The organism is Psychrobacillus sp. FJAT-21963, assembly GCF_001420585.1.
In the GTDB taxonomy this organism is placed as follows: domain Bacteria; phylum Bacillota; class Bacilli; order Bacillales_A; family Planococcaceae; genus Psychrobacillus.
The window spans coordinates 35,743-81,981 of record NZ_LJIY01000004.1; the positions used below are offsets into that span (position 1 = coordinate 35,743).

Annotated in this window: 47 protein-coding genes and 1 pseudogene; 24 read left to right on the forward strand and 24 right to left on the reverse strand. The window is 36.2% G+C overall.

The features are described from left to right. Positions 1-38: 38 nt before the first annotated feature. The 3 genes from AN959_RS10890 (at position 39) to AN959_RS10895 (ending at position 2,803) form a co-directional block, all read left to right on the forward strand. The gene (locus AN959_RS10890; RefSeq protein WP_056830757.1) at positions 39-1,067 is read left to right on the forward strand and encodes a PTS transporter subunit IIC; all 1,029 of its coding nucleotides are present in this window, start codon (positions 39-41) and stop codon (positions 1,065-1,067) included. 123 nt (positions 1,068-1,190) lie between these two features. Continuing rightward, positions 1,191-1,340, forward strand: a complete 150-nt coding sequence (locus AN959_RS21340; RefSeq protein WP_172794361.1) for a hypothetical protein — start codon at positions 1,191-1,193, stop codon at positions 1,338-1,340. A 182-nt stretch (positions 1,341-1,522) separates the two neighbouring features. Beyond that, positions 1,523-2,803: a glucose-6-phosphate isomerase gene (locus AN959_RS10895; protein ID WP_056830759.1), complete on the forward strand. Its 1,281-nt coding sequence runs from the start codon at positions 1,523-1,525 to the stop codon at positions 2,801-2,803. 228 nt (positions 2,804-3,031) lie between these two features. On the opposite strand, the gene AN959_RS10900 is transcribed toward AN959_RS10895, so the two are convergent. Together AN959_RS10900 and AN959_RS10905 are read right to left on the reverse strand one after the other, a co-directional pair. Further along, positions 3,032-3,925, reverse strand: coding sequence for an ROK family protein (locus tag AN959_RS10900; RefSeq protein WP_056830761.1), 894 nt, complete (start codon positions 3,923-3,925; stop codon positions 3,032-3,034). A 1-nt stretch (position 3,926) separates the two neighbouring features. After that, a complete protein-coding gene (locus AN959_RS10905; protein WP_056831139.1) occupies positions 3,927-5,615 on the reverse strand; it encodes an alpha-glucosidase in 1,689 nt (562 codons plus the stop codon). A 167-nt stretch (positions 5,616-5,782) separates the two neighbouring features. Here AN959_RS10905 and AN959_RS10910 point away from each other — a divergent pair, with 167 nt between their 5' ends. Together AN959_RS10910 and AN959_RS10915 are read left to right on the forward strand one after the other, a co-directional pair. Beyond that, positions 5,783-6,565, forward strand: coding sequence for an ABC transporter substrate-binding protein (locus AN959_RS10910; RefSeq protein WP_056830763.1), 783 nt, complete (start codon positions 5,783-5,785; stop codon positions 6,563-6,565). 128 nt (positions 6,566-6,693) lie between these two features. Further along, positions 6,694-6,978: a YiaA/YiaB family inner membrane protein gene (locus AN959_RS10915; RefSeq protein WP_053591444.1), complete on the forward strand. Its 285-nt coding sequence runs from the start codon at positions 6,694-6,696 to the stop codon at positions 6,976-6,978. 65 nt (positions 6,979-7,043) lie between these two features. Here the strand turns inward: AN959_RS10915 and AN959_RS10920 are convergent, their stop codons facing one another. The 4 genes from AN959_RS10920 to AN959_RS10935 all read right to left on the reverse strand — a co-directional run bounded on the left by AN959_RS10920 (position 7,044) and on the right by AN959_RS10935 (position 11,693). Continuing rightward, positions 7,044-8,651 carry a thiamine pyrophosphate-binding protein gene (locus tag AN959_RS10920; RefSeq protein WP_056830765.1) on the reverse strand — a complete coding sequence of 536 codons (1,608 nt, stop codon included), beginning with the start codon at positions 8,649-8,651 and terminating at the stop codon, positions 7,044-7,046. A 145-nt stretch (positions 8,652-8,796) separates the two neighbouring features. Beyond that, entirely contained in the window at positions 8,797-9,429 is a 633-nt protein-coding gene (locus AN959_RS10925) for an FMN-dependent NADH-azoreductase (protein WP_056830767.1), read from the reverse strand. 134 nt (positions 9,430-9,563) lie between these two features. Continuing rightward, complete coding sequence (locus AN959_RS10930; protein ID WP_056830769.1) at positions 9,564-10,529, reverse strand: quinone oxidoreductase; 966 nt, start codon at positions 10,527-10,529, stop codon at positions 9,564-9,566. Between the two features lie 324 nt (positions 10,530-10,853). Further along, on the reverse strand, positions 10,854-11,693 hold the full coding sequence (locus tag AN959_RS10935; protein WP_056830771.1) for a pentapeptide repeat-containing protein: 840 nt from the start codon (positions 11,691-11,693) through the stop codon (positions 10,854-10,856). 175 nt (positions 11,694-11,868) lie between these two features. Between AN959_RS10935 and AN959_RS10940 the strand changes: the two genes are divergently transcribed. After that, on the forward strand, positions 11,869-12,432 hold the full coding sequence (locus AN959_RS10940) for a TVP38/TMEM64 family protein (RefSeq protein ID WP_056830773.1): 564 nt from the start codon (positions 11,869-11,871) through the stop codon (positions 12,430-12,432). Here AN959_RS10940 and AN959_RS10945 read toward each other — a convergent pair. From AN959_RS10945 to AN959_RS10955, 3 genes are all read right to left on the reverse strand, one after another. Beyond that, positions 12,429-13,046, reverse strand: coding sequence for a class I SAM-dependent methyltransferase (locus AN959_RS10945; protein WP_056830775.1), 618 nt, complete (start codon positions 13,044-13,046; stop codon positions 12,429-12,431). The two genes, AN959_RS10940 and AN959_RS10945, sit on opposite strands and share 4 nt — an antisense overlap. A 216-nt stretch (positions 13,047-13,262) precedes the next feature. Beyond that, positions 13,263-13,931, reverse strand: coding sequence for an SOS response-associated peptidase (locus tag AN959_RS10950; protein WP_056831140.1), 669 nt, complete (start codon positions 13,929-13,931; stop codon positions 13,263-13,265). Between the two features lie 140 nt (positions 13,932-14,071). Beyond that, positions 14,072-14,419: a helix-turn-helix domain-containing protein gene (locus tag AN959_RS10955; RefSeq protein WP_056830777.1), complete on the reverse strand. Its 348-nt coding sequence runs from the start codon at positions 14,417-14,419 to the stop codon at positions 14,072-14,074. 187 nt (positions 14,420-14,606) lie between these two features. On the opposite strand from AN959_RS10955, the gene AN959_RS10960 reads away from it, so the two are divergent. Together AN959_RS10960 and AN959_RS10965 are read left to right on the forward strand one after the other, a co-directional pair. Continuing rightward, the gene (locus AN959_RS10960; protein ID WP_056830779.1) at positions 14,607-15,665 is read left to right on the forward strand and encodes an LLM class flavin-dependent oxidoreductase; all 1,059 of its coding nucleotides are present in this window, start codon (positions 14,607-14,609) and stop codon (positions 15,663-15,665) included. Between the two features lie 12 nt (positions 15,666-15,677). Next, entirely contained in the window at positions 15,678-16,244 is a 567-nt protein-coding gene (locus AN959_RS10965) for an NADPH-dependent FMN reductase (protein WP_053591435.1), read from the forward strand. Positions 16,245-16,316: 72 nt separating this feature from the next. On the opposite strand, the gene AN959_RS10970 is transcribed toward AN959_RS10965, so the two are convergent. Further along, positions 16,317-17,318, reverse strand: a complete 1,002-nt coding sequence (locus tag AN959_RS10970) for an LLM class flavin-dependent oxidoreductase (RefSeq protein ID WP_053591434.1) — start codon at positions 17,316-17,318, stop codon at positions 16,317-16,319. Positions 17,319-17,776: 458 nt separating this feature from the next. Here AN959_RS10970 and AN959_RS10975 point away from each other — a divergent pair, with 458 nt between their 5' ends. From AN959_RS10975 to AN959_RS10995, 5 genes are all read left to right on the forward strand, one after another. After that, positions 17,777-18,610, forward strand: a complete 834-nt coding sequence (locus tag AN959_RS10975) for an alpha/beta fold hydrolase (RefSeq protein WP_056830781.1) — start codon at positions 17,777-17,779, stop codon at positions 18,608-18,610. Positions 18,611-18,807: 197 nt separating this feature from the next. Further along, complete coding sequence (locus tag AN959_RS10980; protein WP_056830783.1) at positions 18,808-19,524, forward strand: carboxymuconolactone decarboxylase family protein; 717 nt, start codon at positions 18,808-18,810, stop codon at positions 19,522-19,524. Positions 19,525-19,538: 14 nt separating this feature from the next. Then, on the forward strand, positions 19,539-20,225 hold the full coding sequence (locus AN959_RS10985) for a CoA transferase subunit A (RefSeq protein ID WP_053591431.1): 687 nt from the start codon (positions 19,539-19,541) through the stop codon (positions 20,223-20,225). Further along, the gene (locus AN959_RS10990; RefSeq protein ID WP_056830785.1) at positions 20,218-20,853 is read left to right on the forward strand and encodes a 3-oxoacid CoA-transferase subunit B; all 636 of its coding nucleotides are present in this window, start codon (positions 20,218-20,220) and stop codon (positions 20,851-20,853) included. Before AN959_RS10985 ends, AN959_RS10990 begins: the two co-directional genes overlap by 8 nt. 12 nt (positions 20,854-20,865) lie before the next feature. Continuing rightward, a complete protein-coding gene (locus tag AN959_RS10995; protein ID WP_056830787.1) occupies positions 20,866-22,059 on the forward strand; it encodes a thiolase family protein in 1,194 nt (397 codons plus the stop codon). 79 nt (positions 22,060-22,138) lie between these two features. Here AN959_RS10995 and AN959_RS11000 read toward each other — a convergent pair whose 3' ends face one another. Then, positions 22,139-22,459, reverse strand: coding sequence for a DUF3870 domain-containing protein (locus AN959_RS11000; RefSeq protein WP_053591428.1), 321 nt, complete (start codon positions 22,457-22,459; stop codon positions 22,139-22,141). 169 nt (positions 22,460-22,628) lie between these two features. On the opposite strand from AN959_RS11000, the gene AN959_RS11005 reads away from it, so the two are divergent. The 6 genes from AN959_RS11005 to AN959_RS11030 all read left to right on the forward strand — a co-directional run bounded on the left by AN959_RS11005 (position 22,629) and on the right by AN959_RS11030 (position 29,155). Further along, positions 22,629-23,960: a short-chain fatty acid transporter gene (locus AN959_RS11005; protein ID WP_056830789.1), complete on the forward strand. Its 1,332-nt coding sequence runs from the start codon at positions 22,629-22,631 to the stop codon at positions 23,958-23,960. 187 nt (positions 23,961-24,147) lie between these two features. Next, complete coding sequence (locus AN959_RS11010; RefSeq protein WP_056830791.1) at positions 24,148-24,750, forward strand: carboxymuconolactone decarboxylase family protein; 603 nt, start codon at positions 24,148-24,150, stop codon at positions 24,748-24,750. 14 nt (positions 24,751-24,764) lie between these two features. After that, positions 24,765-25,652 carry a 3-hydroxyacyl-CoA dehydrogenase NAD-binding domain-containing protein gene (locus tag AN959_RS11015; protein ID WP_056830792.1) on the forward strand — a complete coding sequence of 296 codons (888 nt, stop codon included), beginning with the start codon at positions 24,765-24,767 and terminating at the stop codon, positions 25,650-25,652. Further along, a complete protein-coding gene (locus AN959_RS11020; protein WP_056830794.1) occupies positions 25,653-26,696 on the forward strand; it encodes a zinc-binding dehydrogenase in 1,044 nt (347 codons plus the stop codon). Between the two features lie 12 nt (positions 26,697-26,708). Beyond that, positions 26,709-27,389 carry a cyclase family protein gene (locus AN959_RS11025; RefSeq protein WP_056830796.1) on the forward strand — a complete coding sequence of 227 codons (681 nt, stop codon included), beginning with the start codon at positions 26,709-26,711 and terminating at the stop codon, positions 27,387-27,389. Between the two features lie 251 nt (positions 27,390-27,640). Beyond that, positions 27,641-29,155, forward strand: coding sequence for a LysM peptidoglycan-binding domain-containing protein (locus AN959_RS11030; protein ID WP_253278908.1), 1,515 nt, complete (start codon positions 27,641-27,643; stop codon positions 29,153-29,155). Positions 29,156-29,503: 348 nt separating this feature from the next. Here the strand turns inward: AN959_RS11030 and AN959_RS21345 are convergent, their stop codons facing one another. From AN959_RS21345 to AN959_RS11045, 3 genes are all read right to left on the reverse strand, one after another. Further along, complete coding sequence (locus AN959_RS21345) at positions 29,504-29,671, reverse strand: hypothetical protein (RefSeq protein ID WP_172794362.1); 168 nt, start codon at positions 29,669-29,671, stop codon at positions 29,504-29,506. A 719-nt stretch (positions 29,672-30,390) separates the two neighbouring features. Then, positions 30,391-31,377, reverse strand: coding sequence for a ketoacyl-ACP synthase III (locus tag AN959_RS11040; protein WP_056830800.1), 987 nt, complete (start codon positions 31,375-31,377; stop codon positions 30,391-30,393). A 161-nt stretch (positions 31,378-31,538) separates the two neighbouring features. Further along, positions 31,539-31,889 (reverse strand): hypothetical protein, encoded by a 351-nt coding sequence (locus AN959_RS11045; RefSeq protein WP_056830803.1) that lies wholly within the window; start codon positions 31,887-31,889, stop codon positions 31,539-31,541. A gap of 762 nt (positions 31,890-32,651) precedes the next feature. On the opposite strand from AN959_RS11045, the gene helD reads away from it, so the two are divergent. Then, positions 32,652-34,988 carry an RNA polymerase recycling motor HelD gene (gene helD / locus AN959_RS11050; protein ID WP_056830805.1) on the forward strand — a complete coding sequence of 779 codons (2,337 nt, stop codon included), beginning with the start codon at positions 32,652-32,654 and terminating at the stop codon, positions 34,986-34,988. 251 nt (positions 34,989-35,239) lie between these two features. Here the strand turns inward: helD and AN959_RS11055 are convergent, their stop codons facing one another. The 7 genes from AN959_RS11055 to AN959_RS11085 form a co-directional block, all read right to left on the reverse strand. Next, positions 35,240-35,479: a hypothetical protein gene (locus tag AN959_RS11055; RefSeq protein ID WP_056830807.1), complete on the reverse strand. Its 240-nt coding sequence runs from the start codon at positions 35,477-35,479 to the stop codon at positions 35,240-35,242. A gap of 126 nt (positions 35,480-35,605) precedes the next feature. Continuing rightward, the gene (locus tag AN959_RS11060) at positions 35,606-36,052 is read right to left on the reverse strand and encodes a GNAT family N-acetyltransferase (protein ID WP_056830809.1); all 447 of its coding nucleotides are present in this window, start codon (positions 36,050-36,052) and stop codon (positions 35,606-35,608) included. 224 nt (positions 36,053-36,276) lie between these two features. Further along, entirely contained in the window at positions 36,277-36,843 is a 567-nt protein-coding gene (locus AN959_RS11065) for a DUF4256 domain-containing protein (RefSeq protein ID WP_056830811.1), read from the reverse strand. A gap of 419 nt (positions 36,844-37,262) precedes the next feature. Beyond that, positions 37,263-38,171 (reverse strand): ABC transporter ATP-binding protein, encoded by a 909-nt coding sequence (locus tag AN959_RS11070; protein ID WP_056830813.1) that lies wholly within the window; start codon positions 38,169-38,171, stop codon positions 37,263-37,265. Between the two features lie 22 nt (positions 38,172-38,193). After that, positions 38,194-39,387 carry an ABC transporter permease gene (locus tag AN959_RS11075; RefSeq protein WP_156350777.1) on the reverse strand — a complete coding sequence of 398 codons (1,194 nt, stop codon included), beginning with the start codon at positions 39,385-39,387 and terminating at the stop codon, positions 38,194-38,196. Positions 39,388-39,400: 13 nt separating this feature from the next. Further along, on the reverse strand, positions 39,401-40,519 hold the full coding sequence (locus AN959_RS11080) for a hypothetical protein (RefSeq protein WP_056830817.1): 1,119 nt from the start codon (positions 40,517-40,519) through the stop codon (positions 39,401-39,403). Between the two features lie 290 nt (positions 40,520-40,809). Beyond that, a complete protein-coding gene (locus tag AN959_RS11085; protein WP_056830819.1) occupies positions 40,810-41,298 on the reverse strand; it encodes a GNAT family N-acetyltransferase in 489 nt (162 codons plus the stop codon). Between the two features lie 656 nt (positions 41,299-41,954). On the opposite strand from AN959_RS11085, the gene AN959_RS11090 reads away from it, so the two are divergent. Beyond that, entirely contained in the window at positions 41,955-42,557 is a 603-nt protein-coding gene (locus AN959_RS11090) for an NADPH-dependent FMN reductase (protein WP_053591412.1), read from the forward strand. Between the two features lie 180 nt (positions 42,558-42,737). Here the strand turns inward: AN959_RS11090 and AN959_RS11095 are convergent, their stop codons facing one another. Continuing rightward, a complete protein-coding gene (locus tag AN959_RS11095; protein ID WP_231687484.1) occupies positions 42,738-42,953 on the reverse strand; it encodes a hypothetical protein in 216 nt (71 codons plus the stop codon). A gap of 238 nt (positions 42,954-43,191) precedes the next feature. Between AN959_RS11095 and AN959_RS11100 the strand changes: the two genes are divergently transcribed. The 3 genes and pseudogenes from AN959_RS11100 to AN959_RS11105 all read left to right on the forward strand — a co-directional run bounded on the left by AN959_RS11100 (position 43,192) and on the right by AN959_RS11105 (position 44,692). After that, on the forward strand, positions 43,192-43,905 hold the full coding sequence (locus AN959_RS11100) for a ZIP family metal transporter (protein ID WP_056830821.1): 714 nt from the start codon (positions 43,192-43,194) through the stop codon (positions 43,903-43,905). Between the two features lie 117 nt (positions 43,906-44,022). Further along, positions 44,023-44,255, forward strand: a pseudogene (locus AN959_RS21725) (DUF6366 family protein). A 65-nt stretch (positions 44,256-44,320) separates the two neighbouring features. Beyond that, complete coding sequence (locus AN959_RS11105; RefSeq protein WP_056830823.1) at positions 44,321-44,692, forward strand: hypothetical protein; 372 nt, start codon at positions 44,321-44,323, stop codon at positions 44,690-44,692. Positions 44,693-44,865: 173 nt separating this feature from the next. Here AN959_RS11105 and AN959_RS11110 read toward each other — a convergent pair whose 3' ends face one another. Together AN959_RS11110 and AN959_RS11115 are read right to left on the reverse strand one after the other, a co-directional pair. After that, positions 44,866-45,180: a metalloregulator ArsR/SmtB family transcription factor gene (locus tag AN959_RS11110; RefSeq protein WP_056830826.1), complete on the reverse strand. Its 315-nt coding sequence runs from the start codon at positions 45,178-45,180 to the stop codon at positions 44,866-44,868. Between the two features lie 70 nt (positions 45,181-45,250). After that, positions 45,251-46,198: a cation diffusion facilitator family transporter gene (locus AN959_RS11115; protein ID WP_056830828.1), complete on the reverse strand. Its 948-nt coding sequence runs from the start codon at positions 46,196-46,198 to the stop codon at positions 45,251-45,253. Positions 46,199-46,239 lie beyond the last annotated feature (41 nt).

The following is a 46,239-nucleotide window of genomic DNA, read 5'->3' on the forward strand; positions in this document are numbered from 1 at the left end:
GTAATATATTTAATACTATATATTAGGAGGAATACATAATGAAGCAGTCGACGAAAGAATATTTGGTCAACCGAATGTACAAGGGTTCCCAAGGATTAGCAAATGCAGTTCTTGTCACTCTAGGGATCGGTCTTCTTATAGAAACATTTAGAACATTTACAGGTTGGGAGGGCTTTTTAGTAATTGGAAAGGCTGCACAGCTTATGTTAGCTCCTGCTATAGGAGCTGGTATCGCCTACCAACTTGGCGGAAATACATTAGTAATATTTAGTGCGATGGCTTGTAGTACTGTAGGTGCTAATGCTTTGCACCTTAGTGCAGAGGGTACCTGGGTACTCACTACAGGACAACCGATTAGCGCCGTTTTGGCTGCAATCGTTGCTATCTGGGTTGGAAAACGCATTGCCGGTAAGACAAAGTTAGATATGCTAGCTATCCCATTCGCATCTATACTGATTGGAGGTGTCGCCGGTGTTGGTTTAGCCACAGTAACAACTCCACTATTAGAATCATTAAGTAGATTTATAGCGAATTCTGTAACAGGTTCCCCTCTTATGGGTTCAATTGTTATCGCACTTGTTTGGAGTATTTTCCTTATGTCCCCTGCTTCATCTGCTGCAATTGCAATTGCATTACAACTCGACCCTGTTTCCAGCGCAGCTGCATTAATTGGATGTACTGCTCAGTTTGCAGGGTGGACAGCGATGTCATGGAAACAAAATGATCTTGGTGCAAATATTGCGCAGTCTTTTTTAACACCTAAAGTGCAAGTTCCGAATATTGTTAAAAACCCAAGACTTGTTATTGGTCCATTTCTTGCTTCTGTTATTTGTGCACCAATCACCATATTGGTTTTTAACTTCCAGGTTCCATACACTTTAGCTGGACTTGGACTAAATTCTTTTATTGCTCCTCTTAATATCTTGGCTAATCAAGGTATAGGTGTTCTCCTGATGTACCTTGTATTAGGAGTAGCTTTACCAGCTCTTATTTCTCTTTCCGTGTATCATTTGTTAAAAGTTAAAGGACTAGCTAAAACTGGTGATTTGCATATGGAAGTTCAATAAATATGATGTTACATTACAAAGTACACATTTTGGTAGATTACCAAATGTGTGCTTTTATTTGTTTACATTGGTATTTACAGGGTATGTAGATTACAAGAATATACAGGGATGGAGTGAAGAGAAATGGATGAAGAAAAACGTGTAGAAGTCCATCGGGAAGAAAAAACAGATACTGGTTTAGTAGGTGCGACATTTATTAAATATGCTGCTTATCTCATTATCTTCTTTGGTGTTCTTTGGTTCCTAATTTCATATATTTTCCCAATGTTTTAAGAAGAAAAAATCACATTCTGCGTTAATGCAAAATGTGATTTTTTTGGTTGGTTTAATTGTTTTTGGTGTATGTCCCTAACTTCTTCTCCTCACTCCTTTGAAATGCATCAATATGTGCGATTTATTTTCTAAACAATGGTAAAATAAAAGTTAGAAAAATATGCTGTATAAAGGGGATAAGCATGAATATTTCCATAAATTATTCTGGAGACTACCTTGAGCTCCTTACACCTGAGTTAGAAAACAAATTAGAAGCAATACATAAAGGAATTCAAACGAAATCTTCAGAAGGTGCAGATTTTTTAGGTTGGTTAGATTGGCCGAGCACTTTGAGCCAAGATTTTTTAAACGATATAAAAGAAACGGCTGAGCGAATTCGTTCTCATTCTGATGTGTTGGTTGTCATAGGTATTGGAGGATCCTACTTAGGATCGAAAGCAGTAATAGAGGCGTTATCTACACCATTTCAAAAAACTAAAGAGACAGAAGTAATCTTCGCTGGACACCTAGTAAGTGGTGAATATTTAAAGCAATTAATGACATATTTAGACGATAAAGATGTTACATTGAACGTCATTTCAAAATCAGGAACGACATCCGAACCCGCAATCGCATTTCGTTTTTTACAACAGTACATGGAAAAACGATATGGCGATAAAGCTGCAAAACGTATCATCGTCACAACTGACCAAGAAAAAGGTGCTTTGCTTACACTGGCAGTAGAAAAAGGATATCAACGTTATGTTGTACCTGATAGTATTGGAGGTCGCTATTCCGTTTTGACGGCGGTTGGTTTGTTACCAATTGCCACTGCAGGTTTCGATATCGATCAACTGATCAATGGCGCAAAAATAGCAGAACAGGAATTTGCTAAATTTGATACAAAATCGAATCGTGCAATTCAATATGCTGTTATCCGCAAGCATTTATATGATAAGGGCTATGCTGTCGAAATCTTGGCAACTTTTGACGAGAAGTTAAAATATGTACAAGAATGGTGGAAACAATTATTCGGAGAAAGTGAAGGAAAAGAAGGGAAAGGAATCTACCCTTCGTCTGTTCTTTATTCAACGGATCTGCATTCCCTAGGTCAATACATTCAAGACGGTAAACGTATGTTGTTCGAAACATTTTTAATGGTTGAAAAGACGGATGTTGATTTGATTGTTTTGGAAGCAGAAAATGACGGGGACGAACTGAATTATTTAAGTGGCCTTACACTTCATGAATTTAATGCTGCATGTCACGAAGCAACAGCATCTGCACATTTGCATGGCGGAGTTCCCCAAATTACTATTACAATGGAACAAATAGATGAGCGTAATCTTGGCCACTTATTATATTTTTATATGATGGCCTGTGCGTATAGTGCATACTTACTCGACATCAATCCATTTAACCAACCAGGAGTAGAAGGGTATAAAACAAATATGTTTAAAATACTTAAGAAACCTGGATATTGAAAAAAAGTAGTGCACACCAATAAATGGTTGCACTACTTTTTTTGGTAAAGGAAGATATGAGTAGACCATATCCGATTATTCGGTCGAACCATCCGATTTTACTGATGAACCATCCGATTATTTGGTTGAGCCATCCGATTATTCAGGTCAACCGCCCGATTTTTCTTCTTAGCCATCCGATTACGAATAAAAAACGTTTTGCCCCCAATGAACAAAACGTTTTTTCTATTAAATCATATCCATAACAAGCATGGCCGCTCCAAGCATTCCTGCTTCATTTCCAAAATTGGCACGCTTTATTTCTAATGGTTTTAGTTTAAGTGGTTCTACCATAGTAAGCAGGTTCTCCCACCAATCATCAGCCGAATCAGCAACCCCTCCGCCAATTACAACGCAATCCATATCTAACACTGCTTGGAGATTAGATATAACAATTGCAAAATCCGAAAGAAATCGATTGCGTACTGTTATAGCACTTGAAAGTCCTGTAGATGCTAGACGAAACAGTTGATGGGATATTGCCAGTTTCCCTGTATCAGGATCGATGACATTTTCCTCTTCTATTAATCTTTTTAATGCAGTACCAGAGACATATTGTTCACTGCATCCCTGTCTACCACAGCCACAAAGTAGGCCATGCGGATATAAGATTAAGTGACCTACTTCTCCTGCTCCACCATGTACTCCGTTTTCCACTTTTCCATCAAAAACGAAGCCGCCTCCAAGTTTAGTTCCTACTGTTAAACAAACTACTCTTTCGAAGTCTTTTGCTGCACCAAGTTTTCCTTCTGCAAGCGCAGCGCAATTTGCATCATTGTTAATCTCCACACGTAAACCTGTTGCTGCCTCTAGTTGAGCTTTTACAGGGGTGCCCTGCCAGCCTTCAAGTTCTGTCTCAAAGGTTACAACTCCTGTTTTGGCGTCGACCATTCCTCTAGTACCTATTCCAATCCCCAATAAATCGGGATAATTCTCCATCATTTTTAACACTTGCTCTTCTAAATAAGGATATAGCGGTAAAACAGTTGGAATAGTTGTATCCTCTATAACGTTTCCAGACTCACTTACAACACCAATTCTTATTTTTGTTCCTCCAATATCAACACCAAGAACTTTCTTCAATCTACTTTCCCCTTTCAAAAGCAATCACAAACGACTCGTAAGGACGTACTTCAACCATATCTCCCTCTAATTTAGGAGAATCATAGTTAGCTATCATAATGTTTCCTTTGGTTTGAGGAAGGTTACATTCCTTCCACACAAGTTGGTTTGTTTTCTCTGAAAAATTGTTTACAATTAGCCATTCTTCTTCGGCTGTTTGTCGTTTGTACACAAACAGATCCGGGTGATCAGGTAACAATAATTGAAAGCTACCATGCGTGATGATAGCATGTATTTTCCTTAATTGGATTAGCCTTTGATACGTATAAAAAATGGACGATGGGTCTGCAATGGCTTGTTCCGCATTAATAAAAGAAGTATTCGTATTCATCCGAATCCATGGTGTACCCGTCGTAAAACCTCCGTTAGATGTCCACTGCATTGGCGTACGTGCGTTATCTCTACCCTTTGCATAAATACTAGACATAATTGTTTCATGAGCAATTCCCTGCTGACGCTTTTCCTTGTACATATTCAGCGTTTCAATATCACGATACTCACTTAAACTATCAAACTTTACATTCGTCATTCCTAACTCTTCACCCTGGTATATATAAGGTGTCCCTTGAAGCATATGAAGACAAATAGCCAACATTTTAGCTGATACTTCTCGAAATGCACCATCTTCACCAAAACGGGAAACGACTCGAGGTTGGTCATGATTATTCCAATAAAGACTGTTCCACCCTACTTCATGCAGTGCATGCTGCCATTTTTCGAGGTTCCGTTTTAATGCTACTAATTCTAATGGTCGAACATCCCATTTCTCATTAGGGCCACTATCTAAATTCATATGCTCAAATGTAAAGATCATATTCACTTCTTGGTTTTCTGGATTTGTATAGATTCGAGCATCTTCTGTTGAAGCTCCAGGCATTTCTCCTACAGTTAATACATCATAACGACTTAAAACCTTCTCATTCATTTCCCGTAGATATGTATGAATTTTTGGCCCATTCATAAAATAAGTACTTCCATCACCATATCCTTGTTCATGGTGAATCTCTCCGTCAGGAAGTTTCTCGTCCTTTGAAATAAAGTTAATGACATCCATCCGAAAGCCGCCAATTCCTTTTTCTAACCAAAACGTCATCATATCAAAAATATTATTTCGAAGCGGCCCGTGCTCCCAATTTAAATCTGGCTGTTTTTTCGAGAATAAATGAAGGTAATAAGAGTCTGTCAATTCATCCTTTTCCCATGCCGGTCCCGAAAATATAGAGCCCCAATTATTTGGAGGTTGTGCCCCTTTACCATCCCTCCAAATATAATAATCGCGATAGTTAGAATCCTTTGATGAACGCGATTCAACAAACCATGCATGCTCGTCTGAAGTATGGTTCACAACTAGATCCATCACAATTCGAATATCTCTTTGTTTCGCTTCCTCAATCAGCTGTTCAAAATCCTGCATTGTTCCAAACTCTTGCATGATCGTTTGATAGTCTCGAATGTCATAGCCATTATCATCATTAGGAGAATCATAGACTGGACTCAGCCAAATAATACCTATACCTAGTTTCTTCAAATAATCCATTTTTGAGATAATACCTTGTAAATCACCGACTCCATCTCCGTTGGAATCCATAAAACTTCTTGGATAAATTTGATAGACGACACTACGCTTCCACCAAGGCTCCATTTCTTTCACCATCCCATTTTTACCAAGTGTTAGAAATATTCTAATCTTTCCACAACTATAATGCAAGCGCTTGCATTATATTGTTACGATAGAATAGTATTGTATGATTTAGAGGACAATTTTTAGAGGATATCGAAGTATGAAGTTATATATTTTTAAAGAATAGGAGAAATGTAATGACTAATTTATTAACTGATCATCTTGGAAGAGAAGTGAAGGTCACTTCTTCCCCCAACCGCATTGTTTCCATTTGTCCTGCGATTACAGAAACATTATTTGCTTTAGGTTTAGAAAATGAAATAATCGGCCGTACGAAATATTGCATTTTCCCTCAAAAGAAGGTGGAAAAAGTAGAAATAGTGGGAGGTACAAAAGAAGTAAACGAAGAAAAAATACGGGAATTACAACCTGATTTGATTCTAGCTGAAAAGGAAGAAAATACAAAAGAGATTGTGCAAGCTTTAGAAAAAATTGCACCAGTATTTGTTTTAGAAGTACAGTCAATCAAGGATGCATATCGTTTTATAAGAACATTGGGGGCACTTACTAATAGAGAACAAAAAGCAGAAGAGCTTATAACCTCATGTAAATTTTCATTCCCTGTAGTTCCTGGTAACGAAAAGAAAAAAGCGGCATATGTCATTTGGCGGAAGCCTTATATGGTTGTTGGTGGAACTACCTATATTAATGATGTTTTACATACGCTTGGTTTTCATAATCCATTTGAAAAAGTTGGTCCCAGATATCCTGTAGTATCAAAGGAAGAATTTGCAAAGGCTAACCTTGACGTTCTTTTTTTGGCATCCGAACCGTTTCCTTTCCAAGAAAAACATGTAGTAGAATTTCAATCGTTTCTTCCGAACACGAAAATAATTTTAGTTGATGGAGAAATGTTTTGGTATGGTGCGAAGATGGTTACTGCTGGTTCATATTTCAAGGAATTAATTGAAAATATATAAGCAATTTTTAATGATTTCTTTCTTTACAAAACATCTTGTTTGAAAAACGTCTTTCCTGTAAATTAAAGATAAAGGGTAATTTTTCCTTACTACTGAATATATATTAGAAATGAAGAAAGGAGATTTTTATGAATAATAGAAGGTATAGAAGGCGTAATACAATGGCATTCACGGTATTATCCTATTTTACTTTATTCGCTGGCGTCTTCATGTTTAGCATCGGTCTTTATAATGCAGATAATTTAGAGCTCAATGAAAAGGGATATTATATCGCCGTAATGATATTAGTGGCAGTTGGAGCAATACTTACACAAAAAGTCACTCGCGATAACGCAGAAGACAACGAAATTCTTGCAGAGCAAGAACAAGAACGACTCGGTGTAAGAGCCCCTTCAAATGCGAAAGAATCATAATTTTAATGAAAAGTCCTGTGCGAGTTGAACACAGGACTTTATTTGTTTTTATTCTTTTTACAGCTTCACTTTGTTTCTGGAAAGAACTCCTGAGCGGTTGGAATATCAACTAAGGTCGGACCATTTGTTCTAATTGCTTGTTCGAGAATTGTTTCTAATTCACTATCTATTTCTGCTCGGAGACCAGTCCACCCGCATGCTTCCGCCACTTTAACGAAGTCTGGATTCGTTAATTGTGTACCTAGTTCTCTATCTCCAGCTGCTTGCATTTTATCTATTTCCATTTGTAAAGAACCATTGTTAAATACGATTACTGTGATATCCAAGTTAAAGCGAGTTGCAGTTAGAAGATCAGCCAACGTCATCTCTATACCACCGTCCCCTACAACAGCAACCACTTGCTTTTCAGGCTGTTCCAGTTTTGCGGCAATGGCAGCTGGAAGTCCAAAGCCCATGGAGCGCCAATAGCCTGAAAATAATACTCTCTGACTATTAGGACGGAAATTACGGTTAAACCAAACCGTTACATCTCCTGTGTCCAATGTTAGTACCGCATCTTCAGCGATTGTTTTTTCAATAGCTCGGACAATGCGAGAAGGAGAGACAGGGAAACCAGATTTTTCACCTTCTTCTTCGTTTTGTTTGGACCATTTTCTTTTCGTTTCTTCGATATGAGATAACCACTCGGTATTCGTCTGATAGTCTACTAAGCTTTGTAAAAGTAGTGGAACCACATGCTCTACTTTGCCTTTAACACCCATTTCAACTGGAATACCTTTTGTAGCATTTTCAAAATGGGTATCAATTTGAATAATCTTTGCATTTGTAGGCACATAGCCCTCTGGCCACCATGTCACTCCTGCTAGTAGAACGACATCAGTTTCCTTGAATACATCAGCTGCATGAGGATTTCCCCCTTCCCCGATTCCTTGTAGAAGTTGTGGCGTATCTTCCTTAAATACTCCTTTTCCTCCTAGACTTACCAATATGCCTGCTCCCCAAGCTTTAGAAAGCTCTTCAAGAGACGAAGATCCATTTACAGCTCCTGCTCCAGCAAGAATCATAGGTTTTTTTGCCGATTTCATTACTTCCGCTATTTCTTTTAAATCTTCTATTTGAAAAGAGGTCGTTCCTTCTATCACAGACGGTAACTTTCGAGGTTTCTTATTTGTTTCTATTTGAAATAAATCCTTTGGAATTGATATATGTGTGACCGTTCGCTGTTCTAAGGAAATTTGGGACGCTTTGACGAGTAGATCCACAATTGCATCCTCACTAGCAAGATTTGCGGAAAAAGTGGCAAATGGTTTAAACAGTTCTTGTTGATCAACATATTGCTGATAGTCTGTACCTATTTTATTTAGTGGTGCCTGGCCCGTCAGTGCTAGCACAGGTGCTTTATCCGAATAAGCATCCCCAAGGCCATTCAGTAAATTTGCTGCCCCTGGTCCCATCGTAGCCGTACAAACCGCAAGTCTTCCCGTTAGCTTAGCTTCAGCAGATGCCATAAATGCCGCAACCGACTCATGCTTCACAGGGATAAACTGAATCTTCTCCTGTTTGTCCAGGGCATCCAATAACCCGATAATAGCATCCCCAACAACTCCGTAAATTCGCTTAACCCCCAATAAAGACAGTTGATCCACTACAACCTCGGCAACAATTTTACCCATACAAAATAACCTCTCCTTTTAACAATTTAATTATCAAGTATTTTCCCTTATATAAATGGGATAAACATTTGACCTGTAAATATAAAAAAACGTTCACTAGTCATCATTAGACTTGTGAACGTTTTTTATAAGTTCATAATTAGATTTATACTAATTGTTTAGAAAGGTTTCGAGCAACTACTCTTACTTTTTCTAAACCAGCTGCAATAATTTCTTCTGCTTTGTCAGGCATTGCATTGTGCCCTTCAATAATAACTTCATCCGTAATTTGCATACCGAATACACCACCAACAACATTTTTAATGTAGTTTGCAGACATTTCCATTGGTGCAGCTTCTGGAGAAGAGTAAATGCCACCACGTGCATTTAAAATAACGGCTTTTTTATCAGTCATTAAGCTTACTAATTGACCTTCTTCGCTGTATTTGAATGTGAAACCAGCTTGGTACACATAATCGATAAACGTTTGTAATGGTGCTGGAATTGTTAAGTTCCATAAAGGGAATGCGAATACTACTACATCAGCAGCAGTTAATGCGTCCATAGCTTTTTGTTTTGCAGCTAAAAGACGTGCTTCTAAGTCAGTTAATTCTTCACCGTTTTGAACTTTTCCAAAAGCATTGAAAAGATCTTGACCGAAGTAAGGCATATCTTCTTTAAATACATCAAAAGTGGTTACATTTGCACCTTCGATATTTTCCATAAATGTTTCGTACATTTTACTTGAAACAGCTTCAGCAGCTGGACGGTTATTTGCTTTTACTACTAATATATTCACTTGTTATTCCTCCAAAAATTATATTGATAACATACGATATATTAACAGATAGTCTATTAGATTGTAAACTACTTTGATTTCGAGATAAATAATTTTATTATAAAATGTCACATACATTTCACAATTACTTTGTTTTAAGGTATTAATAAAATCTTCCCGACACTTATTCTACTTTCTAAGAGGGCGTGCGCTTGAGCACCATCCTGTAATGAGTACGTTGTCGGTTCATTCACTTTTATTTTCCCATCTTTAATCCACTCAAATAGCTGTGTTGAACGAATTTTTCTTTCCTCAAATGAAGTTAGAACGTTCCAAAGATCCCCACCTGTAAGTGTTTTAGAAGTATCCATTAGCATTCTCGGATCTATCGGAGCAGGATTGCCACCCGACATACCATAAAATACGACTGTTCCACCTTCTTTTGTAGCCTCAAAACTTTCTAATAAGGTAGAACCGATTGATTCATAAACCACGTCTACCCCTAGACCGTTTGTTACGTCTTTGATTTGTTCAATCCAATCTTCGCTATATAAAAACACAAAATCTGCTCCTGCCGTGGATGCAGCTTTTGATTTTTCTACTGAGGAGGTTAGCCCGATAACTTTTGCTCCTAAAAGCTTACCTATTTGTATAAGATTTTGACCAACTCCACCTGCAGCTGCATGCACAAGTATAGTGTCATTCGCTGTAATTTTGTAACTATCTTTCGTTAAATAATGGGCGGTTAAGCCCTGGAGTAAAACTGAAGCAGCTGTTTCAAAGGAAATATCAATCGGTAACGGTATAACTTTATCTATTGGAACGGTGACCAATTCAGCATTAGCAAATGGGACATCTGCAAAAGCAATTCGATCACCAACCTTCAAGGTCGTTACATCCTTTCCTACTTGCTCCACTACACCCGCCCCTTCGTACCCCAAGATATATGGAGGCTGACCTGCAAGATGATAATTTCCTTTTCTTCTGTATATATCAGCAAAGTTCAATCCAATCGCTTTCATTCTTATCAATAGTTCATTTTCTTTCATGATAGGGTCAGAAACTTCTTTATATTGCAGTACTTCCGGTCCACCAAACTCCTCAAAGATCAGTGCTTTCATGTGAACGCTCCTCGTTAGATTGATTTTAAAAATAATATTAAATGAACTAAATTAGAAACAACTAATGGGTCTTTTCGGTAAAAAAAAGAGCTAATCGCTCCCTTTGAAAACAATATTCCCACATCATTAACGTAGAATTTTTTGAAGGGTTGTTCGTAACTTCCATCACGACCAACCCTTCTTTTCGGTAATCTTACGGCTATATTCTGCTTTTGAGATAATTAAAAAATAGATGCTCTCCTATTTCTATGTAAGCTCCCTTTTATTTGATGAGTGTTGACTATTTTCAGAAATTCCTCACAAAGCAACCACTCTATTATTTGTTTAATTAGTCCAATGAAAAGGTGTTTTTAAGGAGGATGGTAACTTAGTATTTCTATCTCCTTTTGCAGCATTTATTTGTGCTTGAGTAAGAAAAATGCTTCCCGTTAAATTTGCTCCACTTATGTCAGCGTCTCTCAAGTCTGCTCCGATAAAATCAGACATCCTCAAATCCGCATTCTGCAAGTTTGCCGCAATAAGAAACGCACCTCTAAGGTTTGCTCCTCTAAGATCTGCTCCTCTTAAGTTTGCTCCTAATAGCTCTATTCCCCGACCAATCTTTTTCTGCTTCTTTATTGGAGCTTTAGATCTTACAAGTTCACTTGTTCGCAAAAGGAATTCGTTAACAGCCGCTCTGTGGGCATGGACATCAATAGTTAAAATTGATTGAGGAGGCAAATGAGTAAGTTCCTCCGTTTTTTCCAAAGCCTCTTCTAAATCTCTATATATAGGCTTTGTCTCCTCTCGACAAAGCGCTTCACTTAAATACACAAGTATTTCATGAAGTTGCTGCATGATAGGAAAGACATCGAACATTTCCTTAGCGGTTGAAGGATTATCTCTCCAATCATTCCCTTTATATGTGAACTGGGATACTTTTTGCCCTGCGCCAAAGCATTCATAAACTGTACAGCCTTTATATCCTTCATTTCTAAGGTTTTGATGTATTCCACAGCGATAATCGGATTGCAAGTTGGAACAGGGAGTACCTCCGTCTTTATCCAATGGAAAATCAGCTGATTTTGCGTAAGGTAAAGCTACGCAACACAATCCAAAACAGTTTCCACAATCAGCTTTTAATTTATTTTTAATATTGTCGTTTATTGATCTATGTTTAGACAATATCTACACTTCCTTTATTAGTTTGTACCATATAAATAATACATTTAGGAGATGTATATAGGAAGTAAAATTATTCCTATTCTAATTAGGAGAAGGTTAGATTGATGTTGTTAACAAAGCGATGTATAATGCAGCAAGAGAACGGAATAGCTAAAGGATAGGTGGTTCGTAATCTATGGAAGAATTTATACAACATATTCCAACATTGAGTAGCCCCCTCCAATTCCTTTTATTACTCCTGTTGAATTTATTCCTTGGGGCAATTGGTTTTGTGCCAAGTTTCTTCGTTACTGCCATAAACATAGATGCACTTGGTTTAATATGGGGAACCATTCTAACATTTTCGGGAGAAATTCTCGGAGCACTGTTTGGGTTTCATTTATATCGCTGGGGATTTTCAAAGGTCCAGCAGGAATGGTTTAATCATTCTATTTTTAAGGCAATAAAAAACAGCTCTCCTTGGAAGGTATTTTCCTTCGTTATTTTATTTAGAATTATTCCTTTTGTTCCATCCGGATTAGTTACCGCAGGAGCTTCATTGACCTCCATTAGTGGATGGTTTTTCATGGGGGCAAGTACGATTGGTAAGATTCCCGCAGTTGCCATTGAGATAGCAATTGTCTTTGGAATTGTAAAAAATGTTCCTTCGAGTTATTTATATGGATTTATGGTCTTGTTCCTAATTATTATTACGCCCTTTTGGATTAGAAAGAAAAGGAAAAACAACAGCGGCAGTTAATTTTTGTGAATTACTATTTTTCTATACATTCCTTTCAACATAACTGGCTTGTCTTCTTTTATATAAATATTTTCATTATTTCTTATGAAAAGTTCTTCGAAGCTTAAGCCTATATCAGTTCCTAAAATCCTTATGATCGGTCTTAGTATTGACTTGGGCAATGATAGCTTTTTATTTTTTGGAACAAATTTATCAAAAATAATTATGTCACCTTCCGATTTTAAAACTCTTGTCATTTCCCTAAAGCATTTATCGGCATCAGGCACTACAGAAAGAATTAGACTGGCAACAATATAATCAAACGATTCACTTTCAAATTCCATATGTTGTGCATCCATCTCTAAAAATTGAATGGAGGAATCTACAAATTTTGTTCTTGCTTGGTTTAACATCTCTGTCGAGTAATCAACTGCAGTAATTTCAAAATTTGCATGGTTTATTAATTCTAAGTCAGCGCCAGTGCCTACACCAACAAATAGTATTTTTTGTCCGCTCTTAAAATGTGTTTCCTTAAACACTTCTTTTCGACCATTTAAAAAAGCACCCGAATTAAAAAACTTATCATACATAGGAGACCAAATTTTATAAATTATCCTATTCCAAAAATTATCCAAGACTGGACCTCCTCTATCCATTAACGTCCGTGCAAAGTCGAATCTATTATAGTATTATTTATAAAATCAACCATTATCTTAATTCAATAAAAATGTGTGAATTCCTTCTATAAAGATAAATCAAAAGGCTGTGCGCGAATTAAGCTTATCTCCTCCATGGATACAATCAGAAGTTATAATATCACTAGAATAAAGGGACCATTCATATGGCCCCTTTTATAATGAGTTTAATAACCCTATGTGATTATTCTTTGGTGAATTGACCTCACTTGAGACAGGAAAGACTTCCATTAAAGAAGCATCATAAGGCACCAACATGCTTTTTAATTCATCTATGTTCTGAAGAGAATCCAACCAATTCTTTTCATTCTCTTGTTTAAATATAACAGGCATACGATGATGAATGTCCTCCATTAAAGTATTAGCTTCCGTTGTCAGAAGGGTACAAGTGTAAATACTTTTACCGTCCGGCGCTTTCCACATTTCCCATAATCCTGCAACCGTAAAAAGTTCATCCGATTTCATTTTAATTAGCATTGGCACTTTTCCAGAGGTTGTCGTTTTCCACTCATAAAAAGAATTCATAGGAATTAAACAACGTCTTTTTAAGAATGCCTGACGAAAACTAGGCTTTTCATCTACTGTTTCTGCTCGAGCATTTATCATTTTATAACCTATTTTTTCGTCTTTTGACCAGGACGGAACAAGTCCCCACTTTAGTTGACCCATGCGATTGCTTTTTCCATCATGGATAATTGCAACAACCTGTTGGGAAGGTGCAATATTGAAACTTGGTGCATAGAACTCTTCATCCATTGCGACAGCAACATCAAAGCGATCCATAAGCTGTTCGTAATTTGTAAATAACGTATAACGACCACACATAACCCACACTACCTCTTTCTTCCCAATGCCTATTTTTATCATTATACAAAAGCACCCTATAGATCACACTTTTTAAGTGGCATTCTATAGGGTACAGATTATTGTTTTCATTATCTTGCATAAGTAGGTAATACTTCAGTTTACCCTAAAGTCTGCTGTCTTTTTTTCATTTTATGAAGTGTATGAGCTGTTCCCCAATCATGCATTGCAACTAAAATCGGTTCTAAACTCTTTCCGTATTCCGTGATGGAATATTCCACTTTGGGAGGAACTTGAGGGTACACTTTACGAGTAATAATATCCTCTTCCTCTAATTCGCGAAGCTGATTTGTAAGCATTTTTTGAGTAATTCCTGGTATGCTTCTTTTTAAATCGCTAAATCGTTTTGTTCCATTTTGCAATAGAATTAATAATATAATTGGCTTCCATTTCCCAACTAATATACCTAAAGCATCTTCTACACGACATAGTTCTGGCTGCATTTCCAATATATATTCGCTCCTTAGTATCCTTTTGTATACTATACCACTTTTAAGTACGTACTTATATTAAATATTGTTTCAGATTATACTATCATCAATCAAAGAAATTTGAAAGCAAGATAGTGAAATCAGACACAAGTAAAGTAAGTACGAAATAAATAACACATACTTATTAATAGAAGGGTTGATATAAATGGAAAAATATCGAATTGACCAAAGTAAGGGTCTAGAATTTGGACTGTATACTCTTGGTGACCATATCCCAGATCCACTTACAGGTGAACGTATTTCAGCTGAACAACGTATACATGATATTATAGATTTGGCCAAGCTAGCGGAGCAAGCAGGTTTAGACTTTTTTAGTGTCGGAGAAAGCCATCAGGAGTATTTTGCAACGCAGGCACACTCTGTTGTGTTAGCAGCAATAGCCCAGGCAACTAGTAAAATTAAAATCGCGAGCTCCTCTACCATTATTAGTACGTCTGACCCTGTTCGTGTGTATGAGGATTTTTCAACGATTGATTTAATTTCTAAAGGGCGAGCTGAAATTATAGCTGGACGTGCATCTCGTGTAGGTCTTTTTGATTTGTTGGGGTATAACGTTCGCGATTACGAAGAGTTGTATGAAGAAAAGTTTGATCTGTTATTGAAAATAAATGAAGAGGAAGTTGTCAATTGGAACGGGAAATTCCGCGCTTCATTAAATAACGCTAGAGTAATTCCACGTCCTAAAAACGGCTCATTACCTATTTGGCGTGCAGTTGGGGGACCTCCAGCTAGTGCTATTAAGGCTGGTTACGCTGGTGTTCCGATGATGCTTGCTACATTAGGTGGACCTGCTACAAGCTTTAAATATACTATTGATGCTTACCGGGAGGCTTCCGAGCGTAGCGGCTTTGATCCATCAACTCTTCCAGTTGCAACTGCCGGCTTTTTCTATGCTGCCGAAACCACTCAACAGGCACAGAGTGAGACCTACCCTTACGTGAATCAAGGGATGCAGTTAATTAATGGACGAGGCTATCCAAAACAACATTTTGCACAAGGGGCAGATCCTCGTGATGTGATGAATATTGGTAGCCCGCAGCAAATAATTGAAAAAATTCTCTATCAGCATGAACTATTTGGTCACCAACGTTATATTGCACAAATGGATTTTGGTGGTATACCATATGAAAAATTAGTAAAAAATATTGAATTGATCGGTACCGAAATCTTACCGGCAATTAAAAAATACACAGCAAAAGATTAGGAGGCCCCAAACATGAAAATTGTAGGATTGTCAGGTTCTAGAGTGGGCTCGAAAACGCGTACTGCTATGAATTATACATTTAAAACTATCACCGAAAAATATCCAGATGCAGAAGTGACGTTAATAGATTTAGCAGAATATGACGTTCAATTCAGTGACGGTCGGAATTATTTAGAATATGAGGGCGACACCGGGTATGTGGCAAAAACAATTATGGAAGCCGATGCAATCATTATTGGAACTCCTATTTTTCAAGCATCCATCCCTGCTACACTCAAAAACATTTTTGACTTGCTCCCCGTTAATGCTTTTCGGGATAAAGTGGTGAGTATGATTGTAACAGCAGGTTCAGCCAAGCATTACTTAATTGCAGAGCAACAACTAAAGCCTATATTATCGTATATGAAATCTCAAATTGTTCAAACGTACGTGTTCATAGAAGAAAGGGATTTCATTCGGAAAGAAATCGTTAATGACGATGTTTTCTTCAGAATCGATCGTTTAGTCGAAGATACTGTTGTATTAACGGAAACCTATACTAAAATTCGAGAAGCAAAAGAAGCCGAATACGATTTTTAAAAGCTAATAATGAATACGAAAAATAGATAGAGCCTGCTTTGATTGTTAAAGCATGCTCTTCTATTTACCTCTTTAATTGCCATCGACGACTTCTTTTAAAATTTCATATGAACGTTTCTGTTTGGCAGGATCATAAATATAAGATACTGCCATGATTTCATCCACGTCATACTTCTCTTGAAAATTGGTTAACTGCTCTCGAATGGAATTTTTATCTCCTAACATAATCATACTGGACATCGATGTAGCCATTTCTTTTTCAGATGGGCTCCATAGGGAATCCATGTTTTCAACTGGAGGACTTAACGGCATTTGTGAGCCACGTACAACATTCAAGAAAAATTGCTGCATTGTTGTCGATTCAAACTTTGCCTCTTCATCACTTTCAGCTGCAATCACATTTAGACAAACAATCATATACGGAGAATTTAAATATGAAGAAGGCTGAAAATTATTTCGATAAATTGAAATTGCCTCCTCCATATGTCTTGGTGCAAAGTGTGCTGCGAATACATATGGCAGGCCTAATTTAGCGGCTAACACAGCTGAATCTGTCGATGAACCGAGAATATAAATAGGAATATTCGTGCCGACACCTGGATAAGCTTTTGTATAACCTTGGAACTCTTCAGGCCCAAAATACGTTAGCAATGACTTTACATCTTCTGGAAATGTATAGACAGAATTATTTTGAGATCGTCTTAGTGCAGTTGCCGTCAGTTGGTCAGTACCGGGTGCCCGTCCAAGACCCAAGTCTAATCGATTAGGATAGATGGTCGCCATTGTACCAAATTGTTCTGCAACTACTAAAGGAGAATGGTTAGGTAGCATTATTCCGCCTGATCCAATCCGTATATGTTCGGTATTTTCTAATGTATGTTTTATTAAAATAGAGGTAGCGGAGCTAACTAGTGTTGGAGTATTATGATGCTCCGCAATCCAGTATCTTGTATATCCCATTTTCTCCGTTGCTTGCGCCAAGTCAACCATTGCATCAATGGCTTCTTTAGGTCCTTGCCCTTTGCGAATTGGAGCCAAATTTAAGACTGATATAGGTATTTGTATAGTTGACATTTAAGATTTGTCCTTTCTTTGAAAAGTTTCTATTCCATTGTAAACATAAGAACTAAAGAAACAAATTTATATGCTCCACTCAAAAAATTAATATCCAATAGATTCTAATTAGTAGTCTACGCAAGCAACAATATATCAATACTATCAAGAAATTTAATCGGTACTATTAGTTCTTTAAAAGTAACTTGTTCCAACTGTTTTTCTAAGTAATATTCAACTTTTCATTTCTTTCCGTGCTTTAAATATTTGCATAACTTTTTAGCCCCAAAATCGCCAGACTGAATTATGCAATTTTACTACACTCTTGTCAAAGATTGCCTTAATATTGGCGGGCTTTTTAATAGATATATGCTATGTGGATTCTGCCATTTTCTTCGTTAAATCTATAAAAATATTTTGACATTTTCTGAAAGTAGGTGTACAAATAATTTTAGACTTTTAACATAAGGAGGATACATATGGAATATCGTTCAATCGAAGTCAATGGTGGTACGCTAGCCTATGCTGAATATGAGGGAACACAAGGGGTCATCATCGGAGCGCATGGCTTAACAGGAAATAGTAAACAACTACATTATTATGCTGAATTACTTAAAGGAAATTACCGATTTATTTCTGTCGATTTACGAGGTCGTGGAAATAGTTCCGCCGCTACAGAAAATACAGGTATTGAGCAACATACGCAAGATATTATTGATCTAATTGATGCGTTAAATATACAAAATCCCATATTAATGGGCTACTCAATGGGTGGGTTCATTATGGCAAATGTCGCTAGTAAACGCGATGATGTAAAAGGAGTCATTTTACTTGATGGTGCTGCCACATGTACGGATCATCAACGACAAATAGTGGAGCCTTCTCTAGGACGCATTAGTAAACATTATGAATCTGCAGAAGCCTATTTGGAGGAAATAAAAAAAATCTATAGCAATCTCGGAGTAGTTTGGGATGAGCATATGGAAAGTGTTGGTCGCTATGAGATAGCTGAAGTAGATGGGCACTGGGAGAATAAATCCGATGAAACAAAGATTCGACAAGACTTCCAAAGCTTCTACGAATATAAACCAGCGGAAATATTTGCTAATATAGAATGCCCAGTGTTATTAGTACATTCTACAGGTGGTATTGGTGCAATGCCTGCGTTATTTTTAGCTGAATCTTATATTGAAACACAACAATACGCAAAAGATATTCATAAAGTTACGTCTGACAGCAATCATTACACACTTGTATTCGAAGAACGTAGTGATGTTAACCCAACGATAAAAGATTTTGTAAATAAATTATAAAAAAAGATTGAAATTTGTCGAACTTTATGTAAATATTTAATTAATCTTATATAAAGCCTATCAGGTGGCTACAAGGAAATAACCTTTCTTTGTTCTTCCCCACTTGACTGTTGGCCTCATTACTCTCAAATGACACTTATGTTATGTGTTCATGAGAGTAGTGTGGCCTTTTTATTTTGTTTAAGGAGTGAAAATAGATGGCAACTGGATTAGAGTACTTTAAAAAAGTTTATGATGTTGTACCGGGATGGGTACAAAAAATGCATGATTACAATCCGGCAATGTTAGATCATTACACAGCATTACGTGGTGCAGCAATGGCTGAGGGCGTACTTTCTGTAAAAGAAAAAGATATTTTACTAGTTGGCATTAATTCAGCTCGACATTATGCTCGAAGCATGGTTTACCATACAAAAGGTGCAATCGATGGCGGTGCTACTCTTGGAGAATTGGCTGAGTATTTACTTGTTGCCTATAACTACGGTGGAGAAAAAGCATTACAAATAGGTCTTCAATCTTTTGAGTATGCACTTGAGCTAACTGGCACACATGCTGAAAAAATTCCACATGATGCTACAGCTGTAGATATTGTTCGTTATTATGCACATTTCGCTTCCACCGAAGAAAGTAAAAGTTACTACGAACAGCTCATCTCTCTTTTTGTGAATGGTGATGAAAACGCTTTATCTGCTAAATTACTTGAATCAAATATGGTAAATGAACAAATGAAATACATTTTAATGACAGGCATTTACACGACGGTTTTACAAAATACAGAAACAGATTACTGGGCAAAACAAGCACGTGAAAAAGGCGTAGATGAACCTCGCTTAGCTGAACTTGGATACATTTGTCTTTTGACAGCCGGTATTCCTTCCTGGTTCGAAATCAGTGACGCACTTATTCAAAAATAACGGAGTGAAAAAGAATGAAAATTTATAACTCAGCGGAAGAGGCACTAGATTGTGTCCAAACTGGTCAAACGATAATGGTTGGCGGCTTTGGTCTTGTAGGTGGCCCTCTGACACTAATTGATACTTTAGTAGAACTTGAGGTAAAAGACTTAACCATTATTAGTAATAACCTCGGTGAACAAGGTAAAGGCTTAGGAAAATTGCTTGAACAAAAGAAAGTAAAAAAAGCGATTGGCTCTTATTTTACTGGAAATCGAGACGTAGGCGATGCTTTCCAACGTGGTGAAATCGAAATCGATTTATTGCCACAGGGTACATTAGCCGAATCCATTCGAGCAGGTGGCGCAGGAATTGCTGGGTATTATACAAAAACCTCTTATGGAACAAATTTATCAAAAGGTAAAGAAACAAAAATGTTTGACGACGGAGAATATGTACTAGAAGAGGCGTTAAAGGCAGATGTAGCAATTATTCGTGCTTATCAAGCGGATACATTAGGCAATCTTGTATATTACAAAACTGCACGCAACTTTAACCCTATTATGGCAACTGCTGCTAAAACGGTAATTGTGGAAGTGGATGAAATTGTAGAAGTTGGCGAACTAAAAAGTGATGAAATCGTTACACCCCACCTATTCGTTGATCGCGTCATCTTAGCGAAAAAGATTTTGACAAAGGAAGGTGTCATCGAACATGGCTAATCCAATTCAAGAAGCTATTGCCAAACGTGCAGCCAAAGAATTAGAGCATGGGCAAATTATTAACTTAGGTATTGGGATTCCAACACTTGTGGCCAACTATGTAGAACATAACCATGTTTTCTTCCACACTGAAAATGGAATGCTCGGCGTGGAAGATGTACACGAAGAAGATATAGACCCAAACATCGTCAATGCAGGTAAATTTGCAGTTGGAGAAGCTATTGGTGCCTCTTATTTTGATAGTGCAGCATCTTTTGCGATGATTCGCGGTGGTCATGTGGACGTAGCAATACTCGGGGTTCTTCAAGTAGATGAACACGCACGTATCGCTAACTGGGCAGTACCAGGAAAAAATATTATTGGTGTCGGCGGCGCAATGGATTTACTCGTTGGAGCTCGCAAGGTCATTGTAACCATGACTCATACATCAAAAGATGGAAAAAGTAAAATCTTAAAGGAATGTAATTACCCTATTACCTCTACACGTAGTGTAGACATCATAGTTACTGATTTAGCGGTTTTTAAATTCATCGACAGTCAATTGCATTTAGTTGAATTAATGCCAGGGGTGGATTTAGAAACAGTTGAAGCAAATACGGAAGCTCGTTTCATCAATGCATTGAAATAAGGAGGAAGCCACATGAAGGAAGTAGTAATTGTAGAAGGAGTTCGTACTGCAATTGGAAAACTCGGCGGTTCACTAATGAATCAGACTGCTGATTACTTAGGTGCTGCTGTTATAAAAGAATTATTGGCTCGCACGCAAATTGACCCAAATGAAGTGGATGAAGTGATTTTAGGTCAAGCAAAACAGAGCGCAGATCAGTCCAATGTTGCCCGCCTTGCTTCATTACGTGCAGACATACCGCTTGAAGTACCAGGTTACACAGTGCATCGTCAATGTGGTTCTGGCTTACAATCTATTAATAATGCCGCACAACAGATAGCTCTAGGGTTAAGTGATGTTATTATTGCAGGCGGTACAGAATCTATGAGTACAGCACCTTACTATATTCGTAATGCTCGATACGGGCTAAATGTAGGAAATAGTCTCCTATTAGATCCAAATACGGAAAGTCAGCCTGGCTCTCAACCAGAATCCTATGGGCTAAAAACTATGGGCGAGACAGCTGAAAACTTAGCTGAAAAATACTCCATTTCTCGTGAAGCACAAGATGTATTTGCGTTTCAAAGCCAAAGTCGTACAGAAAACGCTATTAAAAATGGCTACTTTGAAAAGCAAATTGTCCCTTACGAAATTAAAACACGTAAATCGACTGAAATCTTTCAGGTGGATGAACACCCACGGTTGACGCCTTTGGAAAAACTAGCGACTTTAAAACCTGTTTTTCGTGAAGGGGGTTCCGTTACTGCTGCTAACTCAAGTGGTCGTAATGACGGAGCTGCGGCTCTTCTAATAATGTCGAAAGAAAAAGCAGAAGCGCTAGGACTTCAGCCTAAGGTAAAAATCATCGCCCAAGCAGCTGCTGGTGTAGACCCTTTTATTATGGGTATTGGGCCAGTTCCTGCAACTCGAAAAGCACTAAAACAAGCTGGGCTTTCCATTGAGGATATTGATGTGATCGAACTTAATGAAGCCTTCGCTTCCCAGTCATTAGCGGTTATCGAAGAACTAGGTTTAGACCAAAGCAAAGTAAACCCTAATGGTGGTGCTATTGCAATGGGACACCCAATTGGTGCAACTGGTGCTATTTTAATGACGAAGCTTATTCATGAACTAGCCCGGACCGGCAAGCGTTATGGATTAGTTACCCTTTGTATCGCCGGTGGACTTGGAATAACAACCATCGTTGAAAATTGCCAAGCAAAATAAGAAGAGAATTCTTTTTTAAGAATTCTCTTTCTAAGAAAAATGAAACCGCTTTAATATTACGTAACAATGTTTAACTGATCTATTTAGCCAGCTTTTCTAAATATCTTTTCTGTGCAGATTTTAAAGCAACAATAACAGATCCACTTGATGGAGCTATATAATGCTCTTCAATACGCTCAATTAATATATTTACATCCGATGTAAAGTCAAAATCAACGATCATTCGTTTAAAGAAATCTTGTGCTAAACCAGTAATAAACGTGAATTCAGCATCAACTATTTTATGTGTTTGTTGGTCAATCTCAAGCACAATCCCTGCGTGTTTATAGATCTCGTACATAGATGTACCTTGTGGGGCTTTAGCATACGCAGTCACTAGTATAGTATTTAATTTTTGCATAAATAAGAACCTCCGTTAATTTAACTAGATATATTCTATCATAGTTATTCTGAAAATTAGCCATTCTTATGCAAATTTAGATTCTTACTCAAATGGAACAAAAGCATTTTACGGGAGTACTTGTTCGCTTATCAAACAAATTATTAACAATTTTTAGGGGGATTTTATGATGGAAAGATTAACGAATTTCTTCACTTCCATAATGAAGAAATATTTGCCAGACCCATTTGTATTTGCAATTGGTTTAACGATTTTAACTTTTATTTTAGCACTTTTAATTGAAGATATCTCATTCCTCGATTTAACAACTGAATGGGGTGGCGGCTTTTGGAATCTTTTAGCCTTCACTACGCAAATGGCTGTAATTTTAGCTATGGGTTATGTATTAGCAACAGCACCTATTACAGATCGCTTTTTAAATAAAATAGCAAGTAAGGTACATACACCTAAGACGGCTATTATTGTTGCTACACTAGTAGGTGGTATCGGTAGTTACTTAAACTGGGGTTTCGGGCTTGTAATTGGTGGTATTATCGCTAAAAAATTAGCAGTAAAAGTAAAAGGTGTCCACTATCCATTGATTATTGCTGCCGCCTATTCTGGTTTCACATTTTATGGCTTAGGTCTTTCAGCTTCTATTCCAATTTTAATTTCAACACCTGGCCATTTCTTGGAAGAAAATATGGGTCTGATTGCTTTATCGGAAACTATTTTTAGTTTACCAATGATTCTTACAGCTATTTTCTTATTCATCACATTACCGTTATTTAACGCTATGCTTCATCCAAAAGACGCAAAAAACGTTATTGAAATTGATCCTGCTTTATATTTAGATTCTAAAAAAGAAAAAGTAAAAATACTTGAAGAGAATACATTTGCTAACAAATTAAATAATAGCCGAGTACTTTCTTATTTGATTGGTACTTTAGGAATTATTTACGTCATTGTTTACTTTGCTAATGGAAAATCATTAGATTTAAATATTCTTAACTTTATTATCTTATTCCTAGGGATTATTTTGCTTGGTACTCCTGCAAAATATACGGAGCATCTATCAGATGGTATTAAGACGGTATCTGGTATCATTCTTCAATTCCCATTCTATGCTGGTATTATGGCGATCATGGCTGCATCAGGCTTAGTTGATACAATAGCTAAAGTATTCGTTGACATCTCTACTCAACATTCATTACCGTTTTGGGGCTTGATTAGTTCTTTCTTCATCAACTTCTTTGCTCCATCTGCGGGCGGTCACTGGGCTGTACAAGGACCTTTCATGATTGATGCAGCAAAAGCACTGGGAACTTCACTTGGAGAGACTTCGATGTCTGTTATGCTTGGTAACGCTTGGAATGATTTAGTCCAACCATTTTGGATTTTACCAGCACTAGCACTATCCCGTTTAAAATTAAAAGACATTATGGGCTTTTTAGTAATGATCATGTTTTATGTAGGAATAGTCTATATTGTTGCTACACTAGCTTGGTCTTACCTATTCTAATCAAGAAATTCGCAAGCGCCTATTATAGGAATACAGTCTAAGTTCGCGACATCGTGTCGCAACGACTGCATGACCCACTTCCTGTGGGCCTCCCGAGGGGAAAGGCGCTGAAGTCTGAACATTTTCTAATAAAAAAAGGGCCTTGTTTTTATAACAATGGCCCTTTTATATAAACGGAGGTTTAGTTATGCACTCTTTACTTCAAGATTCTTCATTGTCTAAAAAAGAAAAGTCTTTACTATTAGTTGGTTTATTTGCCGCTCGCCGTGAAGAACAAGCAATGCTTCATTTCACAGAAGTGGCGATTGATGCTGGTAATACGGTCAACGAGATTGCTGAACTGATTTCTGCTGCAATTATTTCTCGTGGAATCCCAACTTGGTTATCTGGTATCGATGCTATTTCTAAGGCCATTGAAATAACAGGAAAGACTGAATCATCGATAGAGGCACAGAATGTATCTGCATTTTCAACTCAAGAAGATTGTGTAAGCTATTATCAATCAGAGTTTGAGCAACTACCAAAATGGATTCAGTATTTAGTAGATTATGCACCCGACACATTATTAAAGTATAGCAATTTACGTACTACTTCCCTTCGTAACGGTGTAGTTTCACGTTATTTAAAGGAATTGCTTTTATATGCTATTAACCTTTGTGATCAATACCCAAAAGGAATTAATATTCATAAAACGAATGCGATTCAATTAGGTGCAACGGATGCAGTATTAGAAGATATTAAAACAACCTGCATTTATGCAGTAGGTATTCAAGCCATTTTTAATGATTAAAGAGGTGTTTCCTTTTGCAACATGTATGCATAATTGGCGGTGGCTTTATGGGGGCCGCACTGACAAAATATTTCTTAAAAGCACAAGTAAAAGTGTCGTTATTAGAAGAGTTTGCATCACGGCGTATGGAATTGATGGCAGATAAAACATTTCAAGAAGTACAATTTTTAGAAACAATCGAGGAATGTAACGAAGTAGATTTTATTATCGAGGCTATTACGGAAAATTTACAAGCAAAGCAACAGCTTTTCGAAAGAATTGACGACTACTTCCCTACTTCTACTACCTTTTGTACGAACACATCTAGCTATCTAATTAGCTCTATTGCGGAAAACGTAAAACATAAAAACAGAGTGATTGGCACGCATTTCTTTTCACCAGCACATATTACTCCTTTAGTAGAAGTCGTGCCAAGTGCTTTCACAGAATCACATCACATCCAAAAAACAATGAATTTTCTACAATCCATTAATAAAAAGCCTGTACTATTGAAAAAAGAAATTCAGGGATTTGTGGCAAACCGACTTCAGAGTGCACTTTCACGAGAGGCAATGTCACTTGTCCAAAATGGCATAGTGTCATCAGAAGAACTGGATTTCATCGCTAAATGGAGTTTGGGGATTCGTTTAGCTAATACCGGCCCTCTCGAACAGCGTGATATTAATGGCCTGGATACACATATGGCTATTGTCAAATATGTTTATCCTACGCTTGAGAATGGTACGGAACCATTACCTGTTCATGAAGACTTAATAGTAAATAGAAAATTGGGCATGAAGACAAACGAAGGATTTTATGATTGGTCTACAATCGATAAAAAACAATATCTAGCCCATAAAGAGGATGTTCTATTAAATATTATTAGGGCAGTATCAGCTCAGGATGGAGAGGTGGATGACTAAATGCAATACGAAGCGCTAGTGAAAAATACAACAGCTCCAAAAGATATTAAATTTGAGACATACAAAATACCTGCGTTAGAACCCCATCAAAGCTTATTGAAAGTAAATGCAGCGGGCATTTGTGGAAGTGATTTGCATATGTATGATGGACATGGAGGCTATGATTGGGTAACCTATCCACTTGTCTTAGGTCATGAGGTAACTGGTTCAGTAGTTGCCGTCGGTGAAGGTGAAGTCCCCCAACAACGTATGGTCATTAACCCATATAAAAGCTGTGGTAGTTGTGAATTCTGCCTCGCAGGGGAAAGTAATCGCTGTGATTTCAATGATTATAAATATATAAAAACGCCGACCGAGGCATTACGTTATGGGTTTCGTGAAGCAGGCGGAATGGCAGAATACATGGTTGTCGACAAGAAGAATTTAATTCCTATCCAGGATACAGTAACTGATGAAGTAGCAGCGATTTCAGAGGCACTAGCTGTTAGCTATACAGCAGTGGCTAAAATAGAAAACTTTGAGAAGAAGTCGATTTTAATAGTTGGTCCAGGTCCCATAGGATTAGGTGTAGCAGCCATATTAGTAGGCGCTGGTAATGAACGAGTGATGATGTTGGGTACTGCGGTTGACGAAAATCGCCTTCAACTAGCAAAAGACATTGGTGTTTCAAAGACTTATCAAAACGCAGGGGATATTCCACATGAACAGTTTAAAGGTTTTGATGCTATTATTGATTGTTCGGGACATCCATCTATTCCAAATGCAGCCCTTCGCCTTTTAAAAAGAGGTGGTGAACTCATTTTAGTTGGCATTAATCCAGCTAGTTTTTCTGTTCCAATGGATCAAATCGTTCGTGGCGAGATCTCTATTAAAGGAAGTTATGGCATTACACAAGCAAATTATGAAGCCATATTATTACTCGCAGCAGACGCCCGCTACCCTTTCCAAAAACTAATTGCACAAACTGTGCCCTTTAAAGATTGTCTACAGGGCTTTGAAAGTGCTTTAAATAAAGCTACAGGTAAGGTTGTCATTAAAATGTAAGGAGGAATTTACTTGAAACTCATTGATTTAACTTTAGAAATTTACGATGGACTTCGCTCTTATACATCACATCCACCAATCGCTATTGCAGAGGAATCCACTTTTGAAAATTCTGGTCATCGCTATGTACCTCCTTGTGAAGGCTTTGAGTCACGAATGCTAAAAATGTCTGATCATAGTGGAACACATATCGATGCACCTTTACATTTTATTCGCGATGGCGAATCTACTTCTGATATGGATCTCTCAAAAGCATATGGAGAAGCTGTGCTATTAGACGTGTCTGACTTTAAAGATCCTTTCCAAGCTGTAACACGCGAAATGTTAGAGGAAGCGGAAAAACGCCAAGGGATTAGCGTTCAACCTAACGACATTGTCCTCACACGTACTCGTAAACTTTCATGGGGAGAAGGATCCTTTTATGAAGAACATGCATTTGCACCTTGTGCTGGTGATTGGCTCATTGAAAAAAAAGTAAAATGTGTTGGATTAGATTTAGCCAATATCGACGTTCACGACAATATGATGCGCGAAGTACATCTTAAGATATTAAGCGTACCTATCTATATTGTGGAGAACTTAGTCAATTTACATTTGCTTCCTTTAAACGAGCATTTCACTTTCATGGCACTTCCGCTGAACCTTAAGAATGCTACAGCATCGCCGGTTCGCGCTGTCGCATTTATTAAATAATATTGAATTCAAGGATACTCTTTCTTTATAGAAAGAGTTTTTTTTACTTAACATTAGGTTATTATCTACAAGCTGTTTGCCTCATTATTGACAATGCTTTTTCCTCAACCATCTTTTTAAAGCTACCAAATTAAGTAGTACCGTACACCATTGGCTACCTTACCACAAAGTACCTGTATCTATTAAATTTAATCCATAGTAACCTATGAAGGTTCTAATACTATTTTCAAATTAGAGGAGAATGAGATTAAGTGAAAAAGATACTTTATAGTATTTTTATATTAATTTTAGTTTTAAGTTTCGAAACTATAAAAGGTGTGGCCTCCAGTACTTCTCTTTCTGTTGGGTCTGTTCAAATAGATAACGTTAAAGTATTAAGTTTACCTAAACAAGGTTCAACCGTTATTACAACTTTAAAAAGAGGTGAAGAATTTCCTGTTCTGTCCACTATAACGGGAGATTCAACTACTGCGGTAGTCCATACTGTAGTTGTCGGGAACACATTATGGAAAATCTCAAACCAATATGGGATTTCATTGAGTCAGCTTCGGAAGACGAACAAGCTTACTACGACCCAAATTCGAATTGGCCAGAAATTAATAATTCCTCAGAATTACCAAGTATATACGGTTATTAAAGGAGATACTTTATGGAAAATTTCCACTAAGTACGGAGTATCTACTAATGATTTGATCGAATTGAACAATTTGCCTTCTTCAAACATACTGGAAGGGCAAAAGTTAAACATTCCTGACTATTATCTACAAGTTCAGTTGCTAGACGGTAAAAAAGGATGGGTTAAGAAATCACTTTTACAACAAAAAAATCAGGAACGGATTGTTATGGGTTGGAAGTATAGTGGGAGTTCCGAGAGCTATGCCCAACAATTGAACCATTCAAATTTAAATGTAGTGTCACCACGTTGGTATACTTTAAGCAATTCAGGCAATTTTGTTTCCATTTCAGCCGATACAAAATATCTGCAGGATGCACACAGCAAGGGTAAAAAGGTTTGGCCACTATTTGGGAATAAATTCGATCCTGACTTGACTGACGCAGTATTAAATAATGCTGCAAATCGTAAGAAACTTGTTCTCGCGCTAAAGGACTCTTTAGTCCAAACAAAAAGTGATGGAATCAATGTGGATTTTGAAAACATACATCCGAAAAACAAGCAAGATTATGTTCTCTTCATAACCGAACTTAAAAAAGCTCTTCAACCTAATGAAATTAAAGTATCTGTTGACGTCACTCGAGAAAACAGCGATCCTTTTTGGTCTGGAAGTTTAGACCGTAAAGAGCTAGGCAAGGTTGCTGACTATATCGTTTTGATGGGCTATGACGAGCATTGGGGAAACAGCCCGATCGCAGGGTCTGTAGCTTCGATGCCTTGGATTGAAGAAGGTGTTGAGTTATTAATGTCCGAAGTACCCTCTCATAAAATCATCTTGGGGATGCCCTTTTATACAAGGGAATGGGTGACTAATTTATCGACAAAAAAAGTTAGAAGTATTGACCGTACAATGAATGAGGTCGAGCAAATTATCTCATCAAAAGGACTTAACAAAGTTTGGGATCGAAATACTCAGCAAAATTATGTAGAATATACAGCAAACGGAGAGAAGCACCAGATTTGGATTGAGGATAAACAATCCATCGAGCTTCGCGTTAACTTGGTCAAACAATATAACCTAGGTGGTGCAGCAGCATGGTATATTGGTTCTGAAACACCCGACGTTTGGGATGTATACCATTTCAACAATTAATTGTTTAGAGTTTTAAGCACCTTTTTTACAACCTGTGTCCGTTGACTCAGGTTGTTTTTTTAATTCTTCATTTACTTAGAGCTATCCCATCTGTAATATGCGCTAAAGCAATTAAACGGATAGGCATTTATAATGCTCTAAGGTAAAGTTTTAAAACATCTATCAGACGATTTCATGCTGTATGCTTTTGTAAGCATACACAAAAAAAGATTGCCCAATTTAAAGGGCAATCTTTTCTTCCTCTATATTGTCAGTAAAAAAGGTGGTTAAAAGTAACGCATAAATGTTTTTAGTTAAGGCAATATTTCTCGTCAATTGGTCTTCATCTTTATTATGATAGAGACACTATTACTTACCTTCTTCTTCATTTTTATTTCCATCATCTACATCATCCATCTCTTCACCATCATTTACTCCATTATCCTGGTCAACTCCGTCCCCACAACCAGCCACTCCGCCAAGCACTAACCCGCCTACTAGTCCACTAGCCAACAATTTCTTTTTCCAATCTGCCATGTTAGTTCCTCCTTTTAATGTGTTGAACGTTCTAACAAATGTCTACCCTTTGACATATATCTCTAAACAAAAAGTTACTTGGACGTTACCATCTTCATTATTCCATAAGAAAAAGCTGCCCCCTAAAGCAGCCGTTTCTTCAACTAAACACCAATAGTTGAAAAATAAATTTATTAAATTTTACCTGTTAGTTGAAGTGCAATGTTTCACAATCTGATTTGGTTTAAACCATTTGAGAAAAAAAATAAAGTTGAGTAATATGCTTCAGCATTTTAGCCTTTATGAAAATTAGATTTTCTCCATCTATCCTGCTCCATTAATTCATTAATAAAGCTTTATATTACTCGAATTTAATAATTTAATTACTACTTAACTTTGTCTTCTTTAAAATAAATATTTCTCTTATAAAAGCCCCAATGGCTGAAGAGAGAAATATTATAGCTATTAGGTTTACGACTCTAACAAATGTATAGGGTGTGTAAATAACTTGAACGCTTTGACTAATTACCAATAAGCCAAAAATTAGAGACATCATTATAAGATATTTGGGCGTTGCTTCCCTTGGTTTACTCATTATCATCACCCCTAAATTACCTATTCTACATATGACTCACACTATCCTTCTTAAACCAACCTGCCTCGTTAATACAATTAAATTAACAAATAGAGCGTAGATTCTCCTGAATCTACGCCCTTTACTTTAAGAATATTTACATTGTTTAATATCTAAATAACATAGTAATGAACTCGTGACCGCCACCGATTGTCCAAAATAATATTAAGTCTCCACGCTTTATCTTTCCTGATTCGATTCCTTCATGAAGAGCGATAAAAGGACTGCTTGTACCAGTATATCCATATTTGTCTCCTACATAAATAAATTTTTCTTCAGGTATATCAAAATGGCTTTGAATTTTATCAATATTCACTTTAGCAAATTGAGATAAGCAGAACGCATCTACATCATCAATTTTAAGTTGATTTCTTTCTAGAATGGCTTCAAACATATCATACGTATAAGGGAGTGACATCGCTCCATCAAATGGCTGCCAAAGCATGAATTCTGCACTTTCACCCGCTTTATTTGTTTGAGATAATCCCTTTTGTGGATATAAAATATTGTTTCGGTTACTTGAGTCTACTTCAAACATCGCATCGATAAATCCTGCCTCATTCTCAGTCTTTTCTAATATAATAGCAGCAGAAGCATCCCCAAAGTTAGCATACGTCATTGCATCTTTTGGGTCAGCCACTAATGATAGATAATCAGAACCTACCACAAGTGCGGTATTAACATGTGGATTGGATTTCATATATCGGGACGCCTGTTCTACTGCAATTGACATACCAGCGCAATTTGCGTTCATATCAAAAATTACTGTTCCTTTTTTTGCTTGAATGGCATTATGAATGAACATAGCGTTGGTTGGAACAGTCACTTCAGGTACTTGAGTAGAAAAAACAATCATATCTACATCCTTACCTTCTAATCCCACTTTTTTCAACACTCGATTTGTTGCTTCAATCGCCATTGTAATCGTATTTTCTTCATGATTATCAATGACATAACGCTCTTTTCTTCCCATAATATTTAAGAAATTTGTAATATCATTTCCTTGTTTTTTAAAGTGTTCAAGATAAACATCATTGTTTACTTGTTTTTTTGCATGGTAAACATCCACTGCTTTAATTCTAATGTTAGTCATAGTCGTAAGAAACCTCTCGAATGAAATTTTAGTATTATATACAATTACATATCTTGTTATTAAGCTTAATCATTTTAGTACATTAAGTTACGAGTTTTGTTATGTAAATATCAAATAAAAAAGGCAGGATCCTTTAATAGCCCCTTACCTTTTTGTAAAAATTAATATTTTTGAATTACCTCAAACGTAGTTAGCCCTACATTATTCGCCAAGCGTTTTAATTGCATGGAGATTATAGCACTTTTCCTAATACCTACTTCTACTTTCTTAAATCCAGAAGATTTATAAAGTGCTAAACAATTTTCAAGATCTGGTATCATTTCTTTTGTCACTACATCCAAATCACTACAATTAAATTCCAAGACGAATTCGCTTGCATTTATTGATGATAACTTATTCTGATAATCATTAATAAATTGTTGAGCTTTTTCAGGAGTAAAAGTCCCGCTTACCATCATATCAACAGTTTTCTTAGCGAGATTTACGTTCATTGTGTAAGTTCCTTCTGCCATTATTTAAACCACTTCCTTATTAAAATCTGTGAAAAGTTGCATTTCGTCATTAGTTTAAATAGGAAATTTTTATTAAAAATATTAACCCTACTTTAGACGTAGATGCCGAAAAACTTCTCTCTTTAACTATCGTCATATAACAATTTTTGTTAATATCTATTCAATGTTTTTAAATATTCGAATTTAAAATTAGTGTTGATATAGTAAAATTCCATAAACTATATCACCTTTATCTACAAAAAAGGAAGTTGCACTTCTTCCATTCAATTCAAATTAATCAAGAAGAGGGAGCAAAAATTGTTTTAACTATTAACAATTAAGGTTTAAAACAGATTTATTTGAGATGTAATAGTTCAAAAATAATTCTTATAATAAAGTAATTAACCACCAATTTGTGGTGGTTTTGGCTTTATACTTCTCAAATAACCTTCACAGTAAGTTGAATAAGAAATAAAATTTTTTATCAAAAAGAAACAACAATTATTTATGGTTTCTATATTCGAAGTAAAAATGTGGTCAAAAAAACACCCTCTTATCTAGCGGGTGTGTGTTTCTTGCATTCAATTGGTGTATGTTTGGCAAAGTAGTATTAAGAATCGACAAGCATAGAAATCATGTCCAATACATTGAAAAAAATGAGAAACTGTGGTAAATTTATATAGATATATGCCAAAAATAGTAATGCGCATTATATCCCTATTATATATTATACAACATACTTTTTTCATTTGTCAATACCAATCTTTTTAAGGAGTGGTTGCTATGGGTTCAGAATTTCAGCAGGAGCAAAAACGAGTGGAAAGTGTAATTGAGACAATAACGGAGCGAATCAGCGGATTAGAGGAAGAAACTTCTCGACGTCGGAACGAACTAGTTAATATGCGCAAACACTTTTGGGATGAAGTCAAGGTGAATGTTGATACCTTCGACGATTATCTTGAGACCATCATCGGCTTGAGACAAGAGGCTCAGGCTCTATCAGTAAGCCAAAGCACCAATAGACATGTATCCAATAAATTATCCAAGCTTCGACGTATGCAAGAGGTTCCCTACTTCGGACGAATCGATTTCATTGAAGAAGGAGAATCTACTCAGGAACAATTTTATATTGGAATCTCCACACTTACGGATGCAAGTGGCGAAGAATTCCTTATCTATGACTGGAGGGCGCCTGTCTCAAGTGTCTACTATGAGTACCAAACTGGACCGGCCAAGTATGCAACACCTGGGGGGGAAATCAAAGGCTTATTAGAGAAAAAGGGGCAATATCTAATCCGTGGCGGTGTTCTCCAATCTATGTTCGATACAAGTCTCACCATTGGAGACGAGATTTTACAACAGGTGCTGGGCAAAGGCACAGACAAACATATGCACAATATAGTTGCTACCATCCAACAGGAGCAAAACCGAATCATCCGTCATGATCGTGGGAGACTGCTCATTGTTCATGGTGCTGCTGGCAGTGGCAAGACATCGGCCGCCCTGCAGCGGATTGCTTTTTTGCTCTACAAATATCGAGATAGTATGACTGCTGATCAAATTATTCTTTTTTCGCCTAATTCGATGTTTAACAGTTATGTGTCCAATGTGCTGCCAGAACTCGGAGAAGAGAATATGCAGCAGGTCACATTTCAGGAATACTTAAACCATCGACTAAGTAAAGAATTTCAAGTTGAAAATCCTTATGAACAATTGGAATATGTTTTAACTGCAACGAATACCCCTTCCTACAGACCAAGGGTTGCGAGCATTAGATTCAAAGCATCACTCCTTTTTTTCAGAGCAATTGAATCATATAGGAAGTCATTAGAGTTATCTGGAATGTTATTCAAGGATATAAACTTCAGAGGAAAGCCGATTGTTACTGCGGGGCAAATAGCAGAAAGGTTTTATAGTAACGATACTTCACTCCGATTTCATAATCGACTTGAAAAATTAAAGGATTGGCTAATTAAGAAAATAAATGAAGCTCAAAAGGCAGAACTAACTAAGCCGTGGGTACAGGAGAAAATCGAGCTGCTTAGCAACGAAGAGTACCATAAGGTCCATACCTATTTAGCGAAAAAACGCAGCTTTAAAGGAGAATCGATTGCCGATTATGAGATAGAGCCTGAAGCACTTGCCCAATTAATTGTTCAACAGAAATTGAAGCCGTCACGTAAACGAGTCCGAACATTTGACTTCATCGACATTAAGGGGATTTATATGCAGCTTTTTGCTGACCCCCTGCAGATCAAACAGTGGATAGAGAGTGAAACACCCGCGGAGTGGGCAGAGATTTGTCAAGCGACGCTGGAAATGCTATATGAAGGCAAACTATCTAACGAAGATGCTACTCCGTTCTTATTTATGAAAGAGCTGATTCAAGGCTTTCAGTCGAACCGCTCCATAAAGCACATACTTATTGACGAGGGACAGGACTATTCACCGTTTCAATTCGAGTTTCTAAAGCGTTTATTTCCTTCAGCAAGAATGACTGTGCTAGGTGACTTTAATCAAGCGATATTCGCCCATGCAAGCGAAAAGGATGATTTTCACACACTTATGAACTTATACGGACAGGTTGAAACGGAAGTGATCAACATGACACGCAGCTACCGATCCACAAAACCGATTATCGAATTTACACGCAGACTAGTTCCTAACGGCGAACGGATTATTCCTTTTGAACGCGATGGTGAGCGACCTGTGCTGACACAATTGCTCGATCACACAGAACTGCACCGCTGCATAGCATCCAAAGTCGCGACTTTGCGAAATCTTGGTTATAACAGTATTGCTATAATATGTAAATCAGCTGAGGAAAGTAAGCGTGCATACGAAGCCTTGTCCAACATCGATGATATTAAGCTAGTGAAGAACGGTTCGATTGAATATGAACAAGGAGTTGTTGTCATACCATCGTATTTGTCCAAAGGCATCGAATTCGACGCTGTCATCATTTATGACGCATCAGAGGAAGTATACGGCGATGAGAGCGTTCGTAGAGTATTCTACACAGCTTGCACCAGAGCTATGCATTATTTGCAACTTTACAGTGTAGGTGAACCAACCCCATTATTGAGAAAAGTCTTGCGGGAAAGTTTTATCCAAGCTTGACTTAGTCGAAATTTTAACGATAAACACTTGTGACAATTACCTAATTAAGAAGAATATTAATCAGCCGAAAATATGTGAGTTTTTATTCACCACTTACATATTTTCGGCTATTTTGCATTTAAAAATACAGCCATCAAACTCAATACAATAATAATCAGTGAAGAGTCATGTAAAAAAGTCCTGTCCTTATTTAACTAACCTGCTTCTTAAGTAAAAAAGCGACTGTTCCCGTTGAAACAATCGCTTCCGATTTACCCTTTAATTGACCTCGTTTTTTTCTTACTTATGAACCAAATTAATATCGTTAGAACAAGTAGTAGGACTGGAGTCAAACCAACATATTTCCAAGCATTATTTACCCCTGAAAAATAATATGCTATCGGTATGAATGTAATCGTACTAATTAGTAGGAATACCGAAGACTTTTTAACAATACCCACCAATAAAGCTGCAATTGAAACAAATAATGAAAGTTGCCATAATAATAACATTTTCGACCTCCATTTATCTTTTTCTTTCTTCCACTTAATCTGCCCAGTTAGTTCAATAAGAAAAAGCTACCCTTACAGGCAGCCACTTGTTCAACTAAAGCACCCGTTAGTTGATTAAGGATAATTTTAAATAGCAATATTTTTAGAAAATAAAATACGGTCTTGTCCAACACCAGCGTAATCAGTTTTTAAGGATACGGAAAAACCCATTGATTTATGAAATGAGATAGAACCCTCGTTAACTGGTGAAGTAATGCAACGGACAGTGCTACAACCTAAGTTTCGAACCTTAGCAAAAAACAATTCATATAGCTCTCTTGCTAAGCCGTTCTTCCTGAATTCTGGATTAACACCCACGAAGTGTATGTAAGCTTCGTTTAAATTTGTTTGCGACACAAATCCAATTAAAAATGCGGATAATACTTCATTGTCTTTAACTATGAAACTTGTTGACTGGAAATGCTCGAAAAACAGGCGAGGTAACAAATGGGTCATCTCGCGACCACCCCACCAATCATTCAAAACATCCATTACTTTATAATAATCTTCTTCTGTAATGTTATGAGTTTGCATTAATACAACTCCTTTTTGATGCACATTTATGTTATAGATTCATATTAACATGAAAAAACAAATATTTTATTCTACTAAACTGCGCCTTTAGTTGAATAAAAAAAAGAGCTGCCCATTCCAGCTCTTTAATCTATTGCTAATGCCTCTGATAGTTGAAGATTGAAATTAAAACCTTTCTCCAAGTGATCCGTTCTCAAATTTAACTTTAGCCGTCTATTCAAAATTTAAACCCTAAGCGAGCCACGGAATCCCCTTGCAGCATAGTAGGAGTCTGCTCCATTGTGGTACACAAAGACAGTGTCGTAGCGACGATCACCAAAGACTGCACCGCCGAGTTTTCTAATATTAGCAGGTGTTTGCACCCAGCTCGACGTTTTCAAATCGAAATTTTCAAGTTTCTGCAGCCCTCGGTACTGTTCTTCCGTTAAAAGTTCAATGCCCATGGCAGTTGCCATATCAATAGCGTTATTTTCTGGTTTGTGTTTTTTCCTTGACTCCAGTGCTTCACGGTCGTAACAAACACTTCTGCGACCTTTAGGACTTTCTGCTGAACAATCATAAAAAATGTATTCGCCCGTCTCTTTATCATGGCCAACAACATCCGGTTCACCACCTGTTCCTTCCATTTCATTGAGCGACCACAGTTTTTCAGTATTAGCTTCGAGCTTAGCTTGGACTTTAGCCCATTCAAGACCTTCATGGCGGTTCATGTTTTTCTCAAAACGGGCTTTCAAAGTTCTGAGTAGTTCCTCACGTTGTTCTAGTGACAACTCCTTATTTCTCTTTGTCATATAAGTTTCCCCCTTATTGTTACTCTAAATGATTTAAGACTAAACTGTCCTTTAGTTGTATAAAAAAGTGAGTTTTATTTATCAATCATTACTAATTTTTTTATCTTAAATATAAAATAATAAATGCGATAATACAAGGATAGGTAAATAAACACAACAGCATTCATATGTTCAACTAACTGTACATAAAAATTTTCACCTAACTTTACTTAAGCCTCTTTTGATTCTCTAACTTTACCATTCATCTTGTTAAACTAACCACAATGGATTTCTTAGATTTACTTGATTTTTTGGATGAAGAAATAGACCATCAAACTGATGGTCTTGTTTAACTAAGCACCCGTTAGTGAAATATCAAAATTCAGGCTTACTACAAATTATAGTTGTATTGTTCCCTTTTATATTAACCCTCACAAAAGTCATCCTTCTTGATAATACATGGAATATAAATCATTCAATGTAACTTTCCCAATGCTAAACTCTGTTAACTGATTGTCTTTAAGAAACTCTACAATCGTTCCTAATTTCCTTGAATCATATCCACGAACATCTATTAAAGTAACGCCATTTGGTAATAATCGCACATTGGTTTTTGGAAACTCTTTTGATAACTTTTCTTTTATCTTCTCTGTCATTTCTGTTACCCGTACAGTCGTGATTTCTCTTTCTTCGAACCCTGGCGAAATGACATTAACTAGGATTAACTCACCATTTCTCATAAAAAAAATTCGATCTGCATATTTTTCTAAGTTATCTAATAAATGAGAAGCTACAATAACCGTTTTTCCTTCAGACTTCTTTTTAACGAGTATCTGTGAAATAAGTTCGACATAAGTAGGATCTAATCCGTTCATGACTTCGTCCATTAACATGATTTGGGTGTCTGATACAATTTGCATCGCAAAACAAAGTCTTTGGCGCATTCCCAAAGAATACGTACCTGTCTTCTTATTTATATATGACGCCATCCCTAGTTCTTTTATTGTACTGTCAATCAGTTTTGGGTTACTATTCCATATGGAGGAATAAATTTTTAAATGCTCTTTTCCAGAAATCTGATTATACAAGTCACTTTGGTCAGGCATCATGGATACTAGTTGATGGATTTTTACCTCATTCTTTTTGTTTGTATATTCCAACTCATGATTTAGTATAACTTTCCCACTATTTGGATTGATATAATTCATAATCACATACATAAGCGTTGACTTCCCCGTCCCATTAGGAGCTACCAAACCAATAATTTCTCCTGGATTGAACAGCACAGAAACATCCTTTAAAATGTCTCTACTTGAAAATTGAACACCAATATTTTTTAATTCAATCATACCTTTCCTCCAAATCTTCAAACTACAATAGCTTAAATTTTTTATGATTGCTTATTAAGAAAGTGAGTAATAAAAAAATACACGTACATAATCCTATTATGGAGAGTCCAGTTCCAAAAGTGAGTTCATCTGTGCCATAAAGATAGTTTCGATAACCTGAAATAATCTGTCCCACCTGAACATAGCTCGTTGGATACCATTGAACATCGCGAAATACTCCAATCCCTCTACTAAAGTAAGCAAATTCAACAATTACAACCACGCAACCTATCAATAAAGTTGCAAACTCGTTTTTGAGCGTCACACTTACAAGTAGTAGCAATGAAATAATGAATAAAAACCAGATAACCAAAAATAGCACGTTTTGGATCAGGTATTCCCTAATCGTTATATTTGAAAATAATTCTTCAACAGAATGATAAATCGGAACTGGTAAGTTAAAATCACCAAAACCATTTTGGACACCAATTATCAATAGACCTACAGAAAGTGGAATAATTGCAAGGATACTCCCTACTAAGGAAACTGCTCCTTTTATAATCAACCTTATCCAATCTGAAAGAGGCAAACCTTGTAACAGTGTTGGATTCCTACGATCCTTTATGACGATATCGACTGTGAAGAGTATACAACTAACAATGAGAATAAATGGCAGGTAAGAGTGTAACTGACGTTGCAATGTTTGCAACGCAGTCCTTTCCTCGAAAACATTTATAGTTAAATCCGATTTCCCTTTTGTATACCCTTCGAACCGACTTGCAGAATACGAATACGCGAAGTGTCCATCTTCCCTCGCATAATTATTTCCATACGTATAATATCTCGGATTATAGTAGAGGAAATCACCTCCATAACGGAAGATTATCGCATCAGAGTATGCATACCACTTAAATGTAGCTTCTGCATACTCATTTAAATTGTGCTGTTTGATAGCTTCTAATCTTTCTTTGTCATATTCATTCCATTCAGGGAATATTTGCGCAGCAAATTTAGTTAAAGGGTGAGTCCCGTCATTTATCTCAACATTCTTTAGAAATTCTTCTCTCGTTAGGTAACGAGCCTCCATTTCACTTACATCTACTTTTTCAATAGGGTTATAAGCTGGAGCTATTTTTAGTGCATAATAACACGAGAAGAAAAGAAGAATGACATAAATTGCAATATTCTTCTTATTGAATATAAATTGAAGAAATTCAAACTTAAAATACGACCACATTATCTCACTCACCTTATACCTTCTTTAACTTCCCAGTAGTCAAGAATAACTTTATAGCGACTACCATTATAACTATGCTCAACGCGATATAAATAAGTCCATGTGTGCTATTTAAGAGGGCCGGGTTTGTAAGATCGAGTGTCTGACCGTTCAATATGTTAGTAAAATTCAAGTAGTTAAATGGATTAAACGGAACAAAATTCATCATGTCCGGAAATAACATAGGGAAAATAAACAATAACAATTGCAAAAACAGTGTCAAATACATATTCTTCAATAAAACATTTAAAATTACAGATAGTAATATTGTAAAAATAGAAATACAAATCATATAAAGTACAGATACACCTATGTATTTATATATTGGATAAACTTCAAAACTACCATTAAAGATAGCAATAGGGTAGGATGGGTTTCCTAGTCCCTTAAAAAAAACTAACAGTAGACTGCAAACAAATAACTCCAGTAGAAATACACCTACTATAAGCATGGATGAGATACACTTAGATAAAACGTACTTATCAAAGGATATAGGATAACCTTTAACTATAGACGTATGTTGGAATTCTTCTATCATGATCCCACAAGTATAAATACTCATGAAAATAAACCATACAGAACCTAGTACACCAAATAAAAAAGCGAGAAACTGAAAGAAAGATAGCGAATTAACGGATAACGAAATTCCCGTGTTCTTCACATACTGATAAAACACAAGATCCAATTGATTTTCTACCTTTGAAGGTAGATTACTTGCAACATCATCATATCCTTCCATATGAAATGATTCGGTTCTTAAATTTGCAAGGTCGATCGCTGTTTCCAAATACAACTCCGGCCGATTCATTTTTAGTGCCATTCTTTGTTTAGATACATATTGTTGCTGAAGTACTAAATTCTTATATAAGTCGCTGCCATTCCCATTATGAGTAGCATCAACATTTTGAAATTTACTCAACGCGGAAGAAAGTGATTGATATTCACCCGCTTTTTCTTTTATTAAGTTTCCTAAATCCTCCGTTTTCACAAATAAAATTAATCCAAAAACAAATACTGCCAAGATAATACTAGCTAAAATATTTTTCTTATTTGATTTCTCTAAAATAAAATTAGTCTTTAATATCTTCCACATAGGCATCCTCCAAATACTGTCCTAGCAGTCAAAATGTTTAGACCGCTTAATATAGAAAGTAACACCAACAAAGTTTCATACTTAATAAATTCGCCTTGCACATAAAATATCCCTTTAGGTGGTTGGAAATTTTATGATAATCCCCTTCCTTCTTCCATTAATACTGCCGCTGGCTCAAATAATAAGTCGTCTATTATTGGTAGTATTTATGTATAAACGAATTGAAATGGTAAAAAAAAAGAACGGTTATATTAATTACCGTTCTTTCATATAGGATTCTACTTATTAATTTAGATTTTAAATGTCTGGGCTATGCAAGGTTCGTCATCAATTAATTGATTCTTTTCTTCAAAATCAATATTAAATTCTTTGAATATCTTTCTCCAAAAGGATACGGCAGGGAGGTTATTTACAAGTTCAATAACATAGTATTGACCTTTTTTGCTTTCAAATAACTCTTTAACTGCCTGTATTCCATAGCCCCTCCCTTTGAACTTATTTAGAATAAAGATATCATTAATGCAGAAATCACTTTCTTTTTTTAAAAATGGTCTTTCCAAAAGAAGTATAAAGCCAATTATGTTGCCTTCAGATTCGATGAAATAAGGAGAAATACCCTCATTTGTCCAAAACAAATAAAGATCTTCGTAATCAAAGAATCCATTTTCATTGATAGTAATGTTTGGTGTGAACATAGAAAGGTCATGAAGATAAAAAGAATATAAGTTTTGTAGAATTGTTTTCTCGTTTTCATAAACTTCACGAAGTCTAACAGACATCTAAAAACCCCCTAGCATTTCTTTTAACTATAGCTCAATGTATTTGATGTAGAAATAGTTAAATTAAAAACGAAGATGAAATAATAACATCTAGATTACATTAATCGTTTTTGTAATTGTTGCTCTATACTCTTGGTTTGTATATCTATAAATCCCGTAATACAAAATATATTAAAACAAAATGTTGACAATTGTTATGAATTTATGTTAAATTTATTTCGAATTAAAGATATTTTAATTAAAGGTAAAATCATTCATAAGAGAATGGAAATTTTTTTAAACATATATCTCGAATTCGAGGTAAAAATATATTCTTTTTTATATCTCGATTCAAATTTCCGTTGTACTCACTTAGTAGGAACACGTTTCGACAGAATATTAATTGGTCATACTAGTATAAAGAACCAACCTGGCATAATCCTTCATAGATTATGTCGATCAAACAATAACCATTAAAGGAGGTGAGGGAAGAATTAGTGTGCTTATTTTGTAGAACACAATAAGTTTTACATAATGCACATGTTTCCTTCCATGCAAGCGATTATGTGGTGTAATCGAATGAGAGGTATGTAAATCGTTACTATAACCACTATTAGTATGACCCTTCTATACAGTAAGAAGCACAATGAATATAAGAAAGCATATGAGGTAGAACAATGAGTTTTTTTAGAAAATTTTTTGGATTAGACACTAAAGAAGAACAAATAGGAGGAAATGACATGTTGAAAATTGGAATAGTTTTAGGAAGTACACGTGAGGGACGCGTTAGTCCACAAGTAGGAGAATGGGTAAAAGAACTAGCAGACAAGCGTGGAGACGCTGAGTACGAAATCATCGACATTGCAGAATTTAAGTTACCACTTTTAGGTGAACCAGGTGGCGATGCTTCAGGTGCAGCAGCTTGGAGTGCAAAAATCAATGGTTGTGACGGATTCGTATTCATCGTTCAAGAATATAACCACTCCATTACCGGCGCATTAAAAAATGCTTTAGACTACTTACGAGATGAGTGGAATAACAAAGCAGCTGGTATCGTATCATATGGTTCCGTAGGTGGTGCTCGTGCAGCAGAACATTTACGTGGCATTTTAAGTGAATTGCTTGTAGCACATGTTCGCGTTCATCCAGCACTATCCCTCTTCACTGACTTTGAAAACGGTACTGTATTTAAACCAAAAGCTGTACAAGCTGATTCAGTAAACCAAATGCTAGACCAAGTTATTCCTTGGACTAATGCACTAAAAACTGTTCGTAAGTAATTTAATAGTTTAAATTGTTACACTTCACAAAATGTGTATGGCGTGGGTATCGAAAGCCAGTCGGTGAATTTGTAAAATTTATTTAATAGAGATGCAAAAGACCAAGTAGAGCCAACTTAGACTCTACTTGGTCAATTTTATGAAAAAGTAGTTATAGTTAACTTTATTAAGCAAGGAATATTAAATAGAGTTGTTTGTAAATATCGTATTATATTCAACCCACTTTTCTTTTTCTCGCTCTACTGCTCGGTTTTGCCATTCAAACCAAACATATGAACATTCACTACAATGACTTTCTACACCACTATTATTGTTCATATCTCTACGTGTAAATAAGGTCCTTTTGCGACAGCTGTAGCAATAAATTACTTTATCTTCATCACTTTTTATTATCATAATTATCTTTCCCTCCAATATAAACTATTTATTGGCTATTACTTGGCTAATTATTCTATAATCAAATAATTTTACTAAATAATTGGACAGTCTAATTTATGGAGGTACCTTCCATGCACTAATCGCAAGTGTCTTTTAGAAATGTCATTCACATGAATTTAATTTCGTTTTCATAAATGCATGACAATATCCATATAAACATAAAGACAGACAGAGTGAACATAGTAGGAGTGATCAATTGTCTTTGATTTGGGTAATGGGCTATATCTACACTGCTTTAGGATTTAGTATAGGTGGGGTAATAGCATGGACGTTAAGAGGAGTACAAAGAAAAATAGATACTATTTACAGTATTTGCGCTGGTTTAATTCTTGGTTTATTAAGTTTTGAAGTTGCTCCCGAGGCTATAAACCTTGGAAATTGGCTCACATTCATCGTAGGATTTGTCATTGGAGTTATTTTATTTAAAATTACACATAAAGCTTTGAAAAATTTATTTGGAACTTTCAAAGGTAAAGATAACTTTTCATTACAAACGGGTATACTGTTGTTCCTTAGTATTTCATTTCACAATTTGCCTATTGGAATAGTAATAGGATCAAATCAAGAGTCTAGTATTGAAATGACGCTTCTACAAACCATTTTACTTCACAATATACCTGAAGGAATAATTGTATTTACTCCATTATTTATTGCGGGCCTTGGAGTATGGACATGGCTATTTTTATCTTTAATTGTTGCAATCCCAGTTGGTTTTGGCGCTTATATAGGGAACTCAATGGGAATTGGCGATCCAATGTTTTGGTCTTTTTCCATAAGTTTAGCAGTAGGCACAATATACATGATCACCATCCAGGAAATAATCATGGAGTCTATTAAAGATTTTTCAAAAGTATTAACAATAGCACTCATAAGCTTTGGATGCATAGGAGGTTTTCTTTTTCTTACCTAGCGCTTTTCTGTACATTTTAACCGTCACTTTGTTTTTCATATGCACGCAAAAATAAAAAGAGCCTTACCAGCATATCCCTTATATTAAAGGGTGGCAGAGGCTCTTTTTGGTACTTTAATTAGAAATCAAAGGTCGGATAGGTTTTTTCAAGAAGGTACACCTGAAGAAAAAAGAGAGAGATTAAGACAAGTAGAACTAAAAAAAATTCAACAGGTTCATTACAAGATGGATTTAGTAGAGCAGAAAATGGTAACTTAGCTGACTTAGTTGGTGGTTTAGATTGGAAAGGGACAGGAATACTAATCGTTATTTTATTCGTTGGAAAAGTTTTGTATAAACTGTTTTTTTAATGACTTTACTTACACTGTAACTTAAATTCAAGAAATGCGACTAACTTTAAATAGGAGGTGGTTTCTTGAAAAGTTTATTTCCACGTTTTCTTTTTATTATTTTAATAGCACTATTGACTATAGGATGTTCATCTCAAAACATAGAAGAAGTGAACGTATACAAAATGGACAGCTTTTCAAAAGTTGGAGAGAATTCATTGACTACTTATACAGACTCAAGTGTCATGAAAGATTTTAAAAATGCATTCAACAGTGCTAATAAAGAACCAGGAATAGTGAATATGGTTGACCCCGATTATAAAATTGAATTTGGAGATAAATCTTATTTTCTTTGGATAAGTGATGAACATGGCACAATAATGAATACAAATGATACTCATACCATTTATAGTCTTTCAGAAAGTTCGGCAAAAAAAATAGTCGAGATTTTAAACTAATGGCTGATATAGGGAAATATAGGTAGGGATTTTATATAACAATCACTTTATTTTTTAATACCAAGGCTATTTCTTACAAAACGTATAAGAACTAAAATAATCTATAAGTAAAAATAGAGTAGCTCAAAATTTTTTGAACTAACTCTATTTCAATTCATAATATAGAATGTATTTTAATGCTTTGCATGACCAATCGCTTGATGCAATAGATTCATAATATGGTCATCATCGCTTGAATAATACAACGTTGTCCCTTCACGTCGAAATTTTACTAAACGTAAATTTTTCAAAAAACGGAGCTGATGAGATACTGTGGACTGACCTAAATTTAGTGCCTCAGCAATATCATTCACAGAGTGCTCGTCGCAGCAAAGTAAGTTTAATATACGAATACGTGTTGGATCACTTAACGCTTTAAACGTCTGGGATACGACAAACAGTGTTTCTTCATCTAATTCATGTGTATTAGTTTGTACTTCTTCTGCCATACTTTTTACACCTCCTGTAACTAATCCTATTGATTCACTATTTTTCTATTGGAAGTCCTAATACACCCCTTTAGTGATGGTGGTGTGCATGTGCAGCTGAGACATCAGCTTTTGCTGTACATAAAATAGAATTATCACATTTATGTGCATTAGATTCCAACTGAATCGTCACATGCTGGATATTTTTATGTTCTAAATCATGTTCTATTTTGCGTAGTAGCTTTTCGCTCTCTACAATCGTCATTTGTCCCTCGACCACCACATGACAAGAAAGTGCATTTAAACCACTTGTAATAGACCAAATGTGTAAATCATGAACGTCAATAATTCCATTTGTCTGTTCAATTGTATGAACGATATCGTTTACACTTACATTTTGAGGCGTGCCCTCCATCAATACATGCAGCGAAGCTTTCGTTACATAATAGCCACTGCGTAAAACTAGTGCTGCGACAATAACACTTGCTAATGGGTCAGCCCAACCCCAACCAAAGAACATAATTAGAAGTGCTGCAATAATTGCGCCAATTGATCCTAGCATATCACTAATCACATGGAGAAATGCCCCACGCATATTTAAATTCTCTTTCGTATCACTGCCACGCATCATAATCCAAGCAACGAGGATATTCACTGCTAACCCAATACTACTAATAACAAGCATACCGGCTGTTGCCACTTCTGGTGGATTTGTAAATCGTTCAATTGCTTCATAAAAAATAAAGAAAGCTATTAAAATAAGCGTCACACCGTTTAAGACGGCTGCTAAAACTTCAAAACGTTTATAGCCATATGTTTTACTAGCATTTGCTGCTTTTTCACTCAATGTAAATGCTAATAAGGCAATTCCAAGAGATACGGCATCGCTTAACATATGCCCTGCATCAGAAAGAAGAGCAAGACTGTTTGTAATATAACCCCCTACCGCTTCTACAATCATATAGATGGTAATGATTATAAACGAAATCAGTAATACTTTTTTATTTTCACCATGTGCATGATTATGACTATTACCCATAAAAATCCCTCCCTATTGTTAACCTAAATTTTTATATATGA

Excerpts from the sequence above, each read along its gene's own strand:
- AN959_RS10890 (WP_056830757.1), top strand. The coding sequence starts at position 39 with ATGAAGCAGTCGACGAAAGAATATTTGGTCAACCGAATGTACAAGGGT.
- AN959_RS21340 (WP_172794361.1), top strand. The coding sequence starts at position 1,191 with ATGGATGAAGAAAAACGTGTAGAAGTCCATCGGGAAGAAAAAACAGAT.
- AN959_RS10895 (WP_056830759.1), top strand. The coding sequence starts at position 1,523 with ATGAATATTTCCATAAATTATTCTGGAGACTACCTTGAGCTCCTTACA.
- AN959_RS10910 (WP_056830763.1), top strand. The coding sequence starts at position 5,783 with ATGACTAATTTATTAACTGATCATCTTGGAAGAGAAGTGAAGGTCACT.
- AN959_RS10915 (WP_053591444.1), top strand. The coding sequence starts at position 6,694 with ATGAATAATAGAAGGTATAGAAGGCGTAATACAATGGCATTCACGGTA.
- AN959_RS10920 (WP_056830765.1), bottom strand. The coding sequence starts at position 8,651 with ATGGGTAAAATTGTTGCCGAGGTTGTAGTGGATCAACTGTCTTTATTG.
- AN959_RS10930 (WP_056830769.1), bottom strand. The coding sequence starts at position 10,529 with ATGAAAGCACTGATCTTTGAGGAGTTTGGTGGACCGGAAGTACTGCAA.
- AN959_RS10940 (WP_056830773.1), top strand. The coding sequence starts at position 11,869 with ATGGAAGAATTTATACAACATATTCCAACATTGAGTAGCCCCCTCCAA.
- AN959_RS10950 (WP_056831140.1), bottom strand. The coding sequence starts at position 13,931 with ATGTGTGGTCGTTATACGTTATTTACAAATTACGAACAGCTTATGGAT.
- AN959_RS10960 (WP_056830779.1), top strand. The coding sequence starts at position 14,607 with ATGGAAAAATATCGAATTGACCAAAGTAAGGGTCTAGAATTTGGACTG.
- AN959_RS10965 (WP_053591435.1), top strand. The coding sequence starts at position 15,678 with ATGAAAATTGTAGGATTGTCAGGTTCTAGAGTGGGCTCGAAAACGCGT.
- AN959_RS10970 (WP_053591434.1), bottom strand. The coding sequence starts at position 17,318 with ATGTCAACTATACAAATACCTATATCAGTCTTAAATTTGGCTCCAATT.
- AN959_RS10975 (WP_056830781.1), top strand. The coding sequence starts at position 17,777 with ATGGAATATCGTTCAATCGAAGTCAATGGTGGTACGCTAGCCTATGCT.
- AN959_RS10980 (WP_056830783.1), top strand. The coding sequence starts at position 18,808 with ATGGCAACTGGATTAGAGTACTTTAAAAAAGTTTATGATGTTGTACCG.
- AN959_RS10985 (WP_053591431.1), top strand. The coding sequence starts at position 19,539 with ATGAAAATTTATAACTCAGCGGAAGAGGCACTAGATTGTGTCCAAACT.
- AN959_RS10990 (WP_056830785.1), top strand. The coding sequence starts at position 20,218 with ATGGCTAATCCAATTCAAGAAGCTATTGCCAAACGTGCAGCCAAAGAA.
- AN959_RS10995 (WP_056830787.1), top strand. The coding sequence starts at position 20,866 with ATGAAGGAAGTAGTAATTGTAGAAGGAGTTCGTACTGCAATTGGAAAA.
- AN959_RS11000 (WP_053591428.1), bottom strand. The coding sequence starts at position 22,459 with ATGCAAAAATTAAATACTATACTAGTGACTGCGTATGCTAAAGCCCCA.
- AN959_RS11005 (WP_056830789.1), top strand. The coding sequence starts at position 22,629 with ATGGAAAGATTAACGAATTTCTTCACTTCCATAATGAAGAAATATTTG.
- AN959_RS11010 (WP_056830791.1), top strand. The coding sequence starts at position 24,148 with ATGCACTCTTTACTTCAAGATTCTTCATTGTCTAAAAAAGAAAAGTCT.
- AN959_RS11020 (WP_056830794.1), top strand. The coding sequence starts at position 25,653 with ATGCAATACGAAGCGCTAGTGAAAAATACAACAGCTCCAAAAGATATT.
- AN959_RS21345 (WP_172794362.1), bottom strand. The coding sequence starts at position 29,671 with ATGGCAGATTGGAAAAAGAAATTGTTGGCTAGTGGACTAGTAGGCGGG.
- AN959_RS11040 (WP_056830800.1), bottom strand. The coding sequence starts at position 31,377 with ATGACTAACATTAGAATTAAAGCAGTGGATGTTTACCATGCAAAAAAA.
- AN959_RS11045 (WP_056830803.1), bottom strand. The coding sequence starts at position 31,889 with ATGGCAGAAGGAACTTACACAATGAACGTAAATCTCGCTAAGAAAACT.
- helD (WP_056830805.1), top strand. The coding sequence starts at position 32,652 with ATGGGTTCAGAATTTCAGCAGGAGCAAAAACGAGTGGAAAGTGTAATT.
- AN959_RS11055 (WP_056830807.1), bottom strand. The coding sequence starts at position 35,479 with ATGTTATTATTATGGCAACTTTCATTATTTGTTTCAATTGCAGCTTTA.
- AN959_RS11060 (WP_056830809.1), bottom strand. The coding sequence starts at position 36,052 with ATGCAAACTCATAACATTACAGAAGAAGATTATTATAAAGTAATGGAT.
- AN959_RS11065 (WP_056830811.1), bottom strand. The coding sequence starts at position 36,843 with ATGACAAAGAGAAATAAGGAGTTGTCACTAGAACAACGTGAGGAACTA.
- AN959_RS11070 (WP_056830813.1), bottom strand. The coding sequence starts at position 38,171 with ATGATTGAATTAAAAAATATTGGTGTTCAATTTTCAAGTAGAGACATT.
- AN959_RS11075 (WP_156350777.1), bottom strand. The coding sequence starts at position 39,387 with ATGTGGTCGTATTTTAAGTTTGAATTTCTTCAATTTATATTCAATAAG.
- AN959_RS11080 (WP_056830817.1), bottom strand. The coding sequence starts at position 40,519 with ATGTGGAAGATATTAAAGACTAATTTTATTTTAGAGAAATCAAATAAG.
- AN959_RS11085 (WP_056830819.1), bottom strand. The coding sequence starts at position 41,298 with ATGTCTGTTAGACTTCGTGAAGTTTATGAAAACGAGAAAACAATTCTA.
- AN959_RS11090 (WP_053591412.1), top strand. The coding sequence starts at position 41,955 with ATGAGTTTTTTTAGAAAATTTTTTGGATTAGACACTAAAGAAGAACAA.
- AN959_RS11095 (WP_231687484.1), bottom strand. The coding sequence starts at position 42,953 with ATGATAATAAAAAGTGATGAAGATAAAGTAATTTATTGCTACAGCTGT.
- AN959_RS11110 (WP_056830826.1), bottom strand. The coding sequence starts at position 45,180 with ATGGCAGAAGAAGTACAAACTAATACACATGAATTAGATGAAGAAACA.
- AN959_RS11115 (WP_056830828.1), bottom strand. The coding sequence starts at position 46,198 with ATGGGTAATAGTCATAATCATGCACATGGTGAAAATAAAAAAGTATTA.